The 57,250-nt window shown below is 62.8% G+C and carries 47 protein-coding genes, 1 tRNA gene, 1 pseudogene and 1 other annotated feature (2 of these 50 running past the window's edge); of the genes and pseudogenes, 34 read left to right on the top strand and 15 right to left on the bottom strand.

All coding sequences use genetic code 11. The annotated features are described in order from the left end of the window. Both otnK and ltnD read right to left on the bottom strand, forming a co-directional pair. Window positions 1–1,168: the 5' portion of a 3-oxo-tetronate kinase gene (otnK, locus tag ACSMDR_RS05940; RefSeq protein WP_436467601.1), read on the bottom strand. The gene continues 80 nt to the left of window position 1, outside the view; the window shows 1,168 of its 1,248 coding nt (coding positions 1–1,168); it begins with the start codon at window positions 1,166–1,168; its stop codon lies beyond the left edge, outside the window. Further along, window positions 1,165–2,067, bottom strand: coding sequence for an L-threonate dehydrogenase (gene ltnD, locus ACSMDR_RS05935; RefSeq protein ID WP_436467600.1), 903 nt, complete (start codon window positions 2,065–2,067; stop codon window positions 1,165–1,167). The genes otnK and ltnD overlap by 4 nt, the downstream gene beginning before the upstream one ends. A 254-nt stretch (window positions 2,068–2,321) precedes the next feature. On the opposite strand from ltnD, the gene ACSMDR_RS05930 reads away from it, so the two are divergent. Next, a complete protein-coding gene (locus ACSMDR_RS05930; RefSeq protein WP_436467599.1) occupies window positions 2,322–3,137 on the top strand; it encodes a DeoR family transcriptional regulator in 816 nt (271 codons plus the stop codon). A gap of 258 nt (window positions 3,138–3,395) precedes the next feature. Here the strand turns inward: ACSMDR_RS05930 and ACSMDR_RS05925 are convergent, their stop codons facing one another. The 4 genes and pseudogenes from ACSMDR_RS05925 to ACSMDR_RS05910 all read right to left on the bottom strand — a co-directional run bounded on the left by ACSMDR_RS05925 (window position 3,396) and on the right by ACSMDR_RS05910 (window position 6,953). Next, the gene (locus tag ACSMDR_RS05925) at window positions 3,396–3,524 is read right to left on the bottom strand and encodes an entericidin A/B family lipoprotein (protein ID WP_005907622.1); all 129 of its coding nucleotides are present in this window, start codon (window positions 3,522–3,524) and stop codon (window positions 3,396–3,398) included. Between the two features lie 62 nt (window positions 3,525–3,586). After that, window positions 3,587–4,663: a PQQ-dependent sugar dehydrogenase gene (locus ACSMDR_RS05920; protein ID WP_436467598.1), complete on the bottom strand. Its 1,077-nt coding sequence runs from the start codon at window positions 4,661–4,663 to the stop codon at window positions 3,587–3,589. A 154-nt stretch (window positions 4,664–4,817) separates the two neighbouring features. Then, window positions 4,818–5,924 carry a 3-deoxy-7-phosphoheptulonate synthase gene (locus ACSMDR_RS05915; protein WP_436467597.1) on the bottom strand — a complete coding sequence of 369 codons (1,107 nt, stop codon included), beginning with the start codon at window positions 5,922–5,924 and terminating at the stop codon, window positions 4,818–4,820. A 221-nt stretch (window positions 5,925–6,145) separates the two neighbouring features. Further along, window positions 6,146–6,953, bottom strand: a pseudogene (locus tag ACSMDR_RS05910) (siderophore-interacting protein). Between the two features lie 386 nt (window positions 6,954–7,339). On the opposite strand from ACSMDR_RS05910, the gene ACSMDR_RS05905 reads away from it, so the two are divergent. The 7 genes from ACSMDR_RS05905 to amoH all read left to right on the top strand — a co-directional run bounded on the left by ACSMDR_RS05905 (window position 7,340) and on the right by amoH (window position 22,896). Next, window positions 7,340–8,500, top strand: a complete 1,161-nt coding sequence (locus tag ACSMDR_RS05905) for an isochorismate synthase (protein ID WP_436467596.1) — start codon at window positions 7,340–7,342, stop codon at window positions 8,498–8,500. A gap of 76 nt (window positions 8,501–8,576) precedes the next feature. Next, on the top strand, window positions 8,577–10,247 hold the full coding sequence (locus tag ACSMDR_RS05900) for a (2,3-dihydroxybenzoyl)adenylate synthase (protein WP_436467595.1): 1,671 nt from the start codon (window positions 8,577–8,579) through the stop codon (window positions 10,245–10,247). Between the two features lie 23 nt (window positions 10,248–10,270). Beyond that, the gene (gene amoB, locus ACSMDR_RS05895) at window positions 10,271–11,182 is read left to right on the top strand and encodes an amonabactin biosynthesis bifunctional protein AmoB (protein WP_436467594.1); all 912 of its coding nucleotides are present in this window, start codon (window positions 10,271–10,273) and stop codon (window positions 11,180–11,182) included. Then, window positions 11,179–14,268: an amonabactin biosynthesis non-ribosomal peptide synthetase AmoF gene (amoF, locus tag ACSMDR_RS05890; RefSeq protein WP_436467593.1), complete on the top strand. Its 3,090-nt coding sequence runs from the start codon at window positions 11,179–11,181 to the stop codon at window positions 14,266–14,268. Before amoB ends, amoF begins: the two co-directional genes overlap by 4 nt. 20 nt (window positions 14,269–14,288) lie before the next feature. Continuing rightward, window positions 14,289–15,038, top strand: coding sequence for an amonabactin biosynthesis protein AmoA (gene amoA / locus ACSMDR_RS05885; protein ID WP_436468206.1), 750 nt, complete (start codon window positions 14,289–14,291; stop codon window positions 15,036–15,038). 14 nt (window positions 15,039–15,052) lie between these two features. Further along, a complete protein-coding gene (gene amoG, locus ACSMDR_RS05880) occupies window positions 15,053–21,355 on the top strand; it encodes an amonabactin biosynthesis non-ribosomal peptide synthetase AmoG (RefSeq protein WP_436467592.1) in 6,303 nt (2,100 codons plus the stop codon). Then, window positions 21,352–22,896 (top strand): amonabactin biosynthesis glycine adenylation protein AmoH, encoded by a 1,545-nt coding sequence (gene amoH / locus ACSMDR_RS05875; protein WP_436467591.1) that lies wholly within the window; start codon window positions 21,352–21,354, stop codon window positions 22,894–22,896. The genes amoG and amoH overlap by 4 nt, the downstream gene beginning before the upstream one ends. 75 nt (window positions 22,897–22,971) lie before the next feature. Here amoH and ACSMDR_RS05870 read toward each other — a convergent pair whose 3' ends face one another. Further along, window positions 22,972–23,916: an ABC transporter substrate-binding protein gene (locus ACSMDR_RS05870; RefSeq protein ID WP_436467590.1), complete on the bottom strand. Its 945-nt coding sequence runs from the start codon at window positions 23,914–23,916 to the stop codon at window positions 22,972–22,974. Window positions 23,917–24,072: 156 nt separating this feature from the next. On the opposite strand from ACSMDR_RS05870, the gene ACSMDR_RS05865 reads away from it, so the two are divergent. Further along, window positions 24,073–24,798, top strand: a complete 726-nt coding sequence (locus tag ACSMDR_RS05865; protein ID WP_436467589.1) for a 4'-phosphopantetheinyl transferase family protein — start codon at window positions 24,073–24,075, stop codon at window positions 24,796–24,798. Between the two features lie 75 nt (window positions 24,799–24,873). Here ACSMDR_RS05865 and ACSMDR_RS05860 read toward each other — a convergent pair whose 3' ends face one another. The 5 genes from ACSMDR_RS05860 to ACSMDR_RS05840 form a co-directional block, all read right to left on the bottom strand. Then, window positions 24,874–25,677, bottom strand: coding sequence for an amonabactin ABC transporter ATP-binding protein (locus tag ACSMDR_RS05860; RefSeq protein WP_436467588.1), 804 nt, complete (start codon window positions 25,675–25,677; stop codon window positions 24,874–24,876). Further along, window positions 25,677–26,729 (bottom strand): amonabactin ABC transporter permease subunit 1, encoded by a 1,053-nt coding sequence (locus ACSMDR_RS05855; RefSeq protein WP_436467587.1) that lies wholly within the window; start codon window positions 26,727–26,729, stop codon window positions 25,677–25,679. Before ACSMDR_RS05855 ends, ACSMDR_RS05860 begins: the two co-directional genes overlap by 1 nt. 26 nt (window positions 26,730–26,755) lie before the next feature. After that, window positions 26,756–27,772 carry an amonabactin ABC transporter permease subunit 2 gene (locus ACSMDR_RS05850; protein WP_436467586.1) on the bottom strand — a complete coding sequence of 339 codons (1,017 nt, stop codon included), beginning with the start codon at window positions 27,770–27,772 and terminating at the stop codon, window positions 26,756–26,758. A gap of 78 nt (window positions 27,773–27,850) precedes the next feature. Further along, window positions 27,851–29,830: a siderophore amonabactin TonB-dependent receptor gene (locus tag ACSMDR_RS05845; RefSeq protein ID WP_408799377.1), complete on the bottom strand. Its 1,980-nt coding sequence runs from the start codon at window positions 29,828–29,830 to the stop codon at window positions 27,851–27,853. A gap of 57 nt (window positions 29,831–29,887) precedes the next feature. Continuing rightward, window positions 29,888–31,057, bottom strand: a complete 1,170-nt coding sequence (locus ACSMDR_RS05840) for an MFS transporter (RefSeq protein WP_436467585.1) — start codon at window positions 31,055–31,057, stop codon at window positions 29,888–29,890. Between the two features lie 767 nt (window positions 31,058–31,824). On the opposite strand from ACSMDR_RS05840, the gene ACSMDR_RS05835 reads away from it, so the two are divergent. Genes ACSMDR_RS05835 through ACSMDR_RS05795 form a run of 9 tightly spaced genes read left to right on the top strand, consistent with a single transcriptional unit; the run spans window position 31,825 to window position 41,476 of the window. Next, window positions 31,825–33,270, top strand: coding sequence for an arylsulfatase (locus tag ACSMDR_RS05835; RefSeq protein WP_436467584.1), 1,446 nt, complete (start codon window positions 31,825–31,827; stop codon window positions 33,268–33,270). Between the two features lie 50 nt (window positions 33,271–33,320). Continuing rightward, window positions 33,321–34,616: an anaerobic sulfatase maturase gene (locus ACSMDR_RS05830; protein ID WP_436467583.1), complete on the top strand. Its 1,296-nt coding sequence runs from the start codon at window positions 33,321–33,323 to the stop codon at window positions 34,614–34,616. Further along, entirely contained in the window at window positions 34,613–35,617 is a 1,005-nt protein-coding gene (locus ACSMDR_RS05825; protein ID WP_436467582.1) for an AAA family ATPase, read from the top strand. The genes ACSMDR_RS05830 and ACSMDR_RS05825 overlap by 4 nt, the downstream gene beginning before the upstream one ends. Then, the gene (locus ACSMDR_RS05820) at window positions 35,617–36,522 is read left to right on the top strand and encodes a DUF58 domain-containing protein (RefSeq protein ID WP_436467581.1); all 906 of its coding nucleotides are present in this window, start codon (window positions 35,617–35,619) and stop codon (window positions 36,520–36,522) included. The genes ACSMDR_RS05825 and ACSMDR_RS05820 overlap by 1 nt, the downstream gene beginning before the upstream one ends. Further along, window positions 36,523–36,963: a DUF4381 domain-containing protein gene (locus ACSMDR_RS05815; RefSeq protein ID WP_224432364.1), complete on the top strand. Its 441-nt coding sequence runs from the start codon at window positions 36,523–36,525 to the stop codon at window positions 36,961–36,963. Then, complete coding sequence (locus tag ACSMDR_RS05810) at window positions 36,956–37,933, top strand: VWA domain-containing protein (RefSeq protein WP_436467580.1); 978 nt, start codon at window positions 36,956–36,958, stop codon at window positions 37,931–37,933. The genes ACSMDR_RS05815 and ACSMDR_RS05810 overlap by 8 nt, the downstream gene beginning before the upstream one ends. After that, a complete protein-coding gene (locus tag ACSMDR_RS05805) occupies window positions 37,930–39,456 on the top strand; it encodes a VWA domain-containing protein (protein ID WP_436467579.1) in 1,527 nt (508 codons plus the stop codon). Before ACSMDR_RS05810 ends, ACSMDR_RS05805 begins: the two co-directional genes overlap by 4 nt. Next, window positions 39,453–40,466 carry an oxygen tolerance domain protein gene (locus ACSMDR_RS05800; protein WP_436467578.1) on the top strand — a complete coding sequence of 338 codons (1,014 nt, stop codon included), beginning with the start codon at window positions 39,453–39,455 and terminating at the stop codon, window positions 40,464–40,466. Before ACSMDR_RS05805 ends, ACSMDR_RS05800 begins: the two co-directional genes overlap by 4 nt. A gap of 2 nt (window positions 40,467–40,468) precedes the next feature. Continuing rightward, window positions 40,469–41,476: an HAD family hydrolase gene (locus ACSMDR_RS05795; RefSeq protein ID WP_436467577.1), complete on the top strand. Its 1,008-nt coding sequence runs from the start codon at window positions 40,469–40,471 to the stop codon at window positions 41,474–41,476. 201 nt (window positions 41,477–41,677) lie between these two features. Here ACSMDR_RS05795 and ACSMDR_RS05790 read toward each other — a convergent pair. Continuing rightward, window positions 41,678–41,754: transfer RNA gene (locus ACSMDR_RS05790), tRNA-Arg, on the bottom strand. A 49-nt stretch (window positions 41,755–41,803) separates the two neighbouring features. After that, entirely contained in the window at window positions 41,804–42,958 is a 1,155-nt protein-coding gene (locus ACSMDR_RS05785) for a flagellar assembly protein FlgT (RefSeq protein WP_042041544.1), read from the bottom strand. Window positions 42,959–43,116: 158 nt separating this feature from the next. Between ACSMDR_RS05785 and ACSMDR_RS05780 the strand changes: the two genes are divergently transcribed. Beyond that, window positions 43,117–43,737 (top strand): FlgO family outer membrane protein, encoded by a 621-nt coding sequence (locus ACSMDR_RS05780; RefSeq protein ID WP_436467576.1) that lies wholly within the window; start codon window positions 43,117–43,119, stop codon window positions 43,735–43,737. 46 nt (window positions 43,738–43,783) lie between these two features. Next, complete coding sequence (locus tag ACSMDR_RS05775) at window positions 43,784–44,212, top strand: LPP20 family lipoprotein (RefSeq protein WP_042041422.1); 429 nt, start codon at window positions 43,784–43,786, stop codon at window positions 44,210–44,212. 179 nt (window positions 44,213–44,391) lie between these two features. Here ACSMDR_RS05775 and ACSMDR_RS05770 read toward each other — a convergent pair whose 3' ends face one another. Further along, the gene (locus tag ACSMDR_RS05770) at window positions 44,392–45,561 is read right to left on the bottom strand and encodes a chorismate mutase (RefSeq protein ID WP_436468205.1); all 1,170 of its coding nucleotides are present in this window, start codon (window positions 45,559–45,561) and stop codon (window positions 44,392–44,394) included. Window positions 45,562–45,598: 37 nt separating this feature from the next. Continuing rightward, window positions 45,599–45,720, bottom strand: a sequence feature (Phe leader region). A 244-nt stretch (window positions 45,721–45,964) separates the two neighbouring features. On the opposite strand from ACSMDR_RS05770, the gene ACSMDR_RS05765 reads away from it, so the two are divergent. The 14 genes from ACSMDR_RS05765 to ACSMDR_RS05700 all read left to right on the top strand — a co-directional run. After that, window positions 45,965–46,801 (top strand): adenine nucleotide alpha-hydrolase family protein, encoded by an 837-nt coding sequence (locus ACSMDR_RS05765; protein WP_436467575.1) that lies wholly within the window; start codon window positions 45,965–45,967, stop codon window positions 46,799–46,801. Window positions 46,802–46,898: 97 nt separating this feature from the next. Further along, window positions 46,899–47,450, top strand: a complete 552-nt coding sequence (locus ACSMDR_RS05760; RefSeq protein WP_436467574.1) for a DUF3157 family protein — start codon at window positions 46,899–46,901, stop codon at window positions 47,448–47,450. 172 nt (window positions 47,451–47,622) lie between these two features. Continuing rightward, the gene (locus ACSMDR_RS05755) at window positions 47,623–48,246 is read left to right on the top strand and encodes an autotransporter outer membrane beta-barrel domain-containing protein (protein ID WP_436467573.1); all 624 of its coding nucleotides are present in this window, start codon (window positions 47,623–47,625) and stop codon (window positions 48,244–48,246) included. A 179-nt stretch (window positions 48,247–48,425) separates the two neighbouring features. Further along, a complete protein-coding gene (locus ACSMDR_RS05750; RefSeq protein WP_436467572.1) occupies window positions 48,426–49,370 on the top strand; it encodes a YbgA family protein in 945 nt (314 codons plus the stop codon). Between the two features lie 31 nt (window positions 49,371–49,401). Continuing rightward, window positions 49,402–50,346, top strand: coding sequence for a MerR family transcriptional regulator (locus tag ACSMDR_RS05745; protein ID WP_436467571.1), 945 nt, complete (start codon window positions 49,402–49,404; stop codon window positions 50,344–50,346). 55 nt (window positions 50,347–50,401) lie between these two features. Further along, on the top strand, window positions 50,402–51,811 hold the full coding sequence (phrB, locus tag ACSMDR_RS05740) for a deoxyribodipyrimidine photo-lyase (protein ID WP_436467570.1): 1,410 nt from the start codon (window positions 50,402–50,404) through the stop codon (window positions 51,809–51,811). A gap of 51 nt (window positions 51,812–51,862) precedes the next feature. Further along, window positions 51,863–52,291, top strand: coding sequence for a nuclear transport factor 2 family protein (locus ACSMDR_RS05735; protein ID WP_436467569.1), 429 nt, complete (start codon window positions 51,863–51,865; stop codon window positions 52,289–52,291). A gap of 79 nt (window positions 52,292–52,370) precedes the next feature. Further along, the gene (locus ACSMDR_RS05730; protein WP_005896997.1) at window positions 52,371–53,087 is read left to right on the top strand and encodes an SDR family NAD(P)-dependent oxidoreductase; all 717 of its coding nucleotides are present in this window, start codon (window positions 52,371–52,373) and stop codon (window positions 53,085–53,087) included. After that, complete coding sequence (locus ACSMDR_RS05725; RefSeq protein ID WP_436468204.1) at window positions 53,084–54,340, top strand: NAD(P)/FAD-dependent oxidoreductase; 1,257 nt, start codon at window positions 53,084–53,086, stop codon at window positions 54,338–54,340. Before ACSMDR_RS05730 ends, ACSMDR_RS05725 begins: the two co-directional genes overlap by 4 nt. Further along, on the top strand, window positions 54,337–55,089 hold the full coding sequence (locus tag ACSMDR_RS05720) for a DUF1365 domain-containing protein (protein WP_436467568.1): 753 nt from the start codon (window positions 54,337–54,339) through the stop codon (window positions 55,087–55,089). The genes ACSMDR_RS05725 and ACSMDR_RS05720 overlap by 4 nt, the downstream gene beginning before the upstream one ends. Then, window positions 55,089–56,342 carry a class I SAM-dependent methyltransferase gene (locus tag ACSMDR_RS05715; RefSeq protein ID WP_436467567.1) on the top strand — a complete coding sequence of 418 codons (1,254 nt, stop codon included), beginning with the start codon at window positions 55,089–55,091 and terminating at the stop codon, window positions 56,340–56,342. Before ACSMDR_RS05720 ends, ACSMDR_RS05715 begins: the two co-directional genes overlap by 1 nt. Next, window positions 56,339–56,866: a DUF2878 domain-containing protein gene (locus ACSMDR_RS05710; protein ID WP_436467566.1), complete on the top strand. Its 528-nt coding sequence runs from the start codon at window positions 56,339–56,341 to the stop codon at window positions 56,864–56,866. Before ACSMDR_RS05715 ends, ACSMDR_RS05710 begins: the two co-directional genes overlap by 4 nt. Before the next feature lie 6 nt (window positions 56,867–56,872). After that, entirely contained in the window at window positions 56,873–57,091 is a 219-nt protein-coding gene (locus ACSMDR_RS05705) for a TIGR02450 family Trp-rich protein (protein ID WP_005897010.1), read from the top strand. Next, window positions 57,048–57,250, top strand: partial view of a chalcone isomerase family protein gene (locus ACSMDR_RS05700; RefSeq protein WP_436467565.1) — the 5' portion only. 316 nt of this gene lie beyond the right edge of the window; only the first 203 of its 519 coding nucleotides appear in the window; it begins with the start codon at window positions 57,048–57,050; its stop codon lies beyond the right edge, outside the window. The genes ACSMDR_RS05705 and ACSMDR_RS05700 overlap by 44 nt, the downstream gene beginning before the upstream one ends.

Raw genomic sequence — 57,250 nt, 5'->3', positions numbered from 1 at the left:
TGCCGATGGCCCGCACCCAGGGCACTCCGGGCGCTATCTGCGGGCCAATGTGGAACGCCGAGAGCCCCAGGGCCTGAGTGACCCGACTCGAGGTCTCGCCGCCGGCGATGATGAGGTTGCTGACCCCGGCAGCCACCAGCAGGCGGGCCACGGCGGCGAAGCAGGTTTCCACCGCGTCGCTGGCGGCCTGAGCCCCATGTTGGCGCTGGATCTCGCTCAGGGTCTCGGGCGTGGTGGTGGCATAGAGCAGGGGCGCCGGGCCTTCCCCCTGGCTCAGCAGCCAGTCGGCAAGTCGGGCCGGGTAGGCGGGATCCGTGAGACAGGCCTCCACCGACAGGGCCTGGCTCGGTGCCAGCGTGCGATAGTGGGCTACCTGACGATTGGTCATCTGGGAGCAGGAGCCGGACAAGATGGCGCAGCGCCCCGGCTGGGGGTGGCCTGATGCCCGGGCCGTCTCGGCCTGGCCCTTGCCAAGGATCCGGGCCAGGCCGATGGCGAGCCCGGAGCCCCCCGTGACCAGGGGCCAGTCGCGCACGGCGGCGGCAATATCCAGCAGGTGCTGCTCGGTCAGGGTATCGACCACGGCGTAGCGATAGCCATCTTCCCTGAGGGTGGTCAGGGCGGCGGCAATGGCGGCGGGCCCGGCCGCTATGGTATTGAAGGGCACCAGGCCGGTGCGTCCGCGTCCCTGGGCATCCATCAACCGCAGCAGATTGCTGTCGGTCATGGGGGTGAGCGGGTGATGGCGCATGCCGGATTCCGCCAGCGGGGTGCGATCCACGAACAGGTTGCCTTGATAGACGGTGCGACCGTTGACTGGCAGAGAGGGGCAGATCAGGGTGAAGTCGCTACCCAGGGCCTCGAGCAGTGCATCCGTGACCGGCCCTATGTTGCCGTGTGCTGTGCTGTCGAAGGTGGAGCAATATTTTTGGTAGATGCGATCGCAACCCTGTTCGCGCAGCCAGGCGAGGGCGGCGAGGGAACTGACCACCGCCTCATCGGCCGGGCAGGAGCGGCTCTTGAGGCTCACCACCAGGGCGTCCGCCTGGGGCAGGACAGCGCTGTCCGGGATTCCAGAGAGTTGCAAGGTGGCGAGGCCATTTTCCACCAGGAAGCCCGCGATGTCGGTGGCGCCGGTGAAATCGTCCGCTATGACCCCGAGTCTCATTGTGCGTCTCCCGGCAGCTGGATCCCGGCATAGGCCTTGATGACGGCGCTGTCGTCCTCCTGGCCGTGACCGGCGTTGCTGGCGCTGAGGAACTGGTGCAGGGCGGCGCTCGCCAGGGGCAGCGGGAAGTTCAGGGCCCGGGCCGTGTCCGCCACCAGGTTGAGATCCTTGACGAAGATGTCCACCGCGGAGCGGGGGCTGTAGTCGCCGCTGATGACCCTGGGCATGCGGTTTTCAAACATCCAGGAGTTGCCGGCGGCCTGGGTGACCACCTCGTACATGAGATCGAGCGGCACCCCGGCGCGGCTCGCCAGTGCCATGGCCTCGGCGGCCACCGCGATGTGCACCCCCGCCAGCAGTTGGTGGATGATCTTGACCGTGCTGCCCTGGCCCGGTTGTTCGCCGATGACGAAGACCCGGCTCGCCACCGCATCGAGCACGGGTTGCAGCCGCTCGAAGGCGGCCCTGGCGCCCGAGGCCATCACCACCATCTCTCCCGCCTCGGCCTTGACCGCGCCGCCTGAGACGGGGGCATCGAGCACCAGCAGATCCTGGGCTTCGAGTTCGGCGGCGATGGCTTTCGCCTCCTCGCTGGCGATGGTGGCGCTGATCATCACGGCCGTGCCCGGCCTGAGGCGGCGGGCCAGCCCCTCTTCGCCGAGCAGGATGCGGCGCACCTGGGTGGCATTGACCACCAGCAGCAGCACGGCATCGAGCCGGTCGGCGATGGCGTGGGCATTCGCCCCGACACTGGCGGCGCCGGCGGCGGCGAGCCGCTCGCGGGCGGCCGGGGCCAGGTCTATGCCATGGGTCTGCAACCCTGCCCGCAGGCAGGAGAGGGCGGCGCCCATGCCCATGGCGCCAAGGCCGATGACGGCAACCTGATAAGGGTGAGACATGCTGAGTTCCTCTATGCGACGACGTATGGGCTCATAGTAGGGGCTAATGGCGGTGAAATATCGGGCGCAAATCACAAAATTTAACTCAATTACTGTTATTTTTTGTGATTCGATTCAGTTGGCCCCTTTCGTGAGGGCGTTGGCTGGGGGTTTGATGTGATTTAATGTTAATTTCAGTGGCCACGATGAACTTTTATCATTTTTTACCATGCCGTTGGGCTAGAATGGCGACGCCACTGACAGGAGGAGGCCCCATGATCCCCATAGAACGACAGCAACAGATATTGCACCTGCTGGCCGAGCGCGGCGTGGTCAGCATACTGGAGCTCACCGAGCGGCTCGATGTTTCCCACATGACGGTGCGCCGGGATATCCAGAAGCTGGAGCAGCAGGGGCGGGTGCTGTCGGTCTCCGGCGGGGTCAGTCTGGCCGAGCGCATCACCAGCGAACCCTCCCACGCCGCCAAGCGCAGCCTGATGCAGGAGGCCAAGCTGGCCATCGCCCGCTTGGCCGCGGAGCAGGTGACGGCGGGCAGTACCGTCTATCTGGATGCGGGCACCACCTCCCTGGAGCTGGCCCGGGAGCTGGCGCTGCGCGATGACCTCATGATAGTGACCAACGACTTCATGGTGTGTGCCTACCTGATCGAGCATGGCCTGGGGCGGCTCTATCACACCGGCGGCATGGTGATCCGCGACAACCAGTCCTGCGCCGGGGAGGCGACGGCCCACTTCCTGAGCAACCTGCATCTGGATATCGCCTTCTTGTCATCCTCTTCATGGGATCTGCATGGCATCTCGACGCCGAATGAGGAGAAGGTGCCGGTCAAGCGCGCCGTGGTAGAGGCGGCCTCGACCCGTATCCTCATCTGCGATTCCTCCAAATATGGCAAGGTAGGGACTTTCAAGGTGGTGGGCTGGGAAGCCATCGATCAGGTGATAACGGATGACAGGCTGGCCCAGAATGCCAGGGATATGCTGGCCCAGCACGGGGTCCAGTTGTCTCTGGTAAGCCTGGGCGCGGATCCCTTTACTCAGGCCAGTACAAGGGGCTCTTCCCCGGTGCGCTAGATTTTCGCTTCCATGGTCTGACGCTGTGGCGCCGTCATCGAGGGTCCCCGGCAAGCAGTAGCAGGGAGGGGAATGCTGACAGAAAAAGGCCGTGAAGGGGTCAACAGGGGAGTCTGGTTGGCAGCAGGCCAATGCAGCGCGGAAACGGGCTCTTTCCCTTGGCCGCGCAAAACGCGGTGGCAAACCCAGGCGGTCAGTGTTGCGTGATGGGATAGGAGAGGGAGAGCCAGGCGGCAGCCGGGTACCGCCCGACTTGGACTATTTGTCGGCGCTCTTTTGGATTTTCTCGCCGACCTTCTCGACATCTTTGCCCATGCCGCTCATGGTGTTGCAAGCGAACAGCAGAGCGCAGCAGAAGATAATCGTCAGGGTTTTCAGGGATGTCATCATTGTGCTCCTTGTACAAGTGAGAGGAATGCCAGCAACTTCGAGTCTAGTCGAGGTGGGGCTCAGGGGGTCACACGTAGCAGCTTGCCCGCCGCACTATCGGTGAGCAGATAGAGGGCGCCATCCGGTCCCTCTTTGATGGTGCGGATCCGCTCTCCTCGCTCGGTCAGCAGAGCCCGCTCGGCGATGATGCTGTCGCCAGCCAGGGTCAGCTCGACCAGTTTCTGACCCCGCAGGGCACCGATAAAGAGCTTGTCCTGCCATTGGGGGTAGTGATTTCCCGAATGGAACAGCATGCCTGACGGGGCGATGGAGGGGACCCAGACCTTGAGCGGGCCCGTCAGGCCGGGGGCAGAACCGCCCTCGCCAATCTTGCCGCCGCCATACTCCTCGCCAAAGCTGACTCTGGGCCAGCCATAGTTGTTTCCCCTCTCTATCAGGTTGACCTCATCCCCGCCCTGGGGGCCGTGCTCGTGGGCCCAGAACTGCCTGGCCACAGGCCGCCAGGCCGCCCCCTGCATGTTGCGATGGCCCAGACTCCAGATCTCGGGCAGGGCGCCCCGCGTGTGAATGAAGGGGTTGTCATGCGGCACGCTGCCGTCCCGGTTGAGACGGACCGTCTTGCCGAGGTGATTGTCGAGACGCTGGGCCTGGTCACGATAATGGAAGCGATCGCCGAGGGTAATGTAGAGCAGGCCATCGCTCCCCAGCACCAGACGGGACCCGAAGTGGGCACCGCCCGACACCTTGGGGCGCTGGCTGAACAGGGGTTGCAGGGAGACCAGGCGATCGTCTTGCAGCCTGGCCCGGGCGACGGCGGTGCTGCTGCCCCCAGGCCCGGGTTCGCTGTAGCTGAAATAGAGCCAGCCCTCATCATCTTGCGCCAGATCGAGCAGGCCTCCCTGGCCCTCGGCTGCTATCTCGGGCAGGCCAGCTACCGGATGACGCTGACCATCGGCGCTGATGCGCAGCAGGCGGCCGGGTCGTTCGCTCACCAGCAGATCGCCGCCGGGCAGGAAAGCCAGCCCCCAGGGATGCACCAACCCCTGGTCCACGATCTCGACCTTGAGCGGGCTTGCCCCGGGCAGGGGGGCCAGGGTAAAGCAGAGCAGCAGACAGAGGGTGAAGCGCAGCAGCATGGGAGACCCTGGATGAAGGGGAACATCGGCCAAGTATAGAGGTGGGGGCGCAGCCTGCTCCGGGTCTGGTATGGCGCCGTTATGGGGAGGACTCATGGCCGTCGGGCATGGAGGGCCGGCACAGCCTTCATTCGGGCGGCGCCAGCTGTCGAGGTCATCCGGCGAGCTGGGCATCCCACTGGGGGAGTTGTGCTCTCTCTGCCTGGTGCTGACGGCGCCGATCCGACACGGCATCGGCCAGCATGGTGAGCAGGTGCAGACTGTCATCCCAATGAAGGCAGGCATCGGTCACTGACTGGCCGTAAGTGAGCTCGCTCAAGGGGGCGGGGGCCTGGCTGCCTTCGATCAGGAAGCTCTCGGCCATGACGGCAGCGATGGCCTGGCTACCTTCGGCCAGCTGATGGCAGATCGCTTCGGCCACCCTGAGCTGGTTCTTGTGCAGTTTCTGGCTGTTGCCGTGGCTGCAATCGACCATGAGCCGTTCATTGAGCCCTTGCTGGCGCAGCTGCGTGGCGGCGGCCTCCACATCGGCCTTGTGGTAATTGGGATGGGCTCCCCCCCGCAATATGATGTGGCCAGCATCATTGCCTTCACTGCGGATCACGACCATGCCGCCCTGGCTACCGGGCGCCGTGAACAGGTGGGAGGCCCGGCTCGCCTGGATGGCATCCATAGCGACCCGGACATTGCCATCTGTGCCGTTCTTGAAACCGACCGGGCAGGGCAGGGCGGAGGCGAGTTGACGATGGACCTGGGACTCGGTGGTGCGGGCACCGATCGCTCCCCAGCTGATGAGGTCGGCGAGATAGAGGAAACTGGTGGTATCGAGAAACTCGGTGGCGGTGGCCAGGCCCAGCTCGCCAATGTCGAGCAGGAGCTGGCGCGCCAGTCGCAGACCCAGGTCGAGATCATGGCTGCCATCCAGATGGGGATCGAAAACCAACCCTTTCCAGCCCACTGTGGTACGCGGCTTTTCGAAGTAGGCCCGCATCACTATCTGCAGACGATCACCATACTGCTCGGCCAGAGGGGCCAGCCGCCTGGCATAATCGAGAGCGGCGTTGGGATCGTGCAGGGAACAGGGGCCTATCACCACCAGCAGGCGGTCGTCTGCACCGCTCAGAATGTCGCTGACCTGCTGACGATGCCGTGCAATCCGGGTCTGCATGGGGGCCGGGCAAGGGTGTTGTGCCAAGAGTTCGGCCGGGGTGGGGAGTGCTGTCACTGCGCAGGCACGCATTACCGAGTTCAAGACTGCCATCAGGGTTACCTTGTGATGCGAACGGAATAGAAGGCGTTGGGTGCAGCACAGATCTTGTGCTGTTGATGGGGCTAAACCAATATCTTAATTGAGAGTGATTATCATTATCTTGTTTTATGTCCGACATGCAAGCACTAACGAGAGGCGCATCAAAATGGGGGGCTGAAACCAGCAGAGCCCGGGCTGGCACAGCGCGGGCCCTGACAGGAACTGATGGAAGATCAGCTGTCCATCACGTCGTGGCGGTCATGATGGTAAGCCTCTTCATCCTTGCCATGGCGCCAGTAGGGCACGGCATAGACACGGCTGCGATCCACCTCCAGGGTACGCCTGACGTGGCGACGCATGGGCACGACTAGTCCCTCTTCACCACCGAACCAGAAGTAACTCCGATCGCTCGCCATGGGCAGGCTGGTGAAGTAGTCCACCAGTGCTCCGGGTCTGATCCGGATTGCCGATAAACCAGCGCAGGCTGACTCCAGCTGGCAGAGGAATATCCAGGATCTCCTGTTCATGGGGCACCAGCAGGGCTATGTGGCCCTTGGCCTCGGGCGCCATCACCTCCGCCATGGCGCAGATGGCGGGCAGGGAGGTGAGATCCCCCACCATGTAGTAGTGGTCGGCGCGTTGCAGCATCGGATTGGGGCCACCGGGGCCCGAGATGGCGAGTCTGTCCCCCGGCTTGACATTGAGGGCAAATTGGCTGGCCGGGCCCGTCTCGCCATGGAGCGCGAAGTCGATATCCAGCTCCAGCACCTCGGGGCGAAAGGCGCGAATGGTGAAGGTGCGCATGATGGGCCTCTGGCTCGGATCCTCCCAGCGTGGCCCCTGGGGCGTGGGGGTGGGCAGGACGGCATGGGCCTGTCCGGGTTGCGGCAGCATGATCTTGATGTGGGCGCCGCCGCAGGTGAAGGGGTAGTCGGCAAGATCGGGGCCTGTCAGGCAGACTCGGCGCAGGTGGGGGGTAAGATCCTGCACCTGTTTGACGCTGAGCAGGCGGGGACGATTGACCGGAACGGGCTGGGACATGGGAAGACTCCTGGCTGACAATGGCGCTTATTCTTATTTAAATGAAAATAATTATCAATTGCCTGTGGGGTTCTATGTCGGCTGGCTCCTTGTCATTCGCAGCCGTGTTCCCGATCGCCTCTGACCAGGCACTCCCCTCTCTGACACCCGAGGCCAGTCCAGTCATCCTCTGTCGCAACACAGGTTGGGGGAGGCGCCCCTGGCCCAGGGGCTGGCGTCTTGCTGCTTGCCACCCTCTGTCCCTGTACGGCTATATCCCTATAAAGGTTCCAGTTATGTCCCGAGCAAATTCCATTGACCCGGGGATTTCAAAGCGAGTATTTTAGCGCCGCACGATAACGGACTGATAATAGTTATCATTTATAGTCTTATTCGATGGGTGTGAAATGGATACTCAAGTGATGGAAACCCGCGCGCCGCGTCAGGCTGCGACCCCCGACGTCCTGTTCACGTCGAACCAGGGAGAGATCCGGGCCAATGATCTGGGTCAGCCGATCCGAACGCCAGCCAGTGAATGGCCCTTGCTGGCACGGCAGATAGACGCGGCCATGGCGGCCGCCAGGGCCGCAGGCCAGGCCAATCCCCTGCTGATCGGCGCCTTCGCCTTCGATCCCGCCGAACCCTCCTGCCTCTATGTGCCCGGCCAGGTTGAACGCAGCGAGCGCCGCCAGTGCGAACCCGGCCCCCAGGCCGCGAACCAGGCCATTTCGGTGCAGAGCACCCCGGCCGCCGCCGAATTTCAGGCCTCAGTGAGCGCCGCCCTGGATGCGTTCGCCCAGGGACGACTCGCCAAGGTGGTGCTGTCGCGCAAGCTGATCCTTACCCTGCACAAGCCCGCCGATCCCGAGCAGGTGCTGGCCCGGCTGATGACCCAGAACCCCCACGCCTTTCACTTCTCTCTGCCCCTGGATGGGACGCGTCGCCTGCTGGGCGCCAGCCCGGAGCTGCTGCTGCGGGTCAGCGGGGGAGAGGTGTTCACCCACCCCCTGGCGGGCTCGGCCAGACGGGCGAGCGATCCGCAACAGGACGAGGCGGTGGCCCGGGATCTGCTGGCCTCCCACAAGGATCAGCATGAGCACTGCCTGGTGATCGACGAGATCCGCCGGGTGCTGACCCCCCACTGCCGCGAGCTGGCCATTCCGGCCCATCCCTCCCTGATGAGCACGGATACCCTCTGGCATCTGGGTACCCCCATCGCAGGCCAGCTGCACGGCAGCGAGGCATCGGTGCTGTCACTCGCCTGCCAGCTGCATCCCACCCCGGCCCTGTGCGGTTATCCCACGGATCTCGCGCGCCAGTTCATCCGCGAGCAGGAGCCCTTTCGGCGCGCCCTGTTCAGCGGCATCGTCGGCTGGTGCGACAGCCAGGGCAACGGCGAGTGGGCCGTGGTGATCCGCTGCGGCGTGCTCGATGGCCATCAGGTGGAGCTGTTTGCCGGCGCCGGGATCGTCGCGGGCTCGGATCCCGCCATGGAGTGGGCCGAGACCTGCACCAAGCTGGGGACCATGCTCAAGGCCCTGGGCCTGGATTTGGAGGTGGCGCAATGAGCCAACGTCAATGCCTGGGCTGGCCGAGCGGGCAGCCAAATCTGAAAGCCCTTGGCCTGAGTCCGGAGGTGGCGCAATGAGCGATAGCCGCTGTTTTCTGCCCTATACCCGCTGGCCAGCGGAACTGGCGAATCAATACCGTGCCAAGGGGTACTGGCGCGGCGAGCCGCTGACCGCCATGCTGGCGCGTCAGTGCGAGCTGGCCCCCGATGCCGAGGCCATCCTCTGCGGCGAGCGCCGCTTCAGCTATCGGGCGCTGGACGCCGCCTCGAGCCGGCTGGCCGGGCGTCTGGCCCGCCACGGCCTAGGGGTGGGGGATACCGCCCTGGTGCAGCTCCCCAATGTGGCCGAGTTCTATCTGGTGTTCTTCGCCCTGCTCAAAGCCGGCATAGCGCCGGTCAATGCGCTCTTTAGCCACAACCGGCTGGAGCTGGTGTCCTACGCCGAGCAGATCAAGCCCCGCCTCTTTGTCGGTTCGCTGGCCCATGGCCTGTTCGCCAGCGGGGAGCGCCACAGTGACCTGTTGCGCGTCATCGGCGCCGAACTGGTGCTGCTGGATGGGGACGCGGGAGAGCTGGGGCTGGCTCACTGGCTGAGTGATCTGGCCAGGAGCGAGGCGTTGGCACTCCCCGCCCATGGCCCGACTCCGGCGGACGAGGTGGCCTTCTTCCAGCTATCCGGCGGCAGCACAGGCACCCCCAAGCTTATCCCGCGCACCCATGACGATTACCTCTACAGCGTGCGCCGCAGCAATGAAATCTGTGAATTGGGGCCCCACACCCGCTATCTGTGCGCCCTGCCGGCGCCCCACAACTTCCCCTTGAGCTCCCCGGGAGCTTTGGGGGTGTTCGAGGCGGGCGGCGCCGTGGTGCTCGCACCCGACCCCAGCCCCATCAGCTGTTTCCCGCTGATCGCCCGCCACCGGGTCAACCTCACCTCGCTGGTGCCGCCGGCGGTCTCCCTCTGGCTGCAGGCAGCGGAAGCTGATCCCGCTGCGCGCACTCGGCTCGAGAGCCTCGACTTGCTGCAAGTGGGCGGCGCCAAGCTGGGGGAGGCGGTAGCCAGCAAGATTGGGCCGCTGCTCGGCTGCCGGCTGCAGCAGGTGTTCGGCATGGCGGAGGGGCTGGTCAACTACACCCGGCTCTCTGATCCCGACGAGAAGGTCATTCACACCCAGGGTCGCCCCATGAGCCCGGACGACGAGGTGCGCATCCTCGATGAGGCGGGCAACCCGGTCGCCCCCGGCGAGCCTGGCGCCCTGCACACCCGCGGCCCCTATACCTTCCGCGGTTACTTCCAGAGCCCGGCCCACAACGCCCGGGTGTTCGATGCCGAGGGCTTCTACTGCTCTGGCGACCTGGTGGTACAGGATGCCGATGGTTACCTGACGGTGGTCGGGCGGCAGAAGGATCAGATCAACCGGGGCGGCGAGAAAATAGCGGCGGAAGAGGTGGAAAACCAGCTGCTGCACCATCCGGCCATCACCCATGCGGCCCTGGTCTCCATGCCCGACAGTGCCATGGGGGAGAAGAGCTGCGCCTTTATCGTCAGCACGGATCCCGCCTTGAAGCCGCTGGCCTTGCGCAAGTTTCTGCGCGAGCGCGGGGTGGCGGACTTCAAGCTGCCAGACCGTTTCGAAACCCTGGACGCCCTGCCCATGACGGCGGTGGGCAAGATTGACAAGCAGGGGCTGCGGGCGCGCATTGCGCACACCATCGCCGCCAACCAGCCCCTGACAACAGCATAAAACTAACAAGGAATCATGACGTTATGGCTATCCCAACCCTGAACAACTACGCCATGCCCAGCCAGTGGAAGGCCAACAAGGTCAACTGGTCTCTGGATCCCAAACGCGCCGCCCTGCTGATCCACGACATGCAGGAGTACTTCACCGCCTTCTACGGCGAGAACAGCCCGCTGATGGCGGCGCTCACCGAGCGTCTGGCCGCCGTGCGCAAGCAGTGCAAGGCCCTCGGCATCCCGGTCTTCTACACCGCCCAGCCCAAGGATCAATCCCCCGAAGATCGCGCCCTGCTCAACGACATGTGGGGCCCGGGGCTCAACAAGCGGCCCGAGCAGCAGCAGGTGGTGGCCGCCCTGCGCCCGGAGTCTGACGACACCGTGCTGGTCAAGTGGCGCTACAGCGCCTTCCAGCGCTCCGAGCTCGAGCAGATGCTTGAAAGTCAGGGGCGGGATCAGCTGATCATCGGTGGCATCTACGGCCATATCGGCTGCATGATGACTGCCTGCGACGCCTTCATGCGCGATATCCAGCCTTTCTTCCTGGCGGACGGGGTGGCGGATTTCTCCCTGGCCGATCACCAGATGGCGCTCGACTACGTGGCGACCCGCTGCGGCAAGGTGATCCCCTGCGAGGAGGTGCTGGCCCTTGCCACGGCTTCCGCTTCTGCCGCCCAGCCCACCAATCCCTTGCTGACGTATGAGGGGCTCAAGGCGCGGTTGTTGAGTCACATCGACGAGGACGAAGGGGAGTTTGATCCCGACGAGAACCTCATCGACTACGGTCTGGATTCGGTGCGGATCATGGCCCTGCTCACCGAGTGGCGCGCTGCCGGGGTGGAGCTCGGTTTCGTGGATCTCGCCAAGTTGCCGACCCTCAACGGCTGGTGGCGCCTCATCGAGGCCAGGCTGGCAGCCCAGGCCCTGGAGGTGACCCCATGAACCGCTTCCCCTTGACCATCCCCCAGCAGGGGCTCTGGTCCGGACATCTGCTGAGCGACGACAAGGCGATGTTCAACACCGCCGAGTGCATCGCCTTCGATGGCAAGGTCGAGGCGGTCGTGCTGGCCGCAGCCCTTGCCAAGGCGGTGGGGGAGTGCGAGGCGCTCAAGGGCCACTTCGAAGACGATAAGGAGGCGGTCTGCTTCGTCTCGCACGAGCTGCCCCTGGCCTATGAAGAGGTCTCCCTCGAGCGCGATGACGAGACGCTGGCCCGCGCCTGGGCCCGGGCCGATCTGCGCCGCCCGTTCGAGTTGACCAAAGAGGCGCCCTGCCGCTTCGCCCTGCTGCGCGGCCCCGGCCGCGATTACCTCTACAGCTGCGTGCACCACATCGCCCTCGACGGCTTTGGTACCACCCTGCTGTTCCAGCGCATCGCCGAGCTGTATGCAGAGGGGCTGGCCGGTGAGATGAACTCCCCATCCCCCTTCGGCTCGTTGGCTGAGGTGCTGGCGGAAGAGGCGAGCCGCGAGCAGAGCGGCAAGAACGCCGCCGCCCGCGCCTTCTGGCAGGAGCAGCTGCAAGGCTGGCCCGAGGTGAAGTCTTTTGGTGACACCCGCGCGCCCATCGCCGCCGAGTTTATTCGCGAGAGTCGCCCCTTGCCGGCGGCGCTGTGGCAGGCGCTGACCGGCTTTGCCGACGAGCACAAGCTGGGTTGGCCCGATCTGCTGCTGGCCGGCCTATCGGCCCAGCTCTCCCTTGCCAGTGGCCAGCAACAAACTTTGCTTGGCCTGATGATGATGAACCGCATCGGTTCGGCGTCCCTGACCGTGCCCTGCATGCAGATGAACATCACTCCCCTGGCTCTGGAGCTTGATGACGCGTTGGATCTGGCGGGGGCCGCCGGCGCCGTGGCCAAGGCCAAGCGTGGCGTGCGCAAACACCAGCACTACCGCTACGAGCTGCTGCGCCGCGACCTCGGTCTGGTGGGGGGCGAGAAGCGCTTGTTCGGCCCCCTGGTCAACATCATGCCGTTCGATCACGCCCGTCGCTTCGGGCCGCTCGAAGCCCATATTCTCAATATCAGCGCCGGGCCGGTGGAGGATCTCACCATAGAGGTGCAGGTCGGCGTCGATGGCCAGCCACGCCTGGATCTGGATGCCAACCCCGGCTGCTACCGGCAGGCCGATCTGGCAGCCATCGCCGATACCCTGTTTGCCCTGCTGGGACGCTGGCTGGCGGAGCCCGCCCAGACCCTGGGAGCGCTCAAGGCCGACTGGCTGGCCGAGCAGCGAGCCAGGTCCCTGATCGCCGGCCCCGCCCACGAGGCCATCCAGGTGCGCCCCGTGCTGGAGGCGCTCTGCCACTTCGCCGCCCAGACCCCGGACAAGGTAGCGCTGGAGCAGGGAGAGGCCCGCTTCAGCTACGAGGCGCTGCTGGCCAGATCCGAACAGATGGCGGCCGCCCTGCAGGCCGAAGGCGTCGCCCCCGGCGACAAGGTGGGGGTCATGCTGGCCCGCACCCCCCAGGCCATCTTCGCCCAGCTGGCGGTGCTGCTGGCGGGCGCCGTCTACGTGCCCCTCGATCCCGAGCAGCCCCTGGAGCGCCAGGGCCATATCCTGCGACTGGGGGAGGTCAAGACCCTGATCACCCAGGCCGAGTACCGCCACAAGCTGGCCAGCCTGTTTGAGGGGCGCACCCTGCTGGCGGGGGATCTGGTGAGCGACGATCGGCTCAACCAGCCGGCCGCCGACCACGCCGTCGCCTACCTGATGTTCACCTCGGGTTCGACCGGTCTGCCCAAAGGGGTAGCAGTCAGCCACGGCGCCCTGGATCACTTCGCCGCCGCGGCCCGCTGCCGTTATCACCTGGATGAAGAGGCGCGGATGCTGCAATTCGCCCCCTTCAACTTCGACGCCAGCATCGAGGAGGTGTTCGCTACCTTGAGCGCAGGTGCCACCCTGGTGCTGCGCACCGACGCCCTGCTCGAATCCATGCCCGCCTTTGCGGCCGGGGTGGAGCTGATGGGGATCACCCACCTCGATCTGCCCACCGCGTTCTGGAACGAGTGGGTGGTGGCGCTGACGGCGGGTCAGGCGCACATTCCTGCCAATCTGGCCACCGTCATCATCGGCGGCGAGGCGGTCTACCCCGAGCAGCTGGCCCAGTGGCAGCGCCAGGGCCGCGCCGATGTGCGCCTCTTCAACACCTACGGCCCCACCGAAACGACCGTGGTGGTGACCACCCAGGAGCTGCAACAGGAAGACCCGAACCAGGCCCAGTTGCCCATCGGCCTGCCGCTGCCCGGCATGCAGGCGCTCATCCTGGGGGCAGGGGAGCAACCCGCCAGCGAGGGTGAACTGGTGCTGCTCGGCCCGCAGCTGGCCAACGGCTATGTGGGGGGCGTACAAGGCAGCTTTGGCACCCTGCGGATCGGTGAGGAGAGTGTGCCCGTCTATCGCACCGGCGATCGGGTGCGCCTGGTGGCTGGCCGGCTGGTCTACCTCGGTCGGCGTGACAACGAATTCAAGATAAGCGGCTATCGCATCCAGCCCGGCGAAGTGGAGGCCCAGCTGCTGGCCCTGCCTGGGGTAGACGAGGCGTGCGTGCAGGGGGTGAGCATCGGCAGCGTGCGCCGGCTGGTGGCCTTCGTGGCGGGGCCTGAGCGCGACAGCCGGGCCATCAAGGCGCAGCTCGCCAGGGTGCTGCCTGCCGCCATGATCCCCACCGACTATCGCCACTATGACCAGTTGCCCCGCACCGGCTCCAACAAGCTGGATCGCAAGGCCTTGCTGGCCGCCTACCAGGCGGGGGGCGAAGCTCTGGCCCTTGGCAGCGAGACCGAGAACCGGGTCGGCGCCATCTGGCAGCAGATCCTGGGGCTCGCCACCATGGCGCCCGCCGACAACTTCTTCGAGCTGGGGGGCCAGTCCCTGCAGACCATCCAGATCGTCAACCGGCTCGGCGCCGAGTTCGGGGTGCAGGTCAAGGTCTCCGACGTGTTCGATCACCCGCGCCTCGATGACTTCTGCCGCTTCCTCGACGGCCTGCTTTCCGAGGATGAAGAGAGCGTGGAGATGGTGTGGTGATGAGCAAGGAGCAACAAGTAATGGCCTTTGATTTCACTGGCAAGCGGGTCTGGGTGACCGGGGCCGGGCGCGGCATCGGCCGCGAGGTGGCAACGCAGTTCGTGGCGGCCGGCGCCTGTGTGGTGGGGCTGGATCTGGCGTTTCCCGAAGCCGACTACCCCTATGCCACCCGGCTGCTCGATATCGGCGATTCGAAGGCGGTCAACGCCTGCTGCGCAGCGCTGCTGGCGGACGGCGGGCTCGATGTGCTGGTGAACGGGGCCGGGGTGCTGCGCCTCGGTTCTACCGAAACCTTAAGCGATGACGACTGGCACGACTGCATGACGGTCAACGCCAGCGGCGTCTTTTATCTGCTGCGGGCCCTGGTGCCCCACTTCAAGGGGCAGCGGCGCGGTGCCATCGTTACCATAGGCTCCAACGCCGCCCATGTGCCGCGCATGCAGATGGCGGCCTACTGCGCCTCCAAGGCGGCGGCCACCAGCCTGACCCAGACGGTGGGGCTGGAGCTGGCCCCCTTCGGCGTGCGCGCCAACCTGGTGTCGCCGGGCTCGACGGATACCCCCATGCTGCGGGGCATGCTGCCAAGCGAGGAGGCCATGGCCCGCACCATTGCCGGGTTGCCGGAGCAGTTCAAGCTCGGCATCCCCCTGCGCAAGGTGGCCACCCCGGCGGAGATCGCCCATACCGTCCTCTTCCTGGCCTCGGATCTGGCCAGCCACATCACGCTGCAGGATCTGGTCGTCGACGGTGGCGCCACCCTGAGTGCCTGAGGCTTGAGAAACAGATGAACAATATGATTTTGCTGTTGAAACAGCTGGAACGGCAGGGGGTCAAGTTGGCGCTGAACGACAAGGGCCAGCTTATCTCCCAGTCGAGCAAGGAGGCGGTGACGCCGGCCATCGGCGCCACCATCAAGGCCCACAAGGATGAGCTGGTGCGCTGCCTGGCGGCCCGTGCCGCCTTCGAGGCGCCCATTCTTGCGCAACGTGATGCCGAGGGCGCCCGGCAGGGGCCGCTCTCCTCGTCTCAGAGCGGACTCTGGTTTATCGAGCAGTACGAGGAGGCTTCCCACCTCTACAATATGCCGGTCTATTTTCGCGTTAAGGGAGAGTTGGACACGGCGGCGCTGGAGTTTGCCTTCGACCACCTGTTTGCCCGCCACCCCAGCATGCGTACCCGCTTCATCAAGGACGAGGCGGGCAGGGGGGCGCAGGAGATCCTGCCCCACACCCCCTTCAAGCTGCATATCGAGGACGTGAGCGCAGAGCCGGCAGCCGAGCGCGAAGCCTATGTGGCTCGCCGGGTGCGGGAAGAGATAGGGCGCCCCTTCTCCCTGACCAAAGGGGATCTCAGCCGGGTGCACCTTATTCGGCTGGGCAGCCGCGAGCACGTGCTGCTGATCACCCAGCACCACATCATCTCCGACGGCTGGTCGGTCAAGAACATGTTCGCGGATCTCAAGCGCGCCTTTCTTGCCCATCAGAACCGCGAACCCCTGCAGGTGAGCGAGCTGCCGCTCACCTACATCGACTATGCCCGCTGGTTCAACTCTGACCGTTTTCTCGATTATCACGCCGAGTTCAAGCCGTTCTGGGTTGATCGGCTCGGTGGCAGCCCCGAGGTGCACGGCCTGCCGCTCGACAAGCCGCGCCCGGCCCATCAGGACAGCGGCGGCGAGCTTGTCTTCTCCACCATCGACAACGAGTTGTGGGAGAGCTTCAAGCGCCTCTGCCAGCGCCACAGCACCTCCAACTTCATCGGTCTGCACGCCCTGTTTGCCCTGCTGATGGTGCGCCAGAGCGGCGAGAAGGAGGTGGTGATCGGTACCCCGCTCGCCTATCGCGAACGCCACGAGATCGAGTCCCTGGTGGGCTTTTTCGTCAATACGCTCGTGCTGCGCACTCAACTCAGCGGCAAGCCCAGCTTTGTCGACTATCTGCAGCAGTGCCGGGAGGAGGATCTGGCGGCCTTCGATCACCAGCTCTACCGTTTCGAGGCGCTGGCCGAGGCCATCGGCGCCGATCGCACCACCGCCATCAACCCCATCTTCCAGATCATGCTGGTCTATCAGGCCAAGGTGGACTTCAACGACCTCATCCCCGGCTGCCAGCTGGTGGAGGAGACCTCGCCTGTGCTGCCGGCCAAGACCGACATCTCGGTCAAGGTGACCGAGCTGATGGACTCCGTCCGGGTAGACTGGCTGTTCGCCACCGCCCTGTTCGAGCGAGAGACCATCCAGGCTCTTGCCGATCGCCTGCTGCACCTGATGCGCGCCGTGGTGGCGGCCCCCGAGACCGACATCTGGCAACTGCCGCTGGAGGCGGGCACCGACCAGGCGGCGCTGGCCGCACTGCTTGCCGACCTGCCGCGGGATTACCACAACCGCGACACCCTGCTCTGTCATATCGAGCGGCGCGCTATTCAGTTGCCGGACGCGTTGGCGGTCAGCGACGGCGCGCAATCGTTGACCTATTGCGAGCTGGAGGTGAGTGCCAACCGGTTGGCTCACTGGCTGCAGGCTCAGGGCGTCACCCCGGGCGCCGCCATCGGCATCCAGGCCAGACGCGATGTGGCCTTCGTTATCGCGTTGCTCGCCTGCTGGAAGGCGGGGGCGGCCTATGTACCGCTCGATCCTGCCTATCCCGCCGAGCGGCTGGCCCATATCTTAGGCGATGCATCCATCAGCCTGGTGCTGGGTGGCGTGCCGGACCCGCGGCTTGGCGAGGCGCTGGCGGGCACGACTGCCGAATATCAGGATCTGCACGGGCTTGCGCTGGACAAGATGCCAACCAGCACGCCTGCACTGCCTCGGGACGCCGCCATGCTGGCCCAGATCATCTACACCTCCGGCAGCACCGGCCTGCCCAAGGGGGTCATGGTGGAGCAGGGCAGCCTGGTCAACCTGATGGCGGATCACGGCGAGCGTATCGCCCTTGATCAGAATGGTGCCATGTTCAACTGCATGTCCCTCTCGTTCGATGCGGGCAACATGACCGCCTTGCTGCCGCTCTACTGCGGTGCGGCCCTGCACTTCGGCGAGCCGGGGGAGGGGGCCATCACGGCCGCGATCGCTCGGGGTGCCAGCCATATGATTTTGCCCACGGCGCTGTTGGCGAACCTGTTGCCACCGGCGGATCTCGGTTCCCTCAAGGCCATCGGTTTTGGCGGCGAGGCGTGCCCGAGCAGCCTGGTGGAGCGCTGGGGGGAGCGGGTGGCCCTGTTCAACATGTACGGCCCGACCGAATGTACCGTCACCGCGCTCTGCGCGCGGCTCACCCCGGGGGCGCCCATCACCATAGGTCGCCCCGTCAACAACCTGAAGGCGCTGATCCTGGACGAGGCGGGCAACCTCTGCCCGGTGGGGGTCCCCGGCGAGCTCTGCCTGGCAGGGCTGGGGCTGGCTCGCGGCTACCTCAATCTGCCGGAGCGCACCCAGGAGGCCTTTATCGAGCTGGCGCTGGCTGATCGAACCCATCGCCTCTATCGCACCGGCGATCGGGCCCTGCTGCGCCGCGACGGCAACATCCAGTATCTGGGCCGGATAGACGAGCAGATCAAACTGCGCGGCTATCGCATCGAGCCGGGGGAGATAGAGACCCGGCTTGCCGAATTGTGCCCGGCGATGCGCCAGATCAAGGTGGTGGTGCAGGAGGGGCGCCTGCTCGCTTACGCCTGTCTGCAGGCCGGGGCAAGGGAGCCCGACGGCGATGCCCTGCTGCAGCGGGCCGGCGAGTGCCTGCCCGAATACATGGTGCCGGCGCGCCTCTGCTGGCTGCCTGAGATGCCGCTCACCCCCAACGGCAAGCTGGACTTGCGCCGCCTGCCCGCCATCGTCTGGCAGCAGAGCAAGGGCGAGCCGCAAAACGAACTGGAGCAGACAGTGCTTGCCATCTGGCAAGGGGTGCTCAAGCAACCGCTCGGGGTGGAGGATGACTTCTTCCGCTTGGGCGGTGACTCCATCCTCAGCATCCAGCTCACCACCAGGTTGCGGGATGCGGGGCTGCACTGCAGCGTGAAGGACGTGTTCGAAGCCAAGACGGTGCGCCGCCTCTGCCGCCAGCTCGGCCAGCAGCAGGCCGTCAGCCACAGGAGCGAGCAGGGCAGCCTGACCGGCGAGTTCCCGCTCCATCCCATTCAGCACTGGTTCTTTGAGCAGGGCTTTGCCAAGTCCGGTCACTGGAACCAGGGGGTGATCCTGCGCCTGCCGGCCGGGGTGGACGATGAGGCCCTGCGCGGCTGGTTGGATACCCTGCGCCAGCACCACGATGCCCTGCGCCTGGCGGTGACCCCGACCGGCCAGTGCTACCTGGCCGAACTGCCATTGCCGCCGCTGCCGACCCTGGATGCCGCCAATCTCGATGAGGCCGAACTGCAGGCCCGCCTGACCGAGCTGCAGGGAGGGCTCGACCCCGCCAGCGGCCATACCCTGGCCTGGGCCCGCCTGCGCAATCTCGCCCTTGAGGGCGAGCGTGAGGGTGAGCGTGAGACGGTGGAGGGGCTCTTCCTCGCCTTCCATCACCTGGTCATCGATGCCGTCTCCTGGCGCATCCTGGCCGAAGATCTGGCACGGGTGAGCAGGGGCGAGCCGCTGCCCGCCAAGGGCAGCAGCTATCGCCAGTGGGGCGAGGGGCTCGCGGCCTACGCCAAACGAGAAGAGGAGCAGATGGGCTTCTGGCTGGCTCAGGGGGAGGCCAGCAAGCCAGGCTTGCTCTCGGCGCAACGTGCCGCCGATGGCCGTGCCGCCGCCAGCCTGCTGCAACTGAGTCAGGAGACCACGGCTCGCCTCATCGACACCGCCAACCAGGCCTACTTCACCCGGGTGCCCGACCTGCTGCTGGCGGCACTGACTCGTACCCTGAGCGAGCAGGGTTACGGCAGCCGTCACTGCGTGATGCTGGAAGGGCACGGCCGTGAGGCCATCGATGCCGAACTCGATGTGAGCCGTACCCTGGGCTGGTTCACCAGCACCTACCCGCTGGCGCTGGAAGATGCCGGGGCCTGGGACGCGCTGGTGTGCGCCACCAAGGAGCGGCTGCGCGCCGTGCCGGACAAGGGGGTGGGCTTCAACGCCCTGCGCCTGCACCATCCCCGTGGGCAGGAACTGCCCCAGGCGCTGGTGGTCTTCAACTATCTGGGGGTCAGCCATCAGGGCGAGGCCGATCAGCCCTGGCAGCCCCTGCCCGTGGCGCCGGGGGCCCCCACATCCCCTGACAACCTGCCGCGCGAGCTGGTGAGCCTGCACGGGGGCGTGTTTGATGGCCGCCTCACCCTGCGCCAGGTGGGCGCCCTCAACCCGCTGGCGAGCGACGCCCTGATGGCGCGGCTGGCGGAGAACCTGACGGCGCTGGTGGAACACTGCTGCGCCCAGGCGGCTCCGCGCCACACCCCGAGCGACTTCCCGGGGCTGGGTCTCTCCCAATCTGCGCTGGACCAGGTGCTGGCCGGGCGCGAGGTGGAGACCCTGCAGCCCATGACCTCGCTTCAGCAGAGCATGTTCCATCACAGGGCACTGGTGCCCGGTGACACGGCCTATCACCTGCAGACCGAGATCGAGTATCACCAGCCACTGGACGTGGCGGTCTACCGTCAGGCCTGGCAGGGGCAGATCGCCCGCTGGCCGGCCCTTCGCAGCGAACTGGTGCTGGCGGACGGGGTCGCGCTGCAGCGCATCATGAAGCGCGCCGAGCTGCCGTTCCACTATGAGGACTTGTCCGAGGTGGCAAATGCAGAGGCACGGATCCAGGCCTATCGCCAGCAGGATCTGGCCCGCCCGATCCCGCTGGATCAGGCACCCCTGCTGCGCCTTGCCTGCTTCAAACTGGCCCCCGATCACCACAAGGTTGTCTTCAGCGCCCATCACGGCGTGCTGGATGGCTGGAGCGGCCCGGTGTTGCTGGGGTCCTTGCATCGCGCCTATCAATCTCTCATGAACGGTTTGTTGCCCCAGGGCGAGCCGGATACCGCCTGGCTCGAATTTGGCCGCCATATCGCCAGTCAAGCCTGCAGCGCCGACGCCTACTGGCAGGGGCGGGAGGAGCTGCTAACAAAACCTAACGATCTCGCCTGCCTGTTCGGGGTGACCCTGGACGCTCGCTCAAGCGGGCGCCATACCCAGCAGCGACCGGCGGTGTGCGCCACGGCGCTGCCGACCGAGGTGGCGAGCTTGCTCGCGCACCGTGCTCGCGATCTTGGCGTGACAGCTGGCCTGTTGGCCCAATATGCCTGGCACCGTCTGCTGGCACGCCGCTCTGGCGATGCCGTCACCCTGGTGGGCAACGTGACCCCGGGCCGGGATTATCCCATCGAGGGGATCACCGCGAGCGTCGGGCTCTATATCAACAGCCTGCCGTTGGCGCTGGCGTGGCGTACCGAGCTGAGCCTGGCCCAGCATATCGCCCGGTTGCAGACCGACCTGATGGCCCTCAACGAGCACGGCACCCAGTCGCTGGCGGCACTGACCAAAGGCCGGTCGCGTCTGTTCCAGAGCCTGTTCGTGTTCGAGAACTACCCCATGCCAGCGGCCCCTGCCGCCCCCGAGCCCCATCAGCTGGTGCCGCGCTTTGGCGCCGTGGTGGAGAAGGTGGAGCTGCCGCTCTCCCTGGTGGTCAATGCCCGTGGCGGCCAGCTCAACCTGCGCCTCGAGTTCGACGGCGATCAGATCCCCGAGGCCCGGGCCGAGGCGGTGCTGGCTGACTGGCTGGCCGAGCTTGGCTGGTTGGCGCAGGCGGATCTGAGCCAGCCGGCCAGAGTGGAGGCGGCACAGCCCCCGGCGCAAGGGGCAGCCACACCATCGTCTGTCACACAAGTGGCCGCCACCAGGGCTGAGCCCGGCCTGGCTCAGCCACCGGCCGAGGCTCGCGAGCTGGTGGCCCTGTGGGAACGCCAGTGCGGCGTGCCCGGCATCTGGCAGCAGACCTTGATGGATCTGGGGGTGGATTCTGTGCAGCAGCTCGCCCTGCTGGCGGCCCTCAACGAGGCATTCGCACAGGATCGGGCGCCGCTCACCCTGCAGACCCTCAGGGCCAACCCATCCCCCAGCCGGCTCTATGGGCACTGGCTGGTGCGCCAAACGGAGGCCGCGCTATGACGGTGACCATCAGCCATGAGGCCCAACTCGTGCAGACCCGGACCGCCCCCCGTGAGGGGGCGGTCAACCTGGGCTCGCGGCTGGCCGCTTGTCTGGCCGCCACGCCGCTCGCCCCCGCCATCCGTATGGGCGAGGCGGGCACCGGTGAGGGCGGATCAGATGCGCAGTGGCTCAGCTATGGCGCCCTCAATGCAAGGGTCGGCCAGATTGCCGCCCGATTGCAGGGGCTGGCGGTAGGGGAGCGGGTTGGCCTCTATCTCTCCCGCAGCCCGGATCTGGTGGCCAGTCTGCTGGCCTGCCTGCGCCTTGGCCTCACCTTCGTGCCCCTTGAGCCGGACTTTCCCCTGGCGCGGTTGCAGGGGATAGCCCGCCAGGCCAGGCTCTCGGCGGTGATCTGCGATGAGGAGGCGGGGACCCCGGATTTCGGTTGCCCCCTGCGCCCCCTCAAGGGGCCGGCCCCCGGCGGGGCTCTCTCCTGGCCCAGGGTGGACGACGCCCTGGCGGCCTACATGATGTTCACCTCGGGCTCCACCGGCGAGCCCAAGGGGGTGGTCATCAGCCGCCGGGCCCTGCTCTGTTTCCTCGATGGGATCCGCGAGCGGCTAGGACTCTCCCCGAGTTGCCACTGGCTCTTTATCACCACCCCGGCCTTCGACATCTCCTTGCTGGAGATGCTGGGGCCGCTCTGGGGCGGTGGCCGGCTGACGGTGGCGGGCGGCGAGCACAACAAGGACCCCCTGGGGATGCTGGCCTTGCTGGCGGCCGACCCCTCCATCAACTGGCTGCAGGCCACCCCGGCCTGCTGGCGCATGCTGCTCAAGGCCGGCTGGCAGGGACGCGATACCCTCACCGCCCTGTGCGGCGGCGAGGCGCTGGATATGGGGCTGGCCGAGCAGCTCTGCGCCCGCACCCGGCGGTTGTGGAACTGCTACGGGCCCACCGAGGCCACCGTCTGGTCCCTGGTGAGCGAGGTGCGCTGGCCACCGGCAGGGGGGCAGATCACCATCAGCCACAGCCTGCCCGGCTATCGCCACTGGGTGCTGGACGAGGCGGGGCAGCCGGTGGCAGAGGGGGAGTGCGGCGAGCTCTGTATCGAGAGCCCGGCCCTGTGCGAGGGATACTGGCGCAAGCCTGCCTTGACCAGCGCCGCCTTCCTGCGCCTTGCCACCCATCGCCTCTATCGCACCGGGGATAGGGTGCGGCTGCTGGGGGCGGATCGCTTCCTCTATCTGGGGCGGCGCGATGATCAGATCAAGCTGCGGGGCTTTCGCATCGAGTTAGGCGAGGTGGAGGCGGGGCTGCGCCGCCAGGCCGGGGTGCAGGAGGCGGCGGTGCGCCTGGTGGGCGAGGGGGACGAGGCCATGCTGGTGGGCTATGTGGAGGCGAAAAGCGGGGTGACCCTCAACCGGCTCGCCCTGCGCAAGGGGTTGCAGGCGACGCTCCCCCACTACATGGTGCCGGCGCGGATCCTCTTGCTGGATGCCCTGCCCAAGACCGGCAGCGGTAAACTGGATAGAAAGGCGCTGCCCCTGCCGGAGTAAGCGTCCTGCCGAGCCATGGATAACAAGAAGCCCGCATCAAGCGGGCTTCTTGTTGGCAGTCAACCGAGATGGGGATCAGTGCGCGATGGGGGCCGCATCGGGTTTGGCCAGCAGCTGCTCGACGTCGTCGATCACCTTGAGGGCCGCCTGGGGGCCGCCGGTGGAGGTCCAGAGGGACCCGTCCACGGCGCCGAAGCGCTTGCCCTTGATGGCGGTCAGCTGCTGGAAGGCCGGGGTCTGCTCGGCCTGCTTCATGGCATCCACCGCATCGCCGCTGGTGCTGAGGGTGCCGATCACCAGCCAGTCACCGTCCAGCAGGTTGAGGGACTCGAGGCTCAGGGCCGGGGAGTGGGGTGTCTTGTCGCCGATCTGATGGGCAGGGCGAGCCAGCCCCATCTCGGTGACCACGCTGCTGGCGAAGGTGCCGCCGTGCATGTAGCTAGGCCCCTTGGGGTTCCAGCGCACTATGCTCACCTGCTCCCCCTGGTGGCTGGCGAGCTTGCTGCGGGCCTCGGCCAGGCGGGCGTCATAGCGGGCGAGGAAGGCCTTGGCCTCGGCCTCACGGTTCATCGCGTTGGCGCTGCGGGTGAAGATGGTCTTCCAGGATTCACCCCAGTGGCCGGTGACGACTGTGGGGGCTATCTCCTTGAGCAGGGCCAGGAGCTCTGGCTTGGTCTGGCCGGTGAGGATGAGGTCGGGTTCGAGGTCGATCAGCTTCTCCAGGTTGGGGTTGTCCAGATCGCCGACCACGGCGATCTCCTTGCCCGCCTTGTCCAGCAGATAGCGGGGCAGGGTGGGTTGACCGCGACCGTTGACGGTGCCGACTGGCTGCACCCCCAGGGTCAGGGCGCTGTCGAGATCGATCTCGCTCAACACCAGGACCCGCTTGGGTTGGGCGGGCACCGCCAGTGTCTTGCCGTCGGCATCGGTCACCTGACGGGTCTCGGTGTCGGCCTTGGCCTGGAAGCCGACCAGGCTGGCCAGCATCAGCACGGCGGCCAGGGGAGAAGCGATCTTCATCTGTTACATCCTTCTTGGTGAAATCGGGGGAGACAGGGTCCCAAACGGGCGGGAACATGCTACCACAAAGCCAAGTGATAACAATTGTCATTTGTGTTTCTCGCCTCACGGGGGGAGGATTTGCTACCATGGCCCCTTCCTGGCAAGGAGCCTGCTATGCCCGCTTTCCCCTCAGACCCCGGTTTCATCCTCCATGTCGACAGCCTGCCGCTGCCGGTGTCCCGTCCTCTGTCCCTGCACCGGGTCTGTTTCAATCCCGCCGCCTTTACCCCAGGTTGCGTCGAGGCCCATGGCATGGCGCTGCCCGCCAGCCTAGAGCGAGCGGCCCCCAAGCGGCTGGGGGAGTTTCTGGCCGGTAGGCTGGCGGCTCGTGAGGCCCTGCGCCCCTTCGGCCTTGCGGGGAGCACTGTGGCCATCGGAGCGGCCCGGGAGCCCCTCTGGCCCGCGGGAATGGAGGGGAGCATCAGCCACAGCGTGCTGGCGGGGCAGGGGGTGGCCCTGTGCGGGGTGCGCCCCGCAGAGGGGGGGATGGGGCTGGATCTGGAGGCCTGGCTGGGGCCGGAGCAGGGGAGTCAGCTCTGGCCCGGTATCGTCGATGAGGATGAGTGGGGGCGGCTGGAGGCCGGTGCCCGCGCCGTCGGCCTGAGCAGGGCGGAGGGACTCACCCTGGTGTTCTCTGCCAAGGAGAGCCTGTTCAAGGCGCTCCATCCCAGGGTGGGGCGTTATTTTGATTTTCTCGATGCCCGCTGGCTGGGGATGACAGCCCAGAGCCTCACCCTCGAGCTGAAGGCCCCCCTGACGCCGACCCTGCCCGCCGGTTGGCGTGCCACACTGCACTGGCAGCCGCTGTCGGGAGGCGTGCTCACCACCTTGTTGTTGTGAGCGGCGCCCGGGCTCTCGCGCCCAGCCACTGCCCAGACAAAGAAACCGCCATCAGGCGGTTTCTTGCTATCCATCTCAGGCCGACTGCTTGCTCGCCGCCCTGTCCTGGCGCCGGCGCGGCACTATGATGGGGGCACCGTCGCCCGGGGCATGCAGTATGTCCACGTCTGTCTGGTAGAGGCGGTCGATGAGGGGCTTGGTCACCACCTCCCGGGCCGGGCCCATGGCCTGGATGCCCCCCTCGCCGATGGCGATCAGTTCGTCGCAGTAGCGGGCGGCGGTGGCGAGATCGTGGATGACGATAAGCACCGTCTTGCCCTCGGCGGTGATCTGGTGGATGGCCTCCATCACCTCGGTCTGGTGGCCTATGTCCAGGGCGCTGGTGGGCTCGTCCAGCAGTATGATGTCCGCATCCTGGGCCAGCACCATGGCGAGCCAGACCCGCTGGGCCTGGCCACCGGAGAGAGAACTGGCGCTCTGCTGCAATATCTCCCCGAGCTGCATTCGCTCGCAGGCCCAGCGCACCATGCGGGCGTCCTCCTGGCTCCACTGATTGAACCAGCCCTGATGGGGGTGGCGGCCATACTGCACCAGCTGCTCGACCTGGATGCCGGCGGGCACCAGGGGGCGCTGGGGCAGGTAGGCGAGCTCCCGGGCCAGGGCCTTCTTGTCATAGCTGCCAAGGGGCCTGCCCTTGAGCAGTATCTCGCCGCCCTGGGGCTGCTCCTGGCCCGCCAGCAGTTTGAGCAGGGTGGACTTGCCGCCGCCGTTGGGGCCGACGATCCCCACCAGCTTGCCCTGGGGGATGGTGACGTTGATGTCCTTGAAGACGGGCTTTTGCTGATAGCCGAAGTGAAGGCGGTTAACGGTGAGCGTCATCAGTCGGTTCTCTGTCTGTCTTTGATGAGAAGGAACAGCAGCAGTATGCCGCCAAGAATACGGGTCATGATGCCGGTGGCCACCTCGTGGGGGCTGGCCAGCACTCGCACCAGGGTGTCGCTGGCCAGCAGCAGCAGGGCGCCGCACAGGGCGGCAATCCACAGCGGCACTATGCGATCCCGGCTGAGCCAGGAGGCGAGGATGGGGGCCGCCATGGCGATGAAGACCACGGGGCCGCCGATGGCGGTGCCAAGGGCCGCGACCATGATGGCCTGGGCCAGCACCCCGATCTGCACCCGGTTCACATTGATCCCCAGGCTCTGGGCGGTGACGGATCCCAGGCGCAGCACGCCGAGGGCGCGGGAGAGGTAGACGACCCAGGGGCAGATGAGCAGGATCAGTATCCCCACCGGCAACACAGTGCCATAGCCCTGGCCGACGAAGTTGCCCATGTTCCAGAGATAGAGGCTGGTGAGGTGCACCAGGGACTGGGTGGACATCACGAACTGGCCGAGGGCGCTCATCAGCTCGGAGACGCCGATGCCGATCACCACGAACAGATAACCCTGCTCCCCCGGCTTGTTGCACAGGGCATAGAGCACGGCGGCGGCAAACAGGGCGCCGAGCGGCGCGGCCCACCAGGGCCAGGTGCCCAGGGTCAGGTAGAGGGAGAAGATGATGATGGCAAGGGACGCCCCCTCGTTGACCCCTATCATGTCCGGGGTGGCGAGGCGGTTGCGGACCAGGGTCTGCACCAGGCAGCCGGAGAGGCCCATGGCGGCACCGGCCACCAGCACGGCGATGATGCGCGGCAGCCGGATCTTGAACACTGTCACCTGGTCGAGCCGGCTCCCCTCTCCAAGCAGTGTCTGGATCACCCCCGGCATGGTGATCTTGCCTGAGCCCAGGGTCAGGGCCAGCAGGGAGAGCAGGATGAGGGCGAGCACCAGCGCCAGGGTGACGAGCCAGGCACGGCGATCCAGCAGCAATGCGCCTCCCCCCAGCCGCAGGGAGAAGGTGCCGGAGGGGAGGGAAAGCGGGGTCTTGTTCATGGAATTTCTCATCAGGCAGGGCAACCTTATTTCACGGCCAGCAGGGAGCGGAAGCCACCGCCGCGCACCACCAGGATGAGCACGGGGGCGCCGACCAGCGCCAGGATCACCCCGTTGGGCAGCTCGAACGGCTGGATCAGCCAGCGGGCCAGTATGTCGGTGCCGAGCAGGAACAGCACGCCGAACAGGGCGGAGAAGCGCACCTGGATGGCGAGGCGCACCGGCTCCACCAGGCGGGCGCAGTAGGCGGCGAGAAAGCCGACGAAGCCGATGGGCCCGGCGATGGCGATGGCGCAGGCGGTAAAGAGAGTGGCGGCCAGCAGCACGCCGATGCGCACCCGGGTCGGCCGTATGCCGAGGGCTTGGGCCTGGGTGTCCCCCATCTGCATCAGGGTGAGGGGGCGGGACAGCGCCAGGGTCAGCAGCAGACCGGCCAGGGCGAAGGGGACCACGGTGAGCACGGCATCGAGATCCGAGGCGGCAAGGGATCCCAGATTCCAGAAGCGGAACTGCTCAAGCACCACCTTGTTTGAGAGCAGCAGGAAGTTGGAGAGGCCGCCGAAGGTGGCGGAGAGGGCGACCCCCACCAGGATGAGCTTGAGGGGGTTGGAGCGCCCCACCATGAGGCCGAGGCCGAGCACGATGAGGTTGCCGAGCAGGGCCCCCATGCCGGACCAGAGCAGATAACCGTAGGCGGATTCGACCCCGAACCAGGTGAGGCCTATCACCAGGGCGAACACGGCCCCGGCATTGACCCCGAGCAGGCCGGGTTCGGCCAGGGGATTGCGGGTGGCGCTTTGCAGCATGGAGGCCGCGAGCGCGAGGCAGACGCCCACCACCAGGGCACACAGGGTGCGGGGCAGACGCAGGGTATGGACTATCATGGCGAGCTTTTCATCGGCCATGAGGGCGGGATCGCCCAGCAGAAATCCGGCGACCTCGCGGCCACCATAGACACCGGCCCCCGTGGCCAGTGACAGACAGATCAGCATGAACAGGAGAACAACTCCCAGCCAGAACAGCTGTGTTTGGTGTCTGAGCACTCAATGACTCCTTAAATACGGGGCGGCAGAAACGCAAAAAGGGAGCCCCGCTACCGGGGCTCCCGCATACAGGTTGGATTACAGCTTGTAATCGACCCCTGCGTAGACGGTGCGACCTTCCAGGATGAAGTCGGCATCGGTGGCGACGTCGTCACGCTGGGTGTTGGTGAGGTTGGTGATGCCGAGCTTGAAGTCCAGGGCCGGTGTCACGCTCCAGTTGGTGTTCACGTCCAGGGTCTGGTAGTGCTTGGACTTGAACGCCTGGGCGTTGCGGGCCGGGACCTTGATGATCTGGCTGCCGACATACTGCCAGGCCAGGTTGGCGCTGACCACGTCGCTCGCCTTCCAATCCAGGCTGAGGTTGCCGGTGTGATCCGGGGTCTTGGCCAGATCGTCGCCAGTGCTGCGATCCTCGGAATCCAGCAGGGTCCAGTTACCCGCCAGGGAGACGTTGTCCAGCACGTCGACCCAGCCGGTCAGCTCCAGACCCTTGATGCGGGCCTTCTTGACGTTGAGGTAGGTCATCACGCTCGGACGGTAGCCCGGGCCCCACTGATCGCTCTGGATCAGATCCTCGATCTCGTTGTGGAAGCCGGTGACGCCGGCGCCAAAGCGATCGGCCTCGTAGGCGGTACCGAACTCATAGCTGATGGCGGTTTCCGGTTTCAGATCCGGGTTGCCGATCACCTGGCAGGCGCCGCGGCAGGCGGTGGTGGAGAAGCCTTCGCTGGACTGGGCCAGGGTGGGCGCCTTGAATGCCTTGCCGATGCCGCCCTTGAGCACCCATTCGTCACTCAGGGAGTAGAGGGCGTAGGCGCGGGGGCTGAACTCGTTGCCATAGGTCTCGTGGTGATCCAGACGGCCGGAGAGGGTCAGGGCCAGATCGCCGAAGCTGAACTCGTCTTGCAGGTAGACGGCGCTCTGGCTGGCGCTGACGCTGCCATTGGCGATGTTGCGGCTGTGCTCGAGCTCGGTATCGCGGAACTCGGCCCCTGAGGTGAGCAGGTGATCGCCAAGGTAGCCGCTGACCTGACCGTCCACCGTGTGGTTGGTCTGGGTGACATCGGCGGCGCCGCCATTGAGCTGTGAGTCATCCATCAGGTCGGTCTGTTCGAAGTAGTAGCGAACCCGGCTGTCGAAGTGCTGCCAGCGACCGTTGTGGGTCAGCCCCAGGCTCAGGCGGTCGAGCTCCTGCACGTTGTGGGGGGTGGCCGGTGCGGTCGGGGCGCGGGGCACGTTGTTGAAGTAGCTGTCCATGTCGTTCTGGTTGTAACCCAGATCGAAGTCGATGTCCTGGTTGTCGGTCACCAGCCACTTCAGGCTGGAGAGCACGTTGACCACTTCGCGTTTTTCCAGGGCGTCGGCGTCCGGGTTGTTGGACTGCTCGCTCTTCCAGTTGTCACGCTGATAGCCTTCCACCACCACGCTGCCGAGCAGCTTGTTGTCGATGAGAGAGCCGGAGACGAAGGCGCTGCCCTGGTTGGCATCGCCACCCTGGCCCTTGGTGGGCATGGTGCGGGTGTAACCAACGGCGGCTTCGGTCTTATCCTTGGCCTGGCGCAGGATCACGTTGACCACGCCGCCCAGGGCATCGGCACCGTACAGGGAGGAGACGGGACCCCGGATCACCTCGATGCGCTCGATGGCGGCCATGGGGATGGAGCTCAGGTCGAAGTCGTTGCCAAAGGAGCTGCCCAGGGTTTCGCGGGCGTTGACCCGCTTGCCGTTGACCAGCAGCAGGGTGTAGTCGCCGCCCATGCCGCGGATCTTGATCTCGTTGCGACCGGTGGGGTTGGTGCCGATGATGTTGACGCCGGGCACATGCTTGAGGGCATCGCCTATGTTGTTGACGTTCATCTTGTCCAGATCGGCGCGGGTCACCACTGAGACGCTGGCCGGCGCCGTCAGCTCGGTGTGCTTGGTCTGGGTGGCCGTGACCACCATGGTCTCGTTGGCCTTGGGCGCGTCAGTCTGGGCCAGGGCCGGCATGGCCAGCAGACCGAGGGAGAGCAGGCTGGTTTGCAGCGGGTTCAAGCGAAAACCTGGGGTGAACTGCATGGGTCAAAACTCCATTTAACGTGTTTATTGTTGAGGAAAAACAGGTAATTAGACTCACTAACTTCCTTGCCTGACCGAAGGGGCAGACTCATTGTTGTTATGGACGTGTCTCAGCGCCCTGAGCAGTACCACCACGCCCAGACAGGCGAGCAGGGTGCAGGCGATGTTGATCCAGGCCAGGTCGGCAAAGCCCAGCAGACGGGCCTGTTCGTCCGATTGCAGATAGCGGGCAGACCCCAGGCTGGCGAGCCCGGCGGCAATATTGGTGACGGTTCCCTGGAATGACATGAAGGCGGCGCGCTGCTGGGGAGCCGCAATGGCCGCCGTGACCGCGAGCGTGGTGCTGGCGCGGGCCGAGCTCAGGGCCATGAAGAGGGTAAACAGCAGATAGACGGGCACCCCCAGCGGGGTGGCAAAGCCGAGCAGGGTGACCAGGGCCAGCAGCAGGCTGGTGATCAGGATGGCGCCCTGGGCGCGGCCCTTGTCTATCCAGCCACCGCACAGGCGCATGGTGGCCATGCTGGCCAGACCGCCGCACAGGTAGAGGCTGGCAATCTGCTCGCGGGGGAAGCCGAGGTTGAACTGGAAATAGTTGGCAAAGTGCGGGATCAGCAGGAAGTGACCGGCCATCTGCAACGCCAGAATGGCGAGGGCCCCCTGACACAGGGGAGAGGCCATCAGGTGCCAGATCCCGCCATGACCCGTCTCCTGCCTGACCGGCAGGGAGGGGATGAGCACCCCGGCGGCCAGGGTCAGCAAGAGTCCGGCGCCCCCGAGCAGCAGGAAGGGGCTCTGCCAGCCGAACCAGTGGGAGAGGGTGAGGGCGATGGGCACGATCAGGATGGCGGCAAGGGAGAAGGCCATGCCCACATAGGCGAGCTTGCGGCCCCGCTCGGCCGGGGGCACCAGATCCAGCACGGCCGCCATCAGGATGGCGGAGAGGGGACCGGCGACGCACCCGGAGAGGATAAACAGGATGAGCAGTTGCTGGCTGTTCTGGGCCAGGGCGCAGGCGATCAGCAGGGTGAAGCGCAGGGTCAGCAGCAACAGCAGGACCGGGCGACGGTTGAAGCGATCGAGCCAGGGGGCGGCGAGGAGTCCCACCAGGGCCGCCCCCAGGGTGGCGCCCCCGCTGAAGTAGCCGGTCTGCTCGGGGGCCATGGCGAAGGCGAGCACCAGTTCGGCGCCAAGGGGCATCACCATCATCATGCTACCCATGGATAACATATTGATTAATAGTGCTAAATGTATGACCGACGAGGGGTAGGCACTGTGGAGCTTAGGGATCACAAGAGTCTTCTCGAGCAAAGGAGCCCGAATTCTATCCGAGGATTTTTTTCATGACAACAAATGATAATTGTTTTTATTTGTATTAGTTAATCTCGATCACATCCTTAAAGCAGCGTCAAACGGACTCTTGTGCGACAAACCAGCTCCTGCCAACTGGGTTGACCCGAGGTTTACCCCTTGCAGCGGTCTGAACCGCCCGGCGCCCCCCAACCTCCAGACGCTTCCCTCACGCTTTTGTGAGGCATATCACAAAGCAGGGGCCTCAGAAGTGACCTCTGGTTCAGGCTGTATCATGGTTGATGGTGGCTCATTTGTGACACTGTATGACAGTGCTACCATCACAATGTCGTCATACGCTGCAAGCATAAAAAATGAGCACCAGCGCCGAGCAGAGATCCAGCGATGCATCGAGTCTGCTGGAGTTAACCCTTTGTGTTAGTGCTCATTTCAATGTGGCACTTTCGTATGCCGGGTGGCTGAAAACGGTGTGTTTTATAAACAAAGGCAACCATCCTAAGTTGATTTGTCTATACACTGAGTCCGACCTTCTAAAAAATGGAGTCATGAGAATGCTGAACAGCCTACCATCCAAAAGGACCTTGATCGCCAGCATGTAGACGCTGGCCTTTGGTGCTACTTCTTCGGCACATGCTGCCGACGCGGCCAAAACCGCCCCAGAGCAAGATAAGGGGAAACCCAACATAGTGGTCATCTTCGGTGATGACATTGGTTATTGGAACCTGAGTACCTATAACCAGGGCATGATGGGTTACCAGACCCCCAATATCGACAGCATTGCTGCAGAGGGGGCCAAGTTCACCTCCTACTATGCGGAGCAGAGCTCGACGGCAGGCCGTTCCTCTTTCATTACCGGTCAGATGCCGTTTCGTACCGGGATGAGCAAGGTAGGGATGCCCGGGGCACCTCAGGGGCTGCAAAAAGAAGATCCGACCATCGCCAATGTATTGAAGCAGCTGGGTTATGCGACCGGTCAGTTTGGCAAGAACCATCTTGGTGATCGCGATGAATTCCTGCCGACCGCCCATGGTTTCGACGAGTTCATGGGCAACCTCTATCACCTGAATGCGGAAGAGGAGCCGGAGAACTCGGATTACCCGAAAGACCCCGCCTTCCGCAAGCAGTTTGGCCCGCGCGGCGTCATCAAGAGCAGTGCCGATGGCAAGATTGAAGATACCGGCCCGCTTACCATCAAGCGCATGGGCACTGTCGATGAAGAGACCCTGGCCGCCAACAACGACTTCATGGAGCGTCAGGTCAAGGCCAAGAAGCCCTTCTTCACCTGGTTCAACACCACCCGCATGCACAACAAGACTCACCTGAAAGATGGCAGCAAGGGTGTGACTGGCTTGGGTGATTACGCAGATGGCATGGTTGAGCACGACAAGATGGTTGGCGAGGTCCTGAAGAAGATCAAAGACCTCGGTATCGAAGACAACACCATCGTCGTCTACACCACGGACAACGGTCCCATGACGGCGACCTGGCCCGATGGCGGTATTACACCGTTCCGCGGCGAGAAGAATACTGGCTGGGAAGGGGGCTTCCGGGTGCCTGCCATGGCCAAATGGCCGGGGCACATAAAACCGGGCACCATGATCAACGATATCTTTGGCAGTAATGACTGGTTCCCGACCCTGGTGGCCGCAGCGGGCGAGCCTGACATCAAGGACAAGCTGCTCAAGGGCTACAAGACCGCCAAGATGACCTACAAGGTTCACCTGGATGGCTATAACCAGCTCGACTATCTGCAAGGAAAAGCACCGAGCCAGCGTAAAGAGTTCTTCTACTGGAGCGATGATGGCGATCTGCTTGCCATGCGCTACGGTCGCTGGAAGGCCCACTTCATGATCCAGGAACACACCGGGCTGGATCTGTGGCGCTACCCGTTTGTCAAACTGCGTGCGCCGATGATCTTCGACCTGGAAGTGGACCCCTTGGAGAAAGGCAGTGACGGCATGGGTTATGACACCTGGTTCTACGATCGTATGTACCTGCTCGGCGGCGCACAGAAGTACGCTACCGAGATGATCCAGAGCTTCAAAGAGTTCCCGCCACGCCAGAAACCGGGTTCCTTCACCGTCTCTGATGTGAGTGCGATCATTGAGCAAGGCACTAACAAGAACAATTAATTGACTGCTGTTCAGGGTGGGGGAAACCCCACCCATATCTAGGGAGCATTATGAAGCACAGCACAACATTGCCTGTTAAAGCCTTGGCGTCGGCAGAGAAATATATCGGCAAGGGACCAGCTTGGGTGCGGCGTTTTCATGTGATGGCCAAGCCGACAGGCTCAACCTGCAACATAGACTGCACCTACTGTTTTTATCTGCACAAAGAAACCTTGTTACATCAAGATCGCCATACCGGCATGAGTGATGAGGTGCTGGAAAATTTCATTCGCCAATATATCGACAGCCAGGATGGGGAGCAGGTCGTCTTCTCATGGCAAGGGGGCGAGCCCACGCTGATGGGGTTGGCGTTTTTCCACAAGGTCGTCAAGTTTCAACAGCAATATAAAAAGCCGGGTCAACGCATCGAGAATGACCTGCAAACCAATGGCATCCTGATCAATGATCAATGGGCCGAGTTCCTGAAGGAACACCATTTTTTAGTGGGTCTGTCCATCGATGGGCCCCGTGAGTTACATGACAGATATCGCCTGACCCGCAGTGGCAAGCCCACCTTCGACAAGGTGATGGATGGGGTTGCCGCGCTCAAGCGCCATCAGGTTCCTTTCAATGCCCTCGTCACCATCAACCGCACCAATGCGCGCTTCCCCCTCGAGGTGTATCGTTTTCTGACTCAGGAGCTTGGGGCAACTTACATCCAGTTCAATCCTTGTGTTGAACCTGTCGATTTTAAGTCAACCGCGCCGCAGTTTTGGCATGACGACACCATTCCCGTAACGGGATCGCGACGGGCCAAACCGGGAGATCTGGATTCTATTGTGACGGATTGGTCGGTCGATCCCGATGACTGGGGACGCTTCCTGATCGCGGTGTTTGAGGAGTGGGTCAACAACGATCTGGGCCGTGTGCAGGTCAATCTGTTCGAGACGGCGGTTGCCCAGACCATGGGGATGCCTGCCCAGATCTGCATCACCTCGGAGTTTTGTGGCAAGGGGTTGGCCGTTGAGAAGAATGGCGATATCTATTCCTGCGATCACTACGTCTATCCGGAATATCAGTTGGGCAATATTGAGACCACCCCACTGGCGCACATGGCCTTTTCCGAGCGTCAGAAAGCCTTTGGGTTCGGCAAGAAAGATACCCTGCCTGACTACTGCAAGCGTTGTCCTTACCTCAGCCTGTGCTGGGGGGAGTGCCCTAAAAATCGCATAGTGAGAACCCCTGATGGCGAGTTGGGCCTCAACTACCTCTGCCCGGGCATCAAGGCCTTCTTCGACTTCGCCCAGCCCATGGTGGTGGGGATTGCCACTATTTTGCAAAACGAACAATCGGGAGCTCGCTCATGAGTCACAGGGAGAAGCTGCGCCAGCTTGAGTTGCGCATGAATGAACAGGTGATCGGGCAAGAGGGGTTGGTCAGGATGCTGATCATCGCATTGCTATGCGATGGGCACGTGCTGCTGGAGGGTTTGCCAGGCTTGGCCAAGACCCGCGCGGTGCGCGCGCTTGCCCGACAGATAGAAGGGGAATATAGCCGGATTCAGTTCACGCCTGATCTGCTGCCATCGGATATTACCGGCAGCGAAATCTACCAGCAGCATGCGACCACGGAGGAAGAGCAGTTCAGGTTCAGACCTGGCCCCGTGTTTGGCAATATCATTCTCGCCGACGAGATCAACCGCGCCTCCTCCCGGGTGCAGTCGGCCTTGCTTGAGGCGATGGAAGAGCGCCATGTGACCGTGGCTGGGAAAAGCTGGCCATTGCCAGGGCTCTTCATGGTGTTGGCCACTCAGAACCCGGTCGACCAGGAGGGGACCTGGCCACTGCCAGAGGCCCAGTTGGACAGATTCTTGATGAAGGTGTTGGTGGAGTATCCCTCCAAAGAGAACGAACAGCTTGTCATGCAACTGGTCAGGGCAGAACAGCGGGAGAAGTATGAGGGCATCAGCCCCGGCACAGACAGTGCGCCCTCTGTGATGCCAGACAAACTGGTGGCGCAACAGGATCTACAGGCCTGTTGGCAGGAGGTATCCCGAGTCCATGTTGCCCCGGCCATGGAGCACTATATCGTCAACCTGGTGGCCATGACCCGCCATCCGCAAGGGGTGAGTGACGCCCTGGCGAGCTACATCAGCCTCGGGGTCAGTCCACGGGGAACATTGGCACTGGAGCGCTGCGCCCGAGCCAACGCCTGGTTGGCAGGACGTGACAGCGTCTTGCCACAAGACATCAAGGATATTGCCCCTGCCGTGTTGCGCCATCGTCTGATGATGAGCTATCAGGCCAATGCGGACGGTTTCTCGGCAGATGATGCCATCCGGACACTGCTCGAGACCGTTGTCGCCTGATGGAACCATTATTCAGCATCGATCGCGCCGCATTGATGGCGCTGGCAGGGGAGGCCAAGTTGCTCAACAATGCCCCCGAGCGGCTTTCGCCAGGAGCCCTTGCCGGGGAGCGAGTCTCCCGTCAGCAGGGACGGGGCTTGAACTTTGAAGGGCTGCGCCGCTATCAGGCGGGTGATGACGTGCGCCTTATTGACTGGCAAGCCACGGCACGCCTGCGTACTCCCTGGGTTCGTCTCTATAACGAGGAGCGGGAGAGGCCCGTTTTCCTGTTGATTGACCAACGCCTGGATATGTATTTCACCACGCGAGGCAAAACCAAGTCGGTGGCGGCCGCCATGATAGCTGGCCTGTTTGCCTGGCGCAGCTGGCATGACAGCGACCGCTTGGGGGCCGTGGTATTTAGCGATGATGATCTGGCTGTCCACCCTTGCCGCTCCCCGAAACAGAATCTGGGACCGGTGCTTGAGGACATCAGCCGCTTCAATCAAGCCTTGGTACAGCGCTACCCTGCCGAGCCCCAGAAAGAGTTGGGATTGGCCGAGGTATTGCAGCAAGTGCATCGCTTGATCCCGCCGGGAGCCTGGCTGGCAATGATCAGTGATTTTCACGATCTGGATACGCGCGGTGAAGCCATCCTTGCGGGGTTAAGGCGCCGCTGTGAGGTGAATGCCTTCGTCGTCTATGACGATCTCCATCTGCGGCTCCCCACTCAGGGGACTGTGGGAGCCCGTTATCAGGGACTCGATGCCACAGTGTCGCTCTCGACCTCCATGACCCAGGACATTCAACGGGCTATCACCCAGCGGCTGGCAGATCAGGAGCAGCGTCTGAGCAGGTTAGGTGCCAGGGTTCATCATATTGTGACCAGCCAGGATCTGGTTCGGCAACTCCAGAAAGGGGCATGAATGCTTGAAAAAGGCTTTACCGTACCCGAGTTGCTGCACCCCCCCTTGCCAGCCAGTGTCTCTTGGTTGCCACAGGCCCCAGGTTGGTATCTGCTGGCTACCCTGCTGCTGCTGGGGGCGCTTGTTATGCTGATAAGCCGTCTCGCCCGTTGGCGGCGCAACCTGTGGCGGCGTGAGGCAAGCCAGCTGCTTACCACGCTGGAAGATGCCGATGGTTGGATCACCATGATCAAACGTATTTTACTCATGCATCGACCCCGCGCCGACATAGCGAAAGCCCTCTCGCCGGTGCAATTATTGGATGGCGTTCCCATCGACGAGGCACTGCGATCCCTGTTGTGCGAGCGTTACTGCCAACAGGATAATCAGTTGTCTGATGAACAAAATGCCCGATTGGTTCAGCAGGTCGCAACCTGGATAGGGAGCCTGCCTCATGTCTGATTGGCTATCCCGGTTTGACTTTGCCTGGCCCTGGGCCTGGTTGCTGATAATGCTGCCCCTCATCAGTCGTTTCTTGCTACCCCAAGAGCGGCCACTGGCAGAGTATGTACGGGTCCCTTTTCTCCCTCATCTGATCGAAGAGCTGAACCTCAAGGCGGCGCCCCCGCAGTCCGGTTGGTGGCAGCGCCTCCTGTTCTGGCTCATCTGGGGTTTGCTGGTCTGTGCGCTGGCGCGACCTGAGTTGTTGACCCCGCCCCAACACATCACCAAACCGATGCGAGACATGGTGCTGATCCTCGATGTTTCTGGGTCCATGGGGAAAAATGATCTGCCAGGGGGGGATACCCGCTTGAAAGCCATGCAGGATTCTGTCGCCAAGTTTGTCTCGGCACGAAAACAAGACAGAATGGGTCTGGTTATTTTTGCCAGCAACGCTTACCCGTTTGCGCCGATCAGCGCGGATAAGCATGCGCTACAGGCTCGCATCACCCAGCTCGCTCCCGCCATGATAGGGGAGCAGACTGCCATTGGGGATGCCATCGGGGTTGCGGTCAAGATGCTAGACAAGGGACAAGATGGGGACACCAGCAAGTTAGCCATCTTGTTGACGGATGGCAATGATACTGCCTCGCAGCTGGCGCCGACCCTGGCCGCCCAGTTGGCCGCCAAGCATCAGGTGCAGATCCACACCATCGCCTTTGGGGATGAACAGAGTGAGGGCGATGACAAGGTCGATCTTGCCCTGTTAAAGCAGATAGCCGACATCACCGGGGGGCGTAGCTGGCAAGCGGCGCGCACGGGCGCGGCCCTCGATAGCGCTTGGCAAGCCATTGATGAGCTGACGCCGGTACAGGTGAAGACCCTGGGCTGGTCCTGGCAGCAGCCCTTATACCAATGGCCCTTGTTGCTGGCCCTGCTGCTCTTGTTGCTCTCGACCCTGGTGGCTCATCGCAAGGAGAGCCTGACATGAGCGATTTTCATTTCCTCTACCCCTGGCGTCTGCTGGGCTTGCTGCTCTGCGTGGGCCTGTGGTTTGTGGTCCGCCATTCGCGAAGTGCCTGGTACCAGGTCATGGACAAGCCGGTAGCCAAGGCACTGATCATCGGGCAAACAAGGCCCTTGCTGCAGCTGTTACCCCTATTGTGTGTGTTGGGGGTGATTGGGCTGGCGGGACCGAGTTGGCAGAAGCAGCTGCCTGCAGCCTTGTCGCCACAGAGCAGCGTCATGGTGTTGTTTCAACAGGATCTGGCGATGTATGCGCAAGATCTGACCCCCAGTCGCCACCAACGCATGCAGCACAAGATAATGTCGCTGGTGTCGCGTTCCCCCGGCACTGGATTTGGGCTCATCGCCTATGACAGTTCTGCGCACCTGACCACGCCCTTGACCCAGGACCCGGACTTCTTCTCCCTCTTTCTCGACGCGCAAGATCCGGGATTGATGCCCAAGGGGGACGGTTCAGCTCTGGGTCAAGCCATTGATCTGGCGCAGAAAAACTTACCTGACACCCCGGATGGGGCAAACAGCTTGCTGATCGTCGCGGATGCCATCACGGCCGAGGAGGCGACCTTCTTGACCGGGTCCAGACTCCCCGTGCAGGTCTGGGTCGTGGGCACAGAGCGAGGGGGCACCATGCCGGCGGCTTATGCCGAACGCGGTATCGATACCCGGCTCAATGTCGACCAGTTTCAGTCCCTGCAAGATGCCGGCATCCCGGTCACCCTGGCCAGTGCTGATGATGGGGATATCGCCGCCATCTCGGGCAACATCGCCCATGCGGTGCAGGCGCAGAACAATGCACGCCAGGATCTGAAGTGGAAAGACAGTGGCTACTGGTTGGTGATTCCCATCTTGGTGCTGCTGCTCTTTTGGCGCAGACAACTGCTGTGTGTGGCATTGGTGGCCTTGCCGCTTGGCCTCTACTCCGGCCACAGCGAGGCCGCTTTGATCAACTGGTGGTTGACAGGGGATCAGCAAGGTCAGCTTGCGTTTGATCGCCAGGATTATGCCCAGGCGGCGCAACAGTTTGAGGAGCCCTTGCGCCGGGGGCTAGCCAGTTATTACGCCGGGGATTATGTGGCGGCTTCGACCGCCTTGCGCCAGGCGCCAGCGACGCCGGAGTCTCTGCTCTGGCTTGGTAACAGCTATGCCCAGCAGAAATCCTGGCAACAGGCGATAGACAGTTATGATCAGGCCCTCAGTCTGCGCCCCGACTGGGAGATGGCACAGGCCAACCGTGCCAAGATAGCCGAGATCATCATGCAACTGCGTAAAAAAGAGCGGGATAAAGAGGCCTCACAAGAGGAGCAAGAGGGGATTGATCCCGATGAGATCAAAGATGATCTGAAAAAAGGGGAGGGGGTCAATCAGCAGGATATCCAACCAGGCGACACTACCAATCCCCAGTTGGAGCAGTGGTATGACAATGTGCAACTTTCTCCAGCGGGCTTGCTGCGCAATCTTTATCAGGCCGACGCGCCGGAGGGCCAATGAGACACTGGCTATTGCTACTGCTGATCATCAGTTTTCCAGGGCACAGCGAGATGAATATCAGCCGTGAGCTGGTGGCACCTGCCAAGATCGTGCCGGGCCAACCGCTGCGCATTGCCGTGACTTACTGGACAGATTCCTGGTTCAACCCGCCGCCAAGCTGGCCCGATATGGTCGTCGAGAATGGTGCCCTGCTGACCACCCCGCTGCCCAATCAGCTGTTGACGCGTCAGGAGGGGGGAAAGAGCTGGAGTGGTATTCGGCTGGAGAAACTGGTGGCTGCCTGGGATCAGGGTACCCTCAGGTTTGCACCGATGGAGGTGACCCTCTCCTCGGCGGGGCAGGCGCCTCATACGGTTCAACTGCCTGCCATAGAGCAAGCGATCGCCTGGCCTGCGGATGTCCGGCAACCGGATCGTTTTCTGCCCGCCAGCAAGGTGACGCTGACCCAGCAGATTGCACTTTATCGCGCAGGAGAGGGCGATAGCCTGCATGCCGGCGACGCGATCGAGCGTCAGGTGACGGTGAAGGCAGAAGGAGCCGTGCCCGCACAAATACCGCAACTGCTCTACGCCATCCAAGGAACGCAAACCCAGCGACTCACCCCCGTGAGTGGGCTGCTGGAGTCTGGGCGAGGCGACTTCCTTGGTGGCCAACGCGAAGAGCGCTTGCGCTATCTGCCCGTGCAACAAGGCACCATCACTCTTCCACCGCTCGCCTTGAGGTGGTGGGATACCGAGCGGCAAGAGTGGCAATTGGCCGAACTTCCCGGAGCCGATTACCAGATAGGGGCCCCCCGGCCCGCCGGTCGGGAAGCTGTGTTGCGTGCTTCAGCCCAGGCTCACCCATGGTGGTATGTACTGACAATCTCAATACTCATCATCTTGGCTGGTGCCGGATACCTGGCACGTCGTCCGCTCCGGCGTAGCTGGCTGTTTGCCCAGGCCGCCATAAAACGATTCTGGGATCCTGTTCCCTTACCCGATCTCATCCCGACGACGAAGGAGAAATGACAATGAACTTCAACCGCATACTCGGCACCCTGATCCTGGGCACGGCGTTTTGCGCGAGTGCCGAAAGTGGCCCTGATCCTCTCTCGGCCTGGCAAGATACGGCGGCCAAGGAGTCCATCCAAAGCTGGGTGGCTGGCGCGACCCAAGCGGGTGGCAGCACCTTCATTCCGGTCAACAAGCGTTATGTCGTCTTTGACAACGATGGCACCCTCTGGCCCGAGGCTCCGCTGACCTTCCAGTTGCAGTTTGCCATCGATGAGATAAAGCGGCTCGCCCCGACACACCCCGAGTGGCAGCAAGATGCCATCGTCAAGGCGGTCTTGGCCAATGACATGCCGGCCTTGGTCAAGTCGGGCAAGAAAGGGCTCTTGCAGTTGCTGACCTTGACTCACAGTGACATGACCACAGAGGAATATGCCAAGCGGGTTCGACACTGGTTGGATAACCGCGAGCATCCACGCTTTGGTTGCCATTATGACCAACTTGCTTATCTGCCCATGAAACAACTGCTTGAATATTTGCGGGATAATGGTTTCAAAACCTGGATAGTTTCCGGTGGTGGCATCGATTTTATGCGTGTCTTCGCCGAGCAGATGTACGGCATTCCTCCTGAGCAAGTGGTGGGTTCTTTTGCGCTGGGCGAGTTTGCGGTGGCAGAGGATGGCACCTCGATAAGGAAGACGATGAAGGGGGCCTATTACGATGATGAGGCCGCCAAACCTGCCGCTATCCACCTCTTTATGGGCCAGCGTCCGGTGGGTGCATTTGGCAACAGTGACGGAGATGTTCCTATGTTGCAATACACCACAAGCAATCCTGACTTCAAGCCATTTGGCCTGATTGTTCGCCATACGGATGAGACGCGGGAATATGCCTATGACAGCCATCCCCCCAGCAGCGGTACTCTGGTGGAGGGGCTGAAACTGGCGCCCAAATATGGCTGGACAGTGGTCGATATGAAAAAGGACTGGAAAGTGGTATTTGACCCGGCGCAGTGCGCCTTCAAATAGGCTATCTCCCAGATAGGATTCATAGAGATCGTTGACTGAGGCTTATCGACCTTGTTTGCCTGAATGCCCCTTGTTACTCCCTCACAATGCCGCAAGCAATCTGCATCAGGCCTTGGGGTAATCGCGTGTAGCCGAGAGGGGAAACGGGCCGAAAATGACAAAGGGATTAGCATCATAAAGATGCTAATCCCTCGTTGTATCTGGTGCTCCCGACTGGATTCGAACCAGTGGCCTGTCCCTTAGGAGGGGACCGCTCTATCCAGCTGAGCTACGGGAGCGAGTGGCGGGCATTATACAAAAACCACCGCACTTTTAAACTCTTGATTTCTATTCCAATAGGGCAAAATCGCCGACTTGGATGTTAAATGGCGAATATTTGTTCCGTGTCGACAGTATGGCGCCGTCATCAAACAGCTGAACCACCTCGAACAGACCATTGGCCGGGTTGCGTTGCATGCGTGCCTTGCCGTAGGGATCGGTGAAGTCGGCGCTGTGCTGGATGCGGAATTGATCCCCCAGCTTGACGCCATTTAGCCGCCCCAGATTGATATGGGGGCCGCGCTCGCCCATGGCGACGATGCGGGCGGTGACCGGGGCGCAACTTAGCTGGCTGATGATGTCCTGCACCGCCTGCTTGAGCTGATAATCCACCTCCTGGCCGTAGCTGGAACGCCAGAATTCACTGCTGTCACTGCCTACCTGGTCTTGCTTGGCGAAGGTCCAGTCGGCGCGTCCCTGGTACTCCTTGCGGCCCATCAGGCTGCCGTTGATGCCATCAAACAGATAGAGCTGCATGCGAAAACTGCGCACCGGATCCCGGTACCAGCTGGTCAGCTGGTTGCCCTGAGGCTCGAGGGAGAGATCGTCCAGGCTGCCGAGCACCAGATACTGGCTGTCGGTGCGCAGACTCAGCGCCTTGATCTCCTCCAGGGCGCTGCGATCCCCCTGTTGCAGGTGCAGCGGGTCTATGGCGAGGTTCTCATCGAGCCACTGATGTGCCAGCACCCCTTTGGGGGCGGCGGCCAGTTGCTCGAACAGGCGGCGGGAGAGGCTGGCGGGCAGATCGTCGAGGGCGCCATAGCTCGCCTGCTCGGGATGACGCAACCTGAGCCGGACCAGCGTCAAATCCTTGGCGTACTCCTGGCTCGGACAGATCTGGCGCTGGGCCTGGATATCGGCCTGGACAGTGATGTACATGCGGCCGTTGCGCACCTCTTCGCGTTTGAGGCGATAGTGGCGAATGTCCCCCCCCGAACGGATCTGGATCTGCTCGGATTTCAGGCTGCCGTTTTCCAGGCGCTGCACGCTGGAGACGGCGGCGCCGCTGGCCAACAGCGCCTGGCGCAGGGCATCCCGGGTGGCTTCCTCGCGGGCATAGGCCTCGTCGCCATCCAGGATGGCGGCGCTGCCCTGGGCCTCGATCAGCTCGGCTCGCAGGCCAGTGGTGACCAGCAGCAGGGCAAGCAGCAGCGACGTTTTGATTATTCTCATAACATGAACCTTGCAGGGGGCAGGGAGTTCCCATGCCGACTCGAGTGTGGATGCTGGCGAAAATAAAGCAAGAGTCGTGCCTTATTCCACACTCAAGCTTTGTCAGTCTCGTCCGATAACAGGTGAGATGCAGAACAGGAAGCTTATCCATGAATAGATTGATCACGGCGTTGGCCCTTGCCCTGGCCTTGTCTGCCTGTGGTTCCGAGCCCATAGACCGCAAGATGGGGGATCCCCGCCAGGCCGCGCCCGGTATGGAGCTGAACTGGCTGGTGGCGCGCATGACCGATCAGCTGATGGAGCGCAAATCCCTCTCCACCCTGACCGAGCCCATTGCCGTCTCCTCCTTCGTCGATCTCGATACCCTGCAGGACACTAACTGGATGGGCCAGCAGATAGAAGAGGGCTTCATCTATGAGCTGAACCGGCGCGGTGAGGTGGTGGTCGACTTCAAGATGACCGGCAATATCAAGGTGACCCCGCAAGGGGACTTCGTGATGAGCCGCAACTACAAGGATCTCTCTGCCAGGCTGCCCATCACCCGCATCCTGACCGGCACCTTCAGCCGCAACAAGCAGGGCATTTTAGTGAACGCCCGCATCATAGACTTGCGTACCAAGATGGTGGAGACCACGGCCCAGAGCCTGATCCCGCTGCAGTACCTCTCTGGTGCCAGCAACTCATTCGGACGTGCCTCGGTTAACCGGGGTCTGTTGCAGCGCGGCTCGGGGACAACCCCTCAGGGCCACCTGGTCAATCTGACCCCCTGAGGGTGCGGCGCCGGTGCGCCCCCCAAGCCAAGATGGAGTAAGCAAGATGAAGACCCTGTTTGGATGCCTGCTCGCCCTGCTGCTCACCGCATGCAGTGGCAACCGTGTGGTGGAATATGGCAATAACGTCAGTGAGCCGGATGATTTCCCCGTGCTCAAGGCGGTGGGATATGCGGTGATCGACATCCAGCCCGGCCCCTCCCAGTCCGAGCGGATGCTGCAAGCCATTCGCGCCTCCAAGATGGATGCCTATCGTGAACTGGCCGAGCAGCTCAATGGCCAGCAGGTCAGTGCCAGCTCCCGCTATCAGGATCTCAAGCAGGTCTCCAATGCCCTGGATGTCTCGGTGGCAGGCATGGTGCGTGGCGCCCGGGTGGTGGCGACCTATCCCCGTGGCAACACCTACGCCACCGAGCTGGAGCTTGATACTCGCAACCTCTACCATCTCAATCAGTTGATGGCGGGGCAATACTGAGCATCAGTCTCTATTGACGGCATCGCTAGATAGCAACCAGTTGCGTAGAAAACAACAAGGCGACCCGTGGGTCGCCTTGTTGTTTTCGCGGCATATTGCTTGTCGATTCAGGTGTCCTGCATAGTGCGGGGCGGCGCTATCTTGCCGCCCCTACCTGACGCCTGAACCCCTGGTTTGGCTTATCCCAGGATAACGGGGGGCACGGCCGTGGGTTTGACATCCTCGCTCGGGTAGCAGCCCAGTACCTTGATGTAGCGGGTGATCTGGGTCAGCTCGACCAGGGCCGCCTGCATCTCGGCGCTCTGCAAATTGGCCGAGACATCCAGATAGAACATCTCCTCCCAGGGGTTGCCCTGCACGGGGCGGGACTCCAGCTTGGTCATGTTGATGCTGTTATTGCGCAGCACCAGCAGCGCCTCGACCAGGGAGCCCGGCTTTTGCGAGGTGGACATGATGAGCGTGGTCTTGGCCGGGATCTGCGACGCCACATCGATGGGCTTGCGCGCCACGACGATGAAGCGGCTGTAGTTCTCTTTCTGGTTGGCCAACTGCTCGGCCAGTACCGACAGGCCATACAACTCGCCGCCATCCGCGCTGCCAATAGCGGCCGCCTCGGGGCTGGCCAGCTCTTTCACTTTCATCATGGCACTGGAGGAGGAGTCGCAGATCTCATGGCGGGCACCCTCCAGCTTGCTCAGATAATGAGAGCACTGCTGGAATACCTGGGGATGGGCGTAGAAGGTCTTGATGCGGGAGAGGTCGGTCGGCACGGCAGTCAGCACGCAGTGCTCAATCGGATAAGTCAGCTCACCGACGATGGAGAGGCTGGTGTGCTGCATCACGTCATACACCTCGTTGATGGAGCCCGAGCTGGTGTTCTCGATGGGCAGCACCCCGAAGGCGGCGCGGCCTGACTCCACGGAGTCCAGTACTTCGCGGAAGTTCTGGCAGTTGACCTCGACCACCTGATCCTTGTAACGGGCCAGATATTTACGTGCAGCCAGACTGGAGTAAGAGCCGCGGGGCCCCAGGTAGGCGACGCTGGTCATGGGCTCTTGCTGCTCAGGGTTGAGCAGCCCTTGCAGGTAAGCCTGCTGGGAGAGCACCGAATCTTCGATAATGGTGTGATAGAGACGGGTCACATACTGGGCATCCAGACCCAGCACCCGGCCTTTCTGGATCAGGGCGACCAGCAGATCCTGTTCCCGCTGATGATCGCGAATGGGGCGCGGGTTGGCTTGCTTGGCGCGGGCGACCGCTATGCTCAGGGTCTTGCGCTTGGCCAGCAGGGCAAGCAGCTCCTGATCCAACTGGGTGATGTCCTGCCTGATGTCGTCTAGGGTTACCATGATACGTACCTGTCCAGATATGCCATTGATATTATTCATAAAAAAGCCTCCACTAGGGAGGCTCGATTCGTCTTTAGTTTCCGGTTTATACGACGACGGGCCTTCCCTCAGGTGGGCCGGATAAACGAGAAACGAAAGAGGAATAGTGAATGCATGGGACTGCCTTGAGATGTCAATGCCCTAGCTTTAAGGGATTTGCCGGTTTGATGCAAGTAAAACTTGCCAGCAGGAGATGCTGACCAACCCCTGCAGGCCGGGGCGCCCCCGGCGATATTGGCGGATTGATCTGGATCATTATCAATAGCCACTAACGATTGAAATATGGATTTTATGGTATCTCATTTATGGCCCGTTCAGGATCCGAGCGGCAAAATGGCACCCTAGATTCACAGACGGGGCATCCATGGATACCAACATTGTTCTACTGAATCAGGGATATGATCAGACTTTTCAGGCCAGGGAGCAGCGCCTCATCGACATCCTGTCCACCTATGACGAGCTGGTCGTCTCTTTTTCGGGACGGTTGGAATCTTGCTATGCCATGGACCTCTGTCGCGCCAGCGGGACGCGCATCCGCGCCCTGACCCTGGACAATCCACTGCTAAGCCGACGTGAGTTGGCCCGCGCCCACCGTTACTGCCAGCGCTACAACATAGAGCAGCGCGTCCTCAAGACCGACGAGATGCTGTTTTGTGATATCGAGCAGCCGCCCAAGGTGGCGAAGGATCCGGTGCGTTTCATCGATGAAGCCAAGGCGAAACAGGCGGACTGGGATCATCTGCCGCTGCTCATCCCGGCATCCCTCGAGGAGATGCAGGCCTATCTGGGGCGCTTTCATCAGCCGCCGCCCCGCACTCTCTGGCTATTTGCCAGGGAGGGAATGTGCCACAGGGACTTCCGGTACGGCTTCCACAAGCGTGAACTCGAGCGTTGGGGCAAGGCCAGCGGTGGCTACCTCAATCGCCGCTTCCAGAACATCAGCCAGATGGATCGAAGCCATGTACAGATGATCGACATGGCGGAGCAGATCCTGGCCGACATGGGACTCGACGATGCGGAGGTGCATTTTCACACCCTGAGCGACGACAGCGTCACCCTGGCCAGAGTACGGCTGCCGTCCCACCAGCGCGCCCGTGGTTTCGATCGCCAACTCGACATCTATCGTGCCCTCAAGGGAATGGCCTTCGACTATGTCACCCTGGACATGGCCCTGCCCAATTGCCATGACATCGCGGGTTGACCGGCCGTGACGCCAGCACTGTGAGCGGCGTCATAGGCAAGTGGGGGGCGACTGTTTATACTGGCGCCCCTTTTTGCATCTGTCTGACAGGAATGCCATGAAAGCCTTTCCCCTGCTGCTCGCCCTCTCCCTCGGCCCAGTGCTGGTCCAGGGCGCGCCGCTTACCCAGGTGACCCTGGCCGATGGCCGCGTGGTGCAGCTCAACGATGACTTCAGCTGGGAATACCTGCTGATCAAGCCTGCAAAGAGCAGTGCGACGACGCAGGCAAGCACGGCAGTGGCTGTGCCCGTGTTGACCGAGCAAGCCCTGGCCAATCCCCAGTTGCTGAGCGAGGCGTCCCGCGATGGCGTGGTCGTTAGCCTGGACAACCTGGTGGCGGAGGATCCCTATCGGCTGCACTTTATGGTGCACAACACCGGGGCCCGTAACGTGGTCGGTGTGCGTGGCTATGTCAGCCTGTTTGATGAGCAGGGTGTCCAGTTGGCGCGCCAGGAGGCCCGTTTCTGGGTCGCAGAGAATCGCCTGCCCGAGACCTATCTGCGCAAGGGTCAACAGCGCCCCTCCCTCGAGATAGAGATGGCCAAGCCTGCCGGGCTCAATGGCCAGCCGCTGGTGCGGGTCGAGATAGAGGAAGTGCTGTTCCGCTGAGTCCAGTCGTCGATAAAGACCTCCTGCGGGAGGTTTTTTTATGTCTAAAAACAGGTAGTTAAATCTGACAGCAACAGTTGCTTACATCTGACATGGTTTGGCAACAGCTTGCTCCTCGGCACCGGGAGGGGAGATGGGCACAATGACGCCATCTCAACGAGGAGTCATCAAAATGAAAAAACTTACTCTTTCCGTCATGGTGCTGGCCGCCTGTTCTTCCGCTTCCGCCATGGCGCAGGATGCGTTCAGTTATGCCAAAGGGGCCGCAACCTGGGCTCATACCAAGTCTGAGTTCGTGGGTGGCAAGGACAATAACAATCGCGACTTTGGTGGTTTGAGCCTGGACTTGTCCAAGTCTTTCGCAGGCAACTTCTATGGCCGGTTGAGCAGCGAATACAGCTCCCGCAATGACGGCAACGACAGCATGGGTATCTCCAGCCTGGGCCTGGGTGTGTTCACGCCGCTGAGCACAGGCCTCAACCTCTATGGGGAAACCGGTCTGATGGGTTACAGCCTGGAGCGCGAGTTGAGCCATGATGTCGATGGTTGGGACTCCGTGGCCCGCAAACAGAGCGGTAGCCTCTACGGTGAAGTGGGCATACGTTACGATCTGGGTCAGGTTGAGCTCTCCACCGCCTATCGCTACGCCAACATGACCGACGACATGCAGGACTTCAAGGTCGGCGCTGCCTACAAGTTGACCCAGAATCTGGCCCTGACTGCCGATTACACTTATCGCCACTGGGACTTGCAGCAAGGCTCCATCAGCAGCCTGGGTGTGAAGTACAGCTTCTGACCCCTATTCATGATGGTATTTCCCCCAAGTAAGCAGCTTGCCCATGACAGCGTCATGGGCTTTTTTGTTATCTGCTGATCCTTCTTCTCGTTTGCCCCGTATGCCTTGCAAAGTTATACAACTTTCATTTTTTGTATAACTGCTATAAGTTAAACGTTACTTATACAAGTGGGGTTGGTATGTACAAGATAAATGTAGGGATCAGTGCCTGCCTGCTCGGCCAGCAGGTGCGCTTCGACGGTGGTCACAAGCGATCCAGCTTCTGCGATCGTGAGCTCGCCGCCTTCTTCGAGTACCAGCCGGTCTGCCCGGAGATGGCCATCGGCCTGGGCACACCCAGGGCTGCCATCCGCCTGGTCAAGCGCCAGGGAACGATCCGCGCCGAGGCGAGCAACGGCAGCTTCGATGTCACCGACAAGCTGATAGCCTTCAGCGAGCAGCAGGCTAGCCAGCTTAGCCACATCTCGGGTTACATCCTCTGCGCCAAGTCTCCGAGCTGCGGCATGGAGCGGGTGCGCATCTATGGCGCCAACAATGAGGGCAGCGCCAAAGAGGGCATTGGCCTGTTTGCCAAGGCGCTGATGGAGGCCAATCCCCTGCTGCCGGTGGAGGAAGATGGCCGTCTGTGCGATCCCATATTGAGGGAAAACTTCGTGTTGCGGGTCTTCGCCTATCACGATTGGCAGCAGCTCTGTGCCTGCGGGCTCAGCAAGGCGAGCCTGATAGCTTTCCACTCCCGCTACAAATATCTGGTCTTCTCCCACGCGCCAAGTCACTACAAGGCCCTTGGCAGATTGCTCGGCAACTTGCACCAGCAATCCCTTGCGCAGACCGCCGATGCTTATATCAAAGGGCTGATGACGGCGCTCAAGGTGCGTGCCAACCGCCGCGGTCATGCCAACGTGCTGATGCACCTGCAGGGCTACTTCAAGCAAGTACTGAGTCAGTCCCAGAAACAGGAGCTGGCAGAGACCATCGACAAGTACCGCACCGGTCTCTTGCCCCTGCTGGTACCGCTTACCCTGCTTCGCCACTACCTGCGCGAATATCCCAATGCCTATCTGGCCGATCAGGTCTATCTCAATCCGCATCCCGAGGCGCTCAAGCTCAGATATGGGCTCTGAACGCCGGGAGGCTCACAAGGTGAATTCACTCATGCATGACTCTTCAGTTCCATCACGACAGGCGGCCTCGCGCGAGGGCGAGGCGGCCAGCGAAGAGGCGCGCTACCCCATCCGCGAGGTATCGCGCCTCACCGGAGTCAATGCCGTGACCCTGCGTGCCTGGCAGCGCCGTTACGGGCTGGTGCAGCCGGCACGCACTGACAAGGGGCATCGCCTCTACAGCGAACAGGATATCCGGCAAATAGAGGAAATTTTGAGCTGGTTGGAGCGGGGGGTGAGCATAGGTCAGGTCAAGGGGTTACTTGGCGACAGCCAGAGCGTGGCACCCAGTGATCATTGGCAGCAGAGCCAGGAGAGCGTCTGGTTGCTCCTGCTTGCCCTCAAGTCCCGCCAGCTTGAACAGGGGCTCAATGAGCTGATTGCCAGCTACCCGTTCGAGCTGGTGCGCAGTCAGCTGCTCGAACCCGTGCTGGATCGATTGATGGCCATGGCCGACAGGCCGGATGCCGAGCTGCTGCGCCACCATTGGCTTGACTGGTTCGCCCACTACTTCGGTCGCCATCTGTTAGGTCAGGAGAAGGGACTGCCGCTGACCCTGGCGAGCTGGGGCAAGGTGGGGCCGCTCGAACTGCTCTGGCACGCTTATGAACTGGTCAATCAGGGCTATGAAGTGCAACTCATCGGCCCCTGCGATCCCAAGCTTGCCCAGCTGCTCGTCGGGCGCAGTCATGACAATTGGCTGGTGCTGATGGGCGCGGCCATCCCCAAAGGTGAGCTGATGACCCCCTGGCCAGTCGGCACCCAGGCCATGGGGCCCCTGGGCCGTCTCTACCCTGAGCCATCCCAGGTCGCGGCTTTGCAGGCGCTGCATTGGCAACCCAGCCTGGCCGACTGGCTGGCCAGCCAGCCGGAACCTGCGCAAGCCAGAAGCAGGGGCCAAGGGCAGTCTGGGAGAAAGCCCTCTAAGCAAGAGTGAGCCCAGCGCCTCATTCCCTTTTCCGTTTTCTATTGCGAGTTAATCAGGAGTGACCATGAAGCTGGTCTGGTTTCGAAACGATCTGCGTCTGCGGGATAACCCGGCGCTACGCCACGCCTGCGCCGAACCGGGCGAACTGGCCGCCCTCTTTGTCATCAGCAAGGCGCAGTGGCGCCAGCACCAGATGGCCGACATTCGCCGGGATTTCATGCTGGCGCAGCTCGATCTCCTCGGCAAGGCGTTGGCGGCCCTCGGCATCCGGTTGCACCTGCTCGAGGTGGCGACCTTCGCCGAGATCCCCGAGGCGCTGGCCAGGCTTGGTCAAGAGCTGGGTGTCACTCGTCTTTATGCCAACCAGGCGGTAGAGATAGACGAGCTGCGCCGCGATAGCGCCGTGAGCGAGCGGTTGGCGCAAGAGGGCATTGGCTGCCACTGGTACAACGGCTGTTGTGTGCTGCCCCCAGGTCGGGTGCTGACCGGCAGCGGCGGCATGTTCAAGGTGTTCACCCCCTTTAGCCGGGCCTGGCTAAAGGCCCTCGATGAGGACGGCTTTGTCATTCACCGAGCCCCCCAGCCCCGGGGCGAACCATGCGCTTGGCCATCTCTGGTGGCGTCTGGGCTGACCAAGCCCTGGGATAACCCACACTGGCCGGTGGGAGAGGAGGAGGCCGAGCGCCGTCTACACCTTTTCCTTGAGCAGGGGGTGCTCGATTATCCCGAGTCGCGGGATTTTCCAGCCATCCCCGGGACCTCTTGCCTCTCGCCCTATCTGGCGCTGGGCATCATAAGCCCGCGTCAGTGTCTGGCAGCGTTGCAGCAGCGCCTTGGCTACCGGCCGCAATCAAAGGCGCAACCCGGTTATGTCTGGTTAAGCGAGCTCATCTGGCGCGAGTTCTACCGTCACTTGCTGGTGAGGGTACCGAGCCTCGCCATGAATTTGCCGTTCAAACCGGAAACGGCGGCCCTGCCCTGGAGCTGGGATCCGGTGGCCTTCGCCGCCTGGTGCGAGGGGAGAACCGGGTTTCCCATCGTCGATGCCGCCATGCGCTGCCTCAATGGGACAGGCTGGATGCACAACCGGCTGCGGATGATAGTGGCGAGCTTTCTGACCAAGGATCTGCACATTCACTGGCGACTGGGAGAGGACTATTTCATGAGTCGGCTCATCGATGGCGATCTGGCCGCCAACAACGGTGGCTGGCAGTGGGCGGCGGGAACAGGCGCCGATGCGGCCCCCTATTTTCGGGTGTTCAATCCGACCACTCAGGGCCAACGTTTTGATCCACAAGGGGAGTTCATTCGTACTTGGGTAAAAGAGCTGGCCGATGTCCCTGATCAATACCTGCATCAACCCCAGGATTGGCTAAGAGTCAAAGGACGCCATGACTATCCAGCCCCCATGGTGGATCACGCCAAGGCGAGGCTGGTGGCCATCGATATGTTCCGTACCCTGGAGAAACCCTGATGAGTAGATGCCCGATGCCTGTGTTGTCCCCCGGTTCGGTGGGGATGCGCCATGAACGCTGAGCTGGGTAACTTTGTCGCGCTTTATCAGCAGCTCGACAAGGGTCAGATACACCGGCTGGCGCAGGTTTATGCCGATGATGTCCTGTTTCTGGATCCGGCTCATCGGATCCAGGGACTGGCCGCCCTCGAGGCGTACTTCACCCAGCTCTATGCCGGGCTAGAATCCTGCACCTTCGAGATAGAACGCAGTCAGCAGCAAGGCGCCAGCGCCTGGCTCGGCTGGACCATGACGCTGCGCCACCCCAGGCTGGCTCGGGGGGCGCCGGTGAGCGTGCGGGGCGCCACCCTGCTGGAGTTCAATGACGCGGGCAAGGTATGCCTGCATCACGACTATTTCGACATGGGCGCCATGCTCTACGAGCAGCTGCCCCTGATAGGCTCACTGATCCGCATCATCAAGGGAAGGTTGGGAAAATGATGGCTAACTCATTATTTCAGTTAGCGATTTCTTTCTCAGACGTTATTGTCTCTTTTGTCATCACAAGGAGTTAGGGGCCATGAGCAAGGGGGTATTGATCACGGGGGCAAGCTCGGGACTCGGTCGCCAGTTGGCACTGGATTATCACGCCGATGGTTGGCGGGTGTGGGCCTGTGGCCGCGATGAAGGGCGGCTGGCCGAGCTTGCCGTGCTCGGGATCCAGACACTCTGCTTCGATACCCGGGATCCCGCGGCCTGCCAAGGCGCGGCCCGGCAGTTGGATGGGCTGGATCTGTTGATCCTCAATGCCGGTAGCTGCGAATACCTGGATGAGTTGCCGCGCTTCGACGGGGCCCTGTTCGCCCGGGTGATAGAGACCAATCTGGTGGCGACCGGCCATTGTCTCGCGGCCCTGCTGCCTCAGCTGGGCAAAGGGGGGCGCCTGGCCATCGTCAGCTCGTCGGTCACCTGGCTGCCACTGCCTAGAGCCGAAGCCTATGGCGCCTCCAAGGCGGCGCTTGATTATCTGGCCGCCAGCCTGCGCCTGGATCTGAAGGCTTCGGGGATAGGGGTCAGCCTGATCCGTCCGGGATTTATCGACACACCGCTCACGGCCCGCAACCGCTTCACCATGCCCTGCCTGATGACGGTGGCCCAGGCCGCCAGCGCCACCCGGCGTGGTCTGGCCCGGGGCCTGCACAATATTCACTACCCAAATGGCTTCATCTGCATGCTGCGCCTGCTGGGCGCCCTGCCGACCGGGCTCTGGTTACGACTCTCGAAAGGACTCGGATAATGAAGAAAATCGCCATCGTCGGCTCGGGGATCTCGGGATTGACCGCGGGTTACCTGCTACACCGCCACCATGAGATCACCCTGTTTGAAGCCGCGCCCATGCTCGGGGGCCACACGGCAACCGTGGACGTCAGCCTGGATGGGCAGAGCCACAGTGTCGACACCGGCTTCATCGTTTTCAATGACAGAACCTACCCCAACTTCCTGCGCCTGCTCGATCGCATCGGTGTGGCCCGCCAGGCCACAGAGATGAGTTTCTCCGTCAAGAGTGCCGAGGGGCTCGAATACAACGGTCATAACCTGGATACCCTGTTTGCCCAGCGCCGCAATCTGCTCAGGCCCGGTTTTTACCGCTTCATCAGGGAGATCTTGCGCTTCAATCGCGAGGCCAAGGCCTGGCTGGCCGAGGAGGGGAAAGATGCAAAGCCGGAACTGACCCTGGGGCGCTTCCTGCAAGAAGGGCGATTTAGCGACCACTTCGCTCGCCACTACATACTGCCCATGGGCGCGGCCATCTGGTCATCGACCCTGGCGGACATGCGCGCCTTTCCCCTCGGTTTTTTCCTGCGCTTTTTCGATCATCACGGCCTGCTCAATGTGGCAAATCGGCCTCAGTGGTACGTGATCCCTGGCGGCTCGCGCCAATACATAGCGCCCCTGACCCGGGGCTGGCAGGAGCGAGTCCGGCTCGCCAGCCCGGTGCAGTCCATCTCCCGCACCGAGCGGGGGGTCTTGATCCAGAGCCGCCACGGGGAGGAGGCGTTTGATGAGGTGATCCTCGCCTGTCACAGCGACCAGGCCCTCGGCCTGCTGAGGGATGCCAGTCAGGACGAGCAGCGCCTGCTTGGCGCCATGGCCTATCAGGCCAACGATGTCTGGCTCCATACCGATCTGGCGTGTCTGCCGACCCGCCGCAAGGCCTGGGCGAGCTGGAACTACCGGCTCGATCAGGGGGAAACCCAGCGCCCCCTGGTCACCTACAACATGAACATCTTGCAGGGGATCCGCACGAGAGAGGCACTCTGCGTCAGTCTCAATCCCCAGGGACAGGTCGATGAGGGCAAGGTATTGCGGCGCTTTGTCTACGAACATCCTGTCTTCAATCTGGGCTCCTTGGCGGCTCAGGAACAGAGGATGCAGATCTGCGGCCAGCGCCACACCCATTTCTGCGGTGCTTACTGGTACAACGGCTTTCACGAAGACGGGGTGCGCAGCGCCCTCGACGTGGCTCGCCGCTTCGGGGTCGAGCTATGAGTACGCCAGTCGAATCAGTACTGCACAGCGCCCTCTGGCAGGGGTCGGTACGCCATCGTCGTTTCGCCCCTCGGGCCCATGCTTTCTCCTATGGTCTCTTCATGCTGGGGTTGGATCTGGATGAGCTGCCGACCCTCAACCGGGGCCCCTGGTTCGGGGTCGAGCGGGCAGGCTTGCTGTCGTTTTGCCGACGGGATTATCTGCGCGGCAGCGAGGGTTCCCTCAAGACGGCGGTGTGGGCCAAAGTGAGCGAGCTGGGCGGCCCCCCCGAGCCCGATGGCCGAGTGTTGCTGCTTGGCAACGTGCGTTGCCTGGGCTTTTACTTCAGCCCGGTCAATTTCTACTTCTGCTACCAAGGGGAGGCGGCCCGTTATCTGTTGGCCGAAGTTGCCAACACGCCCTGGAACGAACGTCATTACTACCTGCTCGACCTGGCCGCTCTGGCTCCCCATCCCAAGGATTTCCACGTTTCTCCCTTCATGGGGCTGGCGATGCGTTATCACTGGCGCATACGCTCCCCCGGGGAGCACACCCTGATCCACATAGAGAGCCATCCCGACAGCGGGGAGGCCAAGTTATTCGATGCCACCCTGACGCTGGCTCGGCAACCGTTCGAGCGTGACGCCCTGATGAGATTGCTGCTGCGCTGGCCCTGGATGACCATGAAGGTACTGCTTGGCATCTATTGGCAGGCGCTGCGTCTGTTTATCAAACGAACCCCTATCTTTAGCCATCCGGAGACTCGCTGATGGAACTGGTGCAATCCCCGACCTCAATGACCTTTATCGATCGCTGGGCCCGCGATCTGGTGCTTGGCCTGCTGCCAAGGCTGGAACAGGGCCATCTATTGTTGCGTGATGGCGAGCGCCGGCTGAGTTTCGGCGATCCCGCGGCCGAGTTGCAGACCGAGCTGGTGGTGCAAGATCCCAGTTTCTATCGCCGCCTGTTGCTGGGGGGCAGCATAGCCGCTGGTGAGACCTGGGTGGAAGGTTTGTGGACCAGCCCGGATCCGGTCGCCCTGGTGCGGTTGTTGGTGCGCAACATGACGCTGCTCGACAAGCTGGAGCGGCGTCTGAGCTGGCTCAGCTTCCCGTTCAACAAGGTGCGCCACTGGATCAATCGCAACACGCTTACGGGGTCTAGATCCAACATTGCGGCTCACTACGATCTGGGCAACCGGCTCTATCAGGGCTTTCTCGATAGCCAGATGCAATATTCGAGCGCCATCTATCCCCATGCCGAGGCGAGCCTGGAAGCGGCGCAGGAGGCCAAGTTGCGCACCATCTGCGAGCGGCTGGAACTGGGTCCTGATGACCATCTGCTGGAAATAGGCACCGGCTGGGGCGGGCTCGCCATCTATGCCGCCCGCCATTATGGCTGCCGGGTGACCACGACGACCATCTCCCAGGCCCAGCATGACTATGCCTGTGACTGGATAGCACGGGAGGGGCTGGGGGATCGCATTACCCTGCTGCTGGAGGATTACCGCAAGCTGGAGGGTACCTTCGACAAGTTGGTCTCCATCGAGATGATTGAGGCGGTGGGCCACGCCTTCCTGCCGGACTATTTCCGCCAGCTGTCGCGCCTGCTCAAACCAGGTGGTCGCCTGCTTATCCAGGCCATCACCATCGCCGATCAGCGCCACGCCCAGTATGTGCGTAGCGTCGATTTCATCCAGCGTTACATCTTCCCCGGCGGCTGTCTGCCGAGTGTCTCCCAGATGGCGGGATTGATAGCCAAGGAGACCGACATGCAGCTGGTGCGCCTGCACGATCACGGCCATCACTACGCCCGTACCTTGGCCCACTGGCGTGAACGCTTCCTCGCCCTGGCCCCCGAGCTGCCCAAACTCGGCTACAGCCAGGACTTCATGCGGCTGTGGCATTTCTATTTTGCTTATTGCGAGGGGGGATTCTGGGAGCGGGCTATCAGCCTGGTGCAACTGGAGGCGGCCAAGCCGGGTCCGGCGGGTTGGCATGGCGGCCTGCCGGGGCGCGATTGAGCGAGCAACCTGCTACGGGTAGCCGCTGGTGGCACTGGGGCCAACTGCTGGGGTTCAACCTCTATTGGTGGCTGGCAGTCAGTGAGCAGATGCTCTGGCCTCTGGGCCTCCTGCTTGCGCTGCACCTGCTCTGCTCGCCAACACCTTGGCGGGATCTGCGTTTGCTGCCACTGGCATTGTTCGGTTGTGCCCTGGACTATGGCTTGACGGTGCTCGGACTCTTTGAATTCGATGATGGATTTCCGTCTTGGCTCGTTCTGCTCTGGCTTGGCTTTGCTCTCACCCTGGCCCATGGCCTGGCCTGGCTGGCCGCACTACCTCGCTGGCAGCAAGCTGTGCTGGGGGGATTTGGCGGCGCTGGCTCTTATCTCATCGGGGTTGGGCTTGGCGCAGTACACTTAGGTTCTGAAATAGGGGGATGGGACATCGGGGAGGGCAGCTGGTCAGGTGGCATCATTTTGTTGCTCATCTGGTGCCCTCTGTTGCCCCTTCTGGTGAGGATAAGGGTCATGCTGTGGAGGTGACTCAAGATGAACGCCTTTTCTGCCGAGACACTGCTTTTTTCAAAATGGACCAGGGAGACTCAGTTCGAGCAGGCCGAGCGCTTCTTCATGGTGATCTCTTGCCAGCGGGATGGCACGGGCCAGCTCAACAGGGTCATTTTGCAAGACATCAATACGTTGCAAGAACAGGAGCTAGATTGGCATGAACTGGAAGATCCTGCACGTTGGCGCATGGGCTGGCATTAGTCTGCTCTGTTGGAGTTCTTTGAGCTGGGCGGCGCCCTGGCAGCAACTCCGAACGGTGGGGCAGGGGGAGATGCACTGGCTCTGGTTCAAGCTTTATGAGGCCACCCTCTACAGCCAGGATGGCCGCTATGTCGCGCGCCGCTATCCCCAGGCGCTCTC

Origin of the sequence: Aeromonas molluscorum (assembly GCF_051376105.1) — a bacterium.
GTDB classification, from domain to species: Bacteria; Pseudomonadota; Gammaproteobacteria; order Enterobacterales; family Aeromonadaceae; genus Aeromonas; species Aeromonas molluscorum.
This window is presented reverse-complemented; position numbering and strand designations above follow the sequence as displayed.

Coding starts and splice junctions, on each gene's coding strand:
- ltnD (WP_436467600.1), bottom strand. CDS start 2,067: ATGTCTCACCCTTATCAGGTTGCCGTCATCGGCCTTGGCGCCATGGGC.
- ACSMDR_RS05900 (WP_436467595.1), top strand. CDS start 8,577: ATGAGCGATAGCCGCTGTTTTCTGCCCTATACCCGCTGGCCAGCGGAA.
- ACSMDR_RS05765 (WP_436467575.1), top strand. CDS start 45,965: ATGGATACCAACATTGTTCTACTGAATCAGGGATATGATCAGACTTTT.
- amoH (WP_436467591.1), top strand. CDS start 21,352: ATGACGGTGACCATCAGCCATGAGGCCCAACTCGTGCAGACCCGGACC.
- ACSMDR_RS05815 (WP_224432364.1), top strand. CDS start 36,523: ATGCTTGAAAAAGGCTTTACCGTACCCGAGTTGCTGCACCCCCCCTTG.
- ACSMDR_RS05870 (WP_436467590.1), bottom strand. CDS start 23,916: ATGAAGATCGCTTCTCCCCTGGCCGCCGTGCTGATGCTGGCCAGCCTG.
- ACSMDR_RS05730 (WP_005896997.1), top strand. CDS start 52,371: ATGAGCAAGGGGGTATTGATCACGGGGGCAAGCTCGGGACTCGGTCGC.
- ACSMDR_RS05720 (WP_436467568.1), top strand. CDS start 54,337: ATGAGTACGCCAGTCGAATCAGTACTGCACAGCGCCCTCTGGCAGGGG.
- ACSMDR_RS05820 (WP_436467581.1), top strand. CDS start 35,617: ATGGAACCATTATTCAGCATCGATCGCGCCGCATTGATGGCGCTGGCA.
- ACSMDR_RS05830 (WP_436467583.1), top strand. CDS start 33,321: ATGAAGCACAGCACAACATTGCCTGTTAAAGCCTTGGCGTCGGCAGAG.
- ACSMDR_RS05780 (WP_436467576.1), top strand. CDS start 43,117: ATGAATAGATTGATCACGGCGTTGGCCCTTGCCCTGGCCTTGTCTGCC.
- ACSMDR_RS05715 (WP_436467567.1), top strand. CDS start 55,089: ATGGAACTGGTGCAATCCCCGACCTCAATGACCTTTATCGATCGCTGG.
- ACSMDR_RS05795 (WP_436467577.1), top strand. CDS start 40,469: ATGAACTTCAACCGCATACTCGGCACCCTGATCCTGGGCACGGCGTTT.
- amoG (WP_436467592.1), top strand. CDS start 15,053: ATGAACAATATGATTTTGCTGTTGAAACAGCTGGAACGGCAGGGGGTC.
- ACSMDR_RS05840 (WP_436467585.1), bottom strand. CDS start 31,057: ATGTTATCCATGGGTAGCATGATGATGGTGATGCCCCTTGGCGCCGAA.
- ACSMDR_RS05805 (WP_436467579.1), top strand. CDS start 37,930: ATGAGCGATTTTCATTTCCTCTACCCCTGGCGTCTGCTGGGCTTGCTG.
- ACSMDR_RS05845 (WP_408799377.1), bottom strand. CDS start 29,830: ATGCAGTTCACCCCAGGTTTTCGCTTGAACCCGCTGCAAACCAGCCTG.
- ACSMDR_RS05770 (WP_436468205.1), bottom strand. CDS start 45,561: ATGGTAACCCTAGACGACATCAGGCAGGACATCACCCAGTTGGATCAG.
- ACSMDR_RS05810 (WP_436467580.1), top strand. CDS start 36,956: ATGTCTGATTGGCTATCCCGGTTTGACTTTGCCTGGCCCTGGGCCTGG.
- ACSMDR_RS05750 (WP_436467572.1), top strand. CDS start 48,426: ATGTACAAGATAAATGTAGGGATCAGTGCCTGCCTGCTCGGCCAGCAG.
- ACSMDR_RS05930 (WP_436467599.1), top strand. CDS start 2,322: ATGATCCCCATAGAACGACAGCAACAGATATTGCACCTGCTGGCCGAG.
- ACSMDR_RS05705 (WP_005897010.1), top strand. CDS start 56,873: ATGAACGCCTTTTCTGCCGAGACACTGCTTTTTTCAAAATGGACCAGG.
- ACSMDR_RS05925 (WP_005907622.1), bottom strand. CDS start 3,524: ATGACATCCCTGAAAACCCTGACGATTATCTTCTGCTGCGCTCTGCTG.
- ACSMDR_RS05775 (WP_042041422.1), top strand. CDS start 43,784: ATGAAGACCCTGTTTGGATGCCTGCTCGCCCTGCTGCTCACCGCATGC.
- ACSMDR_RS05825 (WP_436467582.1), top strand. CDS start 34,613: ATGAGTCACAGGGAGAAGCTGCGCCAGCTTGAGTTGCGCATGAATGAA.
- phrB (WP_436467570.1), top strand. CDS start 50,402: ATGAAGCTGGTCTGGTTTCGAAACGATCTGCGTCTGCGGGATAACCCG.
- ACSMDR_RS05905 (WP_436467596.1), top strand. CDS start 7,340: ATGGATACTCAAGTGATGGAAACCCGCGCGCCGCGTCAGGCTGCGACC.
- ACSMDR_RS05745 (WP_436467571.1), top strand. CDS start 49,402: ATGCATGACTCTTCAGTTCCATCACGACAGGCGGCCTCGCGCGAGGGC.
- ACSMDR_RS05735 (WP_436467569.1), top strand. CDS start 51,863: ATGAACGCTGAGCTGGGTAACTTTGTCGCGCTTTATCAGCAGCTCGAC.
- ACSMDR_RS05760 (WP_436467574.1), top strand. CDS start 46,899: ATGAAAGCCTTTCCCCTGCTGCTCGCCCTCTCCCTCGGCCCAGTGCTG.
- ACSMDR_RS05915 (WP_436467597.1), bottom strand. CDS start 5,924: ATGGCAGTCTTGAACTCGGTAATGCGTGCCTGCGCAGTGACAGCACTC.
- amoB (WP_436467594.1), top strand. CDS start 10,271: ATGGCTATCCCAACCCTGAACAACTACGCCATGCCCAGCCAGTGGAAG.
- amoA (WP_436468206.1), top strand. CDS start 14,289: ATGGCCTTTGATTTCACTGGCAAGCGGGTCTGGGTGACCGGGGCCGGG.
- ACSMDR_RS05860 (WP_436467588.1), bottom strand. CDS start 25,677: ATGACGCTCACCGTTAACCGCCTTCACTTCGGCTATCAGCAAAAGCCC.
- amoF (WP_436467593.1), top strand. CDS start 11,179: ATGAACCGCTTCCCCTTGACCATCCCCCAGCAGGGGCTCTGGTCCGGA.
- ACSMDR_RS05755 (WP_436467573.1), top strand. CDS start 47,623: ATGAAAAAACTTACTCTTTCCGTCATGGTGCTGGCCGCCTGTTCTTCC.
- ACSMDR_RS05920 (WP_436467598.1), bottom strand. CDS start 4,663: ATGCTGCTGCGCTTCACCCTCTGTCTGCTGCTCTGCTTTACCCTGGCC.
- ACSMDR_RS05865 (WP_436467589.1), top strand. CDS start 24,073: ATGCCCGCTTTCCCCTCAGACCCCGGTTTCATCCTCCATGTCGACAGC.
- ACSMDR_RS05855 (WP_436467587.1), bottom strand. CDS start 26,729: ATGAACAAGACCCCGCTTTCCCTCCCCTCCGGCACCTTCTCCCTGCGG.
- ACSMDR_RS05800 (WP_436467578.1), top strand. CDS start 39,453: ATGAGACACTGGCTATTGCTACTGCTGATCATCAGTTTTCCAGGGCAC.